The organism is Streptomyces sp. NPDC059695, from assembly GCF_042733785.1.
Classification (GTDB): Bacteria; Actinomycetota; Actinomycetes; order Streptomycetales; family Streptomycetaceae; genus Streptomyces.
On sequence record NZ_JBHWFF010000002.1, the window covers coordinates 456,739 to 512,167 of the forward strand.

54 protein-coding genes, 3 tRNA genes and 1 riboswitch (1 of these 58 cut by a window edge) are annotated in these 55,429 nt (G+C 71.7%); of the genes, 16 read left to right on the forward strand and 41 right to left on the reverse strand.

Going from position 1 to position 55,429, the window contains the following annotated elements:
- Positions 1-137 precede the first annotated feature (137 nt).
- Both ACFV2S_RS04605 and ACFV2S_RS04610 read left to right on the forward strand, forming a co-directional pair.
- Entirely contained in the window at positions 138-896 is a 759-nt protein-coding gene (locus ACFV2S_RS04605) for an IclR family transcriptional regulator (RefSeq protein ID WP_385554183.1), read from the forward strand.
- Between the two features lie 75 nt (positions 897-971).
- Positions 972-1,045, forward strand: a tRNA-Lys gene (locus ACFV2S_RS04610).
- A gap of 56 nt (positions 1,046-1,101) precedes the next feature.
- Here ACFV2S_RS04610 and ACFV2S_RS04615 read toward each other — a convergent pair.
- The 6 genes from ACFV2S_RS04615 to ACFV2S_RS04640 form a co-directional block, all read right to left on the reverse strand.
- Positions 1,102-1,764, reverse strand: coding sequence for a response regulator (locus ACFV2S_RS04615; protein WP_382855480.1), 663 nt, complete (start codon positions 1,762-1,764; stop codon positions 1,102-1,104).
- Entirely contained in the window at positions 1,695-3,002 is a 1,308-nt protein-coding gene (locus tag ACFV2S_RS04620; protein ID WP_385554186.1) for a sensor domain-containing protein, read from the reverse strand. Before ACFV2S_RS04620 ends, ACFV2S_RS04615 begins: the two co-directional genes overlap by 70 nt.
- 470 nt (positions 3,003-3,472) lie before the next feature.
- Positions 3,473-5,134 carry an AMP-binding protein gene (locus tag ACFV2S_RS04625; RefSeq protein ID WP_385554188.1) on the reverse strand — a complete coding sequence of 554 codons (1,662 nt, stop codon included), beginning with the start codon at positions 5,132-5,134 and terminating at the stop codon, positions 3,473-3,475.
- Between the two features lie 39 nt (positions 5,135-5,173).
- Positions 5,174-5,767: a lytic polysaccharide monooxygenase gene (locus ACFV2S_RS04630; RefSeq protein ID WP_385554190.1), complete on the reverse strand. Its 594-nt coding sequence runs from the start codon at positions 5,765-5,767 to the stop codon at positions 5,174-5,176.
- Positions 5,768-5,896: 129 nt separating this feature from the next.
- Positions 5,897-7,513 carry an SPFH domain-containing protein gene (locus tag ACFV2S_RS04635; RefSeq protein ID WP_385554192.1) on the reverse strand — a complete coding sequence of 539 codons (1,617 nt, stop codon included), beginning with the start codon at positions 7,511-7,513 and terminating at the stop codon, positions 5,897-5,899.
- Between the two features lie 505 nt (positions 7,514-8,018).
- The gene (locus ACFV2S_RS04640; RefSeq protein ID WP_385554194.1) at positions 8,019-9,413 is read right to left on the reverse strand and encodes a peptidoglycan-binding protein; all 1,395 of its coding nucleotides are present in this window, start codon (positions 9,411-9,413) and stop codon (positions 8,019-8,021) included.
- 184 nt (positions 9,414-9,597) lie between these two features.
- On the opposite strand from ACFV2S_RS04640, the gene ACFV2S_RS04645 reads away from it, so the two are divergent.
- Positions 9,598-9,671, forward strand: a tRNA-Lys gene (locus ACFV2S_RS04645).
- Between the two features lie 274 nt (positions 9,672-9,945).
- Here ACFV2S_RS04645 and ACFV2S_RS04650 read toward each other — a convergent pair.
- From ACFV2S_RS04650 to ACFV2S_RS04710, 13 genes are all read right to left on the reverse strand, one after another.
- Complete coding sequence (locus ACFV2S_RS04650; protein WP_385554196.1) at positions 9,946-10,617, reverse strand: class F sortase; 672 nt, start codon at positions 10,615-10,617, stop codon at positions 9,946-9,948.
- On the reverse strand, positions 10,614-11,180 hold the full coding sequence (locus tag ACFV2S_RS04655) for a hypothetical protein (protein ID WP_385554198.1): 567 nt from the start codon (positions 11,178-11,180) through the stop codon (positions 10,614-10,616). The genes ACFV2S_RS04650 and ACFV2S_RS04655 overlap by 4 nt, the downstream gene beginning before the upstream one ends.
- A 118-nt stretch (positions 11,181-11,298) precedes the next feature.
- Entirely contained in the window at positions 11,299-12,078 is a 780-nt protein-coding gene (locus ACFV2S_RS04660) for an HAD-IIA family hydrolase (RefSeq protein ID WP_382855458.1), read from the reverse strand.
- A gap of 80 nt (positions 12,079-12,158) precedes the next feature.
- Positions 12,159-13,700: an alkaline phosphatase family protein gene (locus ACFV2S_RS04665; protein WP_385554201.1), complete on the reverse strand. Its 1,542-nt coding sequence runs from the start codon at positions 13,698-13,700 to the stop codon at positions 12,159-12,161.
- 131 nt (positions 13,701-13,831) lie between these two features.
- A complete protein-coding gene (locus tag ACFV2S_RS04670) occupies positions 13,832-14,890 on the reverse strand; it encodes a 2-aminoethylphosphonate ABC transporter substrate-binding protein (RefSeq protein ID WP_385554203.1) in 1,059 nt (352 codons plus the stop codon).
- A 62-nt stretch (positions 14,891-14,952) separates the two neighbouring features.
- A complete protein-coding gene (locus ACFV2S_RS04675; RefSeq protein WP_385554205.1) occupies positions 14,953-15,750 on the reverse strand; it encodes an ABC transporter permease in 798 nt (265 codons plus the stop codon).
- Positions 15,737-16,633 (reverse strand): 2-aminoethylphosphonate ABC transporter permease subunit, encoded by an 897-nt coding sequence (locus tag ACFV2S_RS04680; RefSeq protein WP_385554207.1) that lies wholly within the window; start codon positions 16,631-16,633, stop codon positions 15,737-15,739. The genes ACFV2S_RS04675 and ACFV2S_RS04680 overlap by 14 nt, the downstream gene beginning before the upstream one ends.
- Complete coding sequence (locus ACFV2S_RS04685) at positions 16,626-17,678, reverse strand: ABC transporter ATP-binding protein (RefSeq protein ID WP_385554209.1); 1,053 nt, start codon at positions 17,676-17,678, stop codon at positions 16,626-16,628. The genes ACFV2S_RS04680 and ACFV2S_RS04685 overlap by 8 nt, the downstream gene beginning before the upstream one ends.
- Entirely contained in the window at positions 17,675-18,364 is a 690-nt protein-coding gene (locus ACFV2S_RS04690; RefSeq protein ID WP_385554382.1) for a phosphonatase-like hydrolase, read from the reverse strand. The genes ACFV2S_RS04685 and ACFV2S_RS04690 overlap by 4 nt, the downstream gene beginning before the upstream one ends.
- Positions 18,358-19,494, reverse strand: coding sequence for a TIGR03364 family FAD-dependent oxidoreductase (locus ACFV2S_RS04695; RefSeq protein WP_385554211.1), 1,137 nt, complete (start codon positions 19,492-19,494; stop codon positions 18,358-18,360). Before ACFV2S_RS04695 ends, ACFV2S_RS04690 begins: the two co-directional genes overlap by 7 nt.
- 123 nt (positions 19,495-19,617) lie before the next feature.
- Complete coding sequence (locus tag ACFV2S_RS04700) at positions 19,618-20,376, reverse strand: GntR family transcriptional regulator (RefSeq protein WP_383796024.1); 759 nt, start codon at positions 20,374-20,376, stop codon at positions 19,618-19,620.
- Between the two features lie 50 nt (positions 20,377-20,426).
- Complete coding sequence (locus tag ACFV2S_RS04705) at positions 20,427-21,299, reverse strand: hypothetical protein (protein WP_385554213.1); 873 nt, start codon at positions 21,297-21,299, stop codon at positions 20,427-20,429.
- Between the two features lie 255 nt (positions 21,300-21,554).
- On the reverse strand, positions 21,555-22,601 hold the full coding sequence (locus tag ACFV2S_RS04710; protein ID WP_385554384.1) for an ROK family protein: 1,047 nt from the start codon (positions 22,599-22,601) through the stop codon (positions 21,555-21,557).
- A gap of 77 nt (positions 22,602-22,678) precedes the next feature.
- On the opposite strand from ACFV2S_RS04710, the gene ACFV2S_RS04715 reads away from it, so the two are divergent.
- On the forward strand, positions 22,679-23,767 hold the full coding sequence (locus ACFV2S_RS04715; RefSeq protein WP_385554215.1) for a Gfo/Idh/MocA family oxidoreductase: 1,089 nt from the start codon (positions 22,679-22,681) through the stop codon (positions 23,765-23,767).
- Between the two features lie 7 nt (positions 23,768-23,774).
- Here the strand turns inward: ACFV2S_RS04715 and ACFV2S_RS04720 are convergent, their stop codons facing one another.
- The 5 genes from ACFV2S_RS04720 to ACFV2S_RS04740 all read right to left on the reverse strand — a co-directional run bounded on the left by ACFV2S_RS04720 (position 23,775) and on the right by ACFV2S_RS04740 (position 28,326).
- Positions 23,775-25,319: a choice-of-anchor A family protein gene (locus tag ACFV2S_RS04720; protein ID WP_385554217.1), complete on the reverse strand. Its 1,545-nt coding sequence runs from the start codon at positions 25,317-25,319 to the stop codon at positions 23,775-23,777.
- A gap of 79 nt (positions 25,320-25,398) precedes the next feature.
- On the reverse strand, positions 25,399-26,256 hold the full coding sequence (locus ACFV2S_RS04725) for a fumarylacetoacetate hydrolase family protein (protein WP_329851020.1): 858 nt from the start codon (positions 26,254-26,256) through the stop codon (positions 25,399-25,401).
- A 281-nt stretch (positions 26,257-26,537) separates the two neighbouring features.
- Positions 26,538-27,260 (reverse strand): YidC/Oxa1 family membrane protein insertase, encoded by a 723-nt coding sequence (locus tag ACFV2S_RS04730; protein ID WP_383786168.1) that lies wholly within the window; start codon positions 27,258-27,260, stop codon positions 26,538-26,540.
- A 97-nt stretch (positions 27,261-27,357) separates the two neighbouring features.
- A complete protein-coding gene (locus ACFV2S_RS04735) occupies positions 27,358-27,654 on the reverse strand; it encodes a DUF6412 domain-containing protein (protein ID WP_385554220.1) in 297 nt (98 codons plus the stop codon).
- Between the two features lie 141 nt (positions 27,655-27,795).
- Positions 27,796-28,326 carry a winged helix-turn-helix transcriptional regulator gene (locus ACFV2S_RS04740; RefSeq protein ID WP_385554222.1) on the reverse strand — a complete coding sequence of 177 codons (531 nt, stop codon included), beginning with the start codon at positions 28,324-28,326 and terminating at the stop codon, positions 27,796-27,798.
- Between the two features lie 91 nt (positions 28,327-28,417).
- Between ACFV2S_RS04740 and ACFV2S_RS04745 the strand changes: the two genes are divergently transcribed.
- On the forward strand, positions 28,418-29,815 hold the full coding sequence (locus ACFV2S_RS04745) for an MFS transporter (protein WP_385554224.1): 1,398 nt from the start codon (positions 28,418-28,420) through the stop codon (positions 29,813-29,815).
- Here the strand turns inward: ACFV2S_RS04745 and ACFV2S_RS04750 are convergent.
- A complete protein-coding gene (locus tag ACFV2S_RS04750; protein WP_385554226.1) occupies positions 29,751-30,563 on the reverse strand; it encodes a class E sortase in 813 nt (270 codons plus the stop codon). The two genes, ACFV2S_RS04745 and ACFV2S_RS04750, sit on opposite strands and share 65 nt — an antisense overlap.
- A 63-nt stretch (positions 30,564-30,626) precedes the next feature.
- Here ACFV2S_RS04750 and ACFV2S_RS04755 point away from each other — a divergent pair, with 63 nt between their 5' ends.
- The 3 genes from ACFV2S_RS04755 (at position 30,627) to ACFV2S_RS04765 (ending at position 33,041) form a co-directional block, all read left to right on the forward strand.
- The gene (locus ACFV2S_RS04755) at positions 30,627-31,622 is read left to right on the forward strand and encodes an SEC-C metal-binding domain-containing protein (protein ID WP_385554228.1); all 996 of its coding nucleotides are present in this window, start codon (positions 30,627-30,629) and stop codon (positions 31,620-31,622) included.
- A gap of 355 nt (positions 31,623-31,977) precedes the next feature.
- Entirely contained in the window at positions 31,978-32,592 is a 615-nt protein-coding gene (locus ACFV2S_RS04760) for an HNH endonuclease (protein ID WP_385554386.1), read from the forward strand.
- On the forward strand, positions 32,589-33,041 hold the full coding sequence (locus ACFV2S_RS04765) for a very short patch repair endonuclease (RefSeq protein WP_385554230.1): 453 nt from the start codon (positions 32,589-32,591) through the stop codon (positions 33,039-33,041). The genes ACFV2S_RS04760 and ACFV2S_RS04765 overlap by 4 nt, the downstream gene beginning before the upstream one ends.
- Here the strand turns inward: ACFV2S_RS04765 and ACFV2S_RS04770 are convergent.
- The 5 genes from ACFV2S_RS04770 to ACFV2S_RS04790 form a co-directional block, all read right to left on the reverse strand.
- Complete coding sequence (locus ACFV2S_RS04770) at positions 33,038-34,201, reverse strand: DNA cytosine methyltransferase (protein WP_385554232.1); 1,164 nt, start codon at positions 34,199-34,201, stop codon at positions 33,038-33,040. The genes ACFV2S_RS04765 and ACFV2S_RS04770 overlap by 4 nt on opposite strands.
- 250 nt (positions 34,202-34,451) lie before the next feature.
- On the reverse strand, positions 34,452-36,278 hold the full coding sequence (locus tag ACFV2S_RS04775; RefSeq protein ID WP_385554234.1) for a DEAD/DEAH box helicase: 1,827 nt from the start codon (positions 36,276-36,278) through the stop codon (positions 34,452-34,454).
- On the reverse strand, positions 36,275-37,714 hold the full coding sequence (locus ACFV2S_RS04780; protein WP_385554236.1) for a hypothetical protein: 1,440 nt from the start codon (positions 37,712-37,714) through the stop codon (positions 36,275-36,277). Before ACFV2S_RS04780 ends, ACFV2S_RS04775 begins: the two co-directional genes overlap by 4 nt.
- A 12-nt stretch (positions 37,715-37,726) precedes the next feature.
- A complete protein-coding gene (locus ACFV2S_RS04785) occupies positions 37,727-38,416 on the reverse strand; it encodes a hypothetical protein (RefSeq protein ID WP_385554238.1) in 690 nt (229 codons plus the stop codon).
- A 475-nt stretch (positions 38,417-38,891) separates the two neighbouring features.
- Complete coding sequence (locus ACFV2S_RS04790) at positions 38,892-39,362, reverse strand: hypothetical protein (protein WP_385554240.1); 471 nt, start codon at positions 39,360-39,362, stop codon at positions 38,892-38,894.
- 590 nt (positions 39,363-39,952) lie between these two features.
- Here ACFV2S_RS04790 and ACFV2S_RS04795 point away from each other — a divergent pair.
- Positions 39,953-40,252 (forward strand): hypothetical protein, encoded by a 300-nt coding sequence (locus tag ACFV2S_RS04795; protein WP_385554242.1) that lies wholly within the window; start codon positions 39,953-39,955, stop codon positions 40,250-40,252.
- A gap of 123 nt (positions 40,253-40,375) precedes the next feature.
- Here ACFV2S_RS04795 and ACFV2S_RS04800 read toward each other — a convergent pair whose 3' ends face one another.
- From ACFV2S_RS04800 to ACFV2S_RS04815, 4 genes are all read right to left on the reverse strand, one after another.
- Positions 40,376-41,644, reverse strand: a complete 1,269-nt coding sequence (locus tag ACFV2S_RS04800; RefSeq protein ID WP_385554244.1) for a DUF445 domain-containing protein — start codon at positions 41,642-41,644, stop codon at positions 40,376-40,378.
- 12 nt (positions 41,645-41,656) lie between these two features.
- Entirely contained in the window at positions 41,657-42,637 is a 981-nt protein-coding gene (locus ACFV2S_RS04805; RefSeq protein ID WP_385554246.1) for an ATP-binding cassette domain-containing protein, read from the reverse strand.
- 6 nt (positions 42,638-42,643) lie between these two features.
- Positions 42,644-43,420 carry an ABC transporter permease gene (locus ACFV2S_RS04810; RefSeq protein WP_383786305.1) on the reverse strand — a complete coding sequence of 259 codons (777 nt, stop codon included), beginning with the start codon at positions 43,418-43,420 and terminating at the stop codon, positions 42,644-42,646.
- Positions 43,421-43,547: 127 nt separating this feature from the next.
- Positions 43,548-44,348, reverse strand: coding sequence for an ABC transporter permease (locus ACFV2S_RS04815; protein ID WP_385554388.1), 801 nt, complete (start codon positions 44,346-44,348; stop codon positions 43,548-43,550).
- Positions 44,349-44,496: 148 nt separating this feature from the next.
- Here ACFV2S_RS04815 and ACFV2S_RS04820 point away from each other — a divergent pair, with 148 nt between their 5' ends.
- On the forward strand, positions 44,497-46,773 hold the full coding sequence (locus tag ACFV2S_RS04820) for a transglycosylase domain-containing protein (protein ID WP_385554248.1): 2,277 nt from the start codon (positions 44,497-44,499) through the stop codon (positions 46,771-46,773).
- Here ACFV2S_RS04820 and ACFV2S_RS04825 read toward each other — a convergent pair.
- From ACFV2S_RS04825 to ACFV2S_RS04835, 3 genes are all read right to left on the reverse strand, one after another.
- Complete coding sequence (locus tag ACFV2S_RS04825) at positions 46,767-47,087, reverse strand: DMT family transporter (RefSeq protein ID WP_383786233.1); 321 nt, start codon at positions 47,085-47,087, stop codon at positions 46,767-46,769. The two genes, ACFV2S_RS04820 and ACFV2S_RS04825, sit on opposite strands and share 7 nt — an antisense overlap.
- 32 nt (positions 47,088-47,119) lie before the next feature.
- Positions 47,120-47,190: riboswitch (guanidine-III (ykkC-III) riboswitch) on the reverse strand.
- 54 nt (positions 47,191-47,244) lie between these two features.
- The gene (locus tag ACFV2S_RS04830) at positions 47,245-47,583 is read right to left on the reverse strand and encodes a GroES family chaperonin (RefSeq protein WP_385554250.1); all 339 of its coding nucleotides are present in this window, start codon (positions 47,581-47,583) and stop codon (positions 47,245-47,247) included.
- A 37-nt stretch (positions 47,584-47,620) separates the two neighbouring features.
- On the reverse strand, positions 47,621-47,941 hold the full coding sequence (locus ACFV2S_RS04835; RefSeq protein ID WP_383786309.1) for a DUF3618 domain-containing protein: 321 nt from the start codon (positions 47,939-47,941) through the stop codon (positions 47,621-47,623).
- 135 nt (positions 47,942-48,076) lie between these two features.
- Between ACFV2S_RS04835 and bcp the strand changes: the two genes are divergently transcribed.
- From bcp to ACFV2S_RS04855, 4 genes are all read left to right on the forward strand, one after another.
- On the forward strand, positions 48,077-48,550 hold the full coding sequence (gene bcp / locus ACFV2S_RS04840; RefSeq protein WP_382855374.1) for a thioredoxin-dependent thiol peroxidase: 474 nt from the start codon (positions 48,077-48,079) through the stop codon (positions 48,548-48,550).
- A 113-nt stretch (positions 48,551-48,663) separates the two neighbouring features.
- Entirely contained in the window at positions 48,664-50,154 is a 1,491-nt protein-coding gene (proP, locus tag ACFV2S_RS04845; RefSeq protein WP_385554253.1) for a glycine betaine/L-proline transporter ProP, read from the forward strand.
- 209 nt (positions 50,155-50,363) lie between these two features.
- Complete coding sequence (locus tag ACFV2S_RS04850) at positions 50,364-51,302, forward strand: HNH endonuclease (RefSeq protein WP_385554255.1); 939 nt, start codon at positions 50,364-50,366, stop codon at positions 51,300-51,302.
- A gap of 20 nt (positions 51,303-51,322) precedes the next feature.
- A tRNA-Leu gene (locus ACFV2S_RS04855) sits at positions 51,323-51,406 on the forward strand.
- 48 nt (positions 51,407-51,454) lie between these two features.
- Here ACFV2S_RS04855 and rdgB read toward each other — a convergent pair.
- The 4 genes from rdgB to ACFV2S_RS04875 form a co-directional block, all read right to left on the reverse strand.
- Complete coding sequence (rdgB, locus tag ACFV2S_RS04860) at positions 51,455-52,063, reverse strand: RdgB/HAM1 family non-canonical purine NTP pyrophosphatase (protein ID WP_385554257.1); 609 nt, start codon at positions 52,061-52,063, stop codon at positions 51,455-51,457.
- 23 nt (positions 52,064-52,086) lie between these two features.
- Positions 52,087-52,494, reverse strand: a complete 408-nt coding sequence (locus ACFV2S_RS04865; RefSeq protein ID WP_385554259.1) for a hypothetical protein — start codon at positions 52,492-52,494, stop codon at positions 52,087-52,089.
- Between the two features lie 65 nt (positions 52,495-52,559).
- On the reverse strand, positions 52,560-53,291 hold the full coding sequence (gene rph / locus ACFV2S_RS04870) for a ribonuclease PH (protein ID WP_383786248.1): 732 nt from the start codon (positions 53,289-53,291) through the stop codon (positions 52,560-52,562).
- Between the two features lie 76 nt (positions 53,292-53,367).
- Positions 53,368-53,601, reverse strand: a complete 234-nt coding sequence (locus ACFV2S_RS04875; protein ID WP_107439586.1) for a glucose PTS transporter subunit EIIB — start codon at positions 53,599-53,601, stop codon at positions 53,368-53,370.
- A gap of 213 nt (positions 53,602-53,814) precedes the next feature.
- Here ACFV2S_RS04875 and ACFV2S_RS04880 point away from each other — a divergent pair, with 213 nt between their 5' ends.
- Both ACFV2S_RS04880 and ACFV2S_RS04885 read left to right on the forward strand, forming a co-directional pair.
- A complete protein-coding gene (locus ACFV2S_RS04880; protein WP_385554262.1) occupies positions 53,815-55,122 on the forward strand; it encodes a PTS transporter subunit EIIC in 1,308 nt (435 codons plus the stop codon).
- Between the two features lie 297 nt (positions 55,123-55,419).
- Positions 55,420-55,429, forward strand: the beginning of a protein-coding gene (locus tag ACFV2S_RS04885; protein ID WP_385554264.1) for a PTS transporter subunit EIIC. 1,256 nt of this gene lie beyond the right edge of the window; the window shows 10 of its 1,266 coding nt (coding positions 1-10); its start codon is at positions 55,420-55,422; its stop codon lies beyond the right edge, outside the window.

Consider the following 55,429-nt stretch of genomic DNA (forward strand, 5'->3'; position numbering starts at 1 on the left):
GGCATATGCCAGAGTGGCGAGCCCCAGCCCAGAGGCCCGGTCCTCCGCATCATTCTCGCCAACAGCCGCCCCGTGAAAGGCCCTTGGCGGCTATCGTGGTACGAAAGCTTGCGGTCACAACCTGGTAGGGGGAAACCGTGGCGCTGAAGCCCGAGCCCACCGCGCCGTTCCACTCGGTGCAGTACGCCCTTCGCGTCCTCGAGACGGTCTCACGGCACGGTGGCGGAGTGACAGACGTCCAGATCGCGCGCGAGGCCGGACTGCCCGTCGCCCACCTGACCTCACTGCTCCTCATGCTGCGCCGCGAGGGGTACGTCGAGCAGGTCGCCGACGGCGCGTACGTGATCGGGGACTCCCTCGTCCTCCTCGGCTCCGGCCTGACCCGCCGCGAAGCCCTGGAGGCCAAGCTCCAGGAGACCCTGAGCGAGCTCCGCGACTCCGTCGGCGCGGCGGTCTACATCAGCCGGTACATCGACGGCGAGGTGAAGATCACCCAGTTCGCCGACAGCCCGCTGACGCCCAAGGTCAACGAGTGGGTCGACTTCCGCTCGGCGGCGCACGCCAGCGCGGTCGGCAAGTGCCTGCTCACCCAGCTCGACCAGAACGGCCGCCGGGACCACCTCTCGCGGCACAAGATCGCCCGGCTGACCTCACGGACGATCACCAGCGAGCGGATCCTCTTCTCCAAGCTCGACAGCCAGCCGGCGACCGTCCCCGTGCTCGACCTCCAGGAGTACGCGGTGGGCACGGTCTGCGCGGCCGTCCCGCTGACGGCGGGCTCGGCCGTGGGCTGCCTCGCCCTCTCCCTGCCGATCGAGCACGCCCACCGGCTGCGCGCGGCGGCCGACACGCTCAACCGCAGGGCCGCCCCGGTGGTCCTCTCGCTGGCCATCTGAGACCGCGGCGGACCCGGTCCCGCGGGGTGGTCGGAAGCACCCCTCGGGACCAGGTAGTATTTTCTCTGTCAGCAGGCGCCGCTAGCTCAGTTGGTTAGAGCAGCTGACTCTTAATCAGCGGGTCCGGGGTTCGAGTCCCTGGCGGCGCACCGACAGAGAAGGCCCCCTCACTCCGGTGAGGGGGCCTTCTTGTCATGCCTTCGCGTCATGCCCGGAGGTAGGTGAGGACCGCGAGCACCCGGCGGTGGGTGTCCTCGGCCGGGGGAAGGTCCAGCTTCGCCAGGATGTTGCCGATGTGCTTGCCCACGGCGGCCTCGGTCACGACGAGCCTGCGGGCGATCGCCCCGTTCGAATGGCCCTCCGCGACCAGGCCCAGGACCTCGCGCTCGCGCGGGGTCAGCGCCCCCAGGGGGTCCCGGTGCCGGCGCAGCAGCTGGCGCACGACCTCCGGATCGACGACGGTGCCGCCGTCCGCGACCCGGGCCAGGGCGTCCGCGAACTCCTCCACCTGCCCGACCCGGTCCTTCAGGAGATAGCCGACGCCGGTGCCGTCCCCCGCGTCGAGGAGGTCCGCGGCATAGCTGCGCTGCACGTACTGGCTGAGCACCAGGACCGGCAGGGCGGGCCGCTCGGCGCGGAGCGCGACCGCCGCCCGCAGACCCTCGTCCTGGAAGCCGGGCGGCATCCGGACGTCGGTCACCACGATGTCCGGTTCATGGGCGGCGACCGCCTCGCGCAGCGCCTCGGCGTCACCGACCGCGGCGACGACCTCGTGGCCGAAACGCGCCAGGAGCCCGATCAGCCCCTCCCGGAGGAGGACGCTGTCCTCGGCGAGGACGACACGGAGCTTTCGGACAGTGCGGGACAAGGGATCTCCACTCGCAGGAGGGTCGGCCCGCCCGGCGGGCTCATGATCGTCAGTGTGCCATCGAGGACGGCGATCCGGTCGGCGAGTCCGGTGAGGCCGGAGCCCCGGGACGGGTCGGCGCCGCCGCGCCCGTCGTCCTCCACCTCCAGCCGGAGGACGCCGTCCGCGTGCCGGGCCGTGATCCGCGCCCGGCGCGCGCCGCTGTGCTTGCCGATGTTGGCGAGGGCCTCGCAGCCGGCGAAGTACGCGGCGCTCTCGACGGCGCCGGGCAGCCGGGGCGTCCCGGACGTGTCCGCGTCCACGGGTACGGCGGAGCGGTCGGCGGCGTCGGCGAGCGCCGGGCCGAGGCCGTAGTCGGCGAGGACCTGGGGATGGATGCCGTGGATCAGCTCCCGCAGTTCCGTCAGGACCTGCCCCGCCTCCGTGTGGGCCTTCGCCAGCTGCTCGGCGAGCGGGCCGCCCGGCGGGGCGTCCAGGCGGGCCAGGCCCAGGGTCATGGTGAGGGCCACCAGCCGCTGCTGGGCCCCGTCGTGGAGGTCCCGCTCGATGCGGCGCCGCTCGGCCTCGAAGGCGTCGACGAGCCGGGCACGGGAGGCGATGACCTCGCCGATGCCGCCCTGCCGCTCGCCCTCCCGGGGGGTGAGCAGGGCCCGCGCGAGAGCCGCGCGGGCGCCGGCGACAGCGGCCAGGGGGTAGGCGAGGGCCACGAGCAGGACGGCGCCGAGGAGGGCGGCGCCGAAGGCCTCCGGATAGGAGGTGACCAGGTACGCCTTGACGACCTTGGTCTCGTAGCCGTCCGCCGCCAGCCGGAAGGGGGCGCTGAGGAGCGCGACGGGCAGGCCGGCGCCGACGGCGAGCGCGAGGAGGTCCAGCGGCCACAGGACGGTGGCGAGCAGCAAGGCGTACGCGAGCTCCCGCCAGGTGGCCTGCTCCCGGGTCCGCGTCCGGAGCCAGGCGGCCAGGCCTGGCGCGGCGGGGACGCGGTGCGGGTCGGGGACGGGGTCGAGGTCGGCGATCCCCAGCCGGAGGCGCTCGACGTGCCCGACGGCGATCCCGGCGAACAGGAGCAGCGGCAGCCCGACGAGGAACAGCGAGAACACCCCCAGCACCAGGAACACGGCCCCGGCGACGGCCCCGACGAGCCCGCCGGACCCGAGGTATCCGACGGCCCGCCAGGGCCAGGGCCCGAGCGGGAACCGGGGTCGGGTGAGGGCCTGCCAGGGGGTACGGGGGTCCATGGGGGAACGGTAGGACGCGCCCGGCCCCGTGACCATGCCCCTGCCGGGCGTCCGGACGGTAGGGCGGGCCCTACCCCGTTACGGGCCGGCGCCCCGCCGTTGTGGGGTGCGCCCCGCCGTTGTGGGGTGCGCCCCGCCGTTGTGGGCAATCGTTCCGCCGGGGCGGAACGGGTGGGCACAACGGACGGCGCCCTTGCCGGCGCCAGAGGCTGCTGAGCCCTGACCCGCACCGACAAGTGCGCCGCACATGGTGGTGCGGGTCCAGGCGCGGAACGCGGAGGCGCCACTGAGGGCGCCGTCCCGTGTGCCCACCCGTCCCGCCCCAGCGGGACGATTGCCCACACGGCAGCGGGCGAAGGCCCACACGGGCAGCGGCCCGAGGCGCCACACGGGCGCGGGCGAGGCGCCCACACGGCAGCCGGCGAAGGCCCACACGGGCGCGGGCCCGGCGGGGCGGGGCGCGTGGGCCGTTACGGGGGCGGGCGGTCGTGGGTCGTGTACTCCGCCAGCAGCTCGGCCGTCGACTCCGGCGTCAACGGTTCGTACGGAGCCCCCGCCGCCCGCCGCCACCACACCGGATCCCCGCACCGGAAGCCCGCCCGCCGCAGCGCCACCCGGTGGATCTTGTTCGTGGCCGTCAGGGGCAGCTCCCGCATCACCCGCACGAATCGCGGCGGCATCTTCGTCCCCAGGTCCCGCTGGGCCGCGAGGAAGTCCGCGAAGGCCGCCGGGCCGAACTCCTCCCCCTCCCGCAGGGCCAGCGCCGCCATCACCTGGTCCCCCGCCACCGGGTCGGGTATCGCGTAGACCGCGACGCCCGCCACCCGGTCCCAGCGCGCCAGGATGTTCTCGATCATCGCCGCGGCCAGGTTCTCGCTGTCGACCCGCAGCCGGTCGTCCGTGCGGCCCGCGAAGTAGAGGAAGCCGTCCGCGTCCCGGTAGAAGAGGTCGCCGGTCCAGTACCAGCCGCCGCGCAGCCGCGCGGCCTCCGCCTCCGGGTTGCGCCAGTAGCCCTCGAAGGGGGAGCGGCCCCGGTTGACGAGCTCGCCGACCGCCTCGTCGGCGTTGAGGAGCCGGCCGGTGGGCGAGAAGCGGGCCGGGGGGCACGCGGCGCCCGTCTCGGAGGAGACGACCGCCAGGTCGTCGCCGGGTGCCGCCCTCCCGATCGCGCCCGTCGGCGTGTCCGGGGTCCGCTGGATCGCCGCGCCGCCCTCGGAGGAGCCGTACCCCTCCACGAGGGGGACCCCGAAGCGTTCCCGGAAGCGGGCCGCGTCCACCGCTCCCGCCTCGGTCCCGAAGCCGAGCCGGAGCGGGTGCGCACGGTCGTCGGGGCGGGGCGGGGTGGCCAGGAGGTACTGCACGGCCCTGCCCACGTAGGTGAAGTAGGTGGCGCCGAAGCGCCGGACGTCCGGGAGGAAGCGGGAGGCGGAGAAGCGGGCCCGCAGCGCCACGCCGGCCCCGGCGGCGAGCGCGGGCGCCCAGTCGGCGATCACGGCGTTGCCGTGGAACATCGGCATGCAGACGTAGTGGACGTCGTCCGGGCCGACGGAGAAGTGGGAGACGAGCGAGGCGCCGGCGGCCGCGAGCCGCCCCTGGCTGCACAGCGCCGCCTTCGGCGCGCCCGTGGAGCCGGAGGTGAAGGAGAGCAGGAAGCGGCTGTCGGGGCCCACGGGCCCGAGCCGCGCGTCGCCGGGGCGGGCGTCCCCGTACGGGGCGAGGAGTTCCCGGTACGCCTCGGTGTCGGTGACCAGGATCCGCAGGCCGGGGAGCGCGAGCCCGTCGAGGAGCGGCAGGTGGGTGCGCTGGGTGACGAGGACCCGGCAGGCGGTGTGCCGGATGTCCCGGGCGAGTTCGGCGCCGCGCCGGGTGGGGTTGATCCCGGCGACGGCGGCCCCCGCGAGGGCCGCCGCGCTGAGCCAGAGCGGGTACTCCGGCGTGTTGTCGAGCAGGATGCCGAGGTGCGGCTCGCCCCCCGGCACGGGTGGCATCAGGTCCACGAGCAGCGCGGCCCGCGCGGCGGCGCCCGCGGCGACCTGGTGGTGGGTGAGGGTGTGGTGCTCGTCCCTCAGGCCGGTCCGGTGGTCGCCCCATTGGCGCCGTACGAGCTCCGCGACGGTGTCCGCGCTCCTCATGGGCCGGACTCTAACTGACGCTTCGTCAGAATTGAACCGTCAGAACTTGACGTCCGAGCACGCGTAGAAGGCGTTCCCGGTGTCCGCGATCGTCCACACCGCCAGGATGATGTGCCGGCCCGTCTTGCCCGCCGGGACGGTCCCGGAGTGCGAGAGCGTCGACGGCGGCTGCTGGTTGTTGTAGGGGACGGTGAGGAACGGCTGGGGGTCGAGCGCGGCCCGGGTCAGCTTCTGACTCGGGTCCCAGCCGTTCTTGGTGATGTAGTACTTGAAGTCGGTGGTGGCGTGCCGGGCGGTGAACTGCCACCGGAAGCTGTAGCTCTGCCCCGCCGTGAGCTGCGTCGCCGGCCAGGCGCCGCCTCTCGGGTCGTCGAGCTGCGAGAACTGCGAGAGCCCCGCCGAGCAGATCTTCCCGTCGGCGGGACCGCCGGACGGGAAGCCCTTCGGCCCCTCGACCGACTGCGGCTCCCACTGGATGGAGCCGCAGTTGGTCACGGTGCCGTTGGCACAGAGCTTCTGACGGCTGATCGGCGCGTCGGTGTAGCCGTGGCTGCCGGCGGTGCCGGTGCCCAGGAAGGTGACGCCGGCGACGCCGAGCGCCACCACCGCCGACCCGACTGACTTTTTGCGCATGCTGTCGCTCCAGGAGAACGTGGGGGAGTTCCTTGTGGGCCGTGCGCGCGCGTACGGTACTGCTTCACTTCACTTTGGTCTGGACCAAGTACCAAGGTATGGACGGAAGTTGAACCTGTCCATCCCCCCTCACGCACCCTCCACGGGTCCCGTCCTGCCCGTGTAGAACGCCACCGTCAGGTCCTTGACCAGCGCCTTGCGCTCGTAGTCGTCCAGCTCCACCAGACCACGACTGGTCAGCCGGTGGACCACGTCGTCCACCGCGTCCACCACCGAGGTCAGCACGCTGTCCCGGTGCTTCGCGTCGATCGCCGCGATCCGGCGCCGGCGCATCGCCGCCGCCACCTCCGGCGCGTACTCGATGCGCGTCGGCTGCGCCGAGAACACGTCCACGCCGACCGGGGCGCACTCCGCCGACAGCATCCGCGTCAGGGCCTCGCCGACCGCCTCCGCGTCCCGCAGCGTCGGGGCGTCCTCGTGGAACGCGTCCGCCGGAAGCTGCGAGAGCACCCGGGCCATCGCCGCCTCCACCTGCTCCCGCAGGTACTCCTCGTGCCCGTCGACCCCGAGCGCGGCCCGGACCGTGTCCCGCACCCGCCACACCACCAGGACGGTCACGTCGAGCGCGGTGCCCTTCGCGTCCACCGCCGACAGCGGCTCGCTGCGCCAGTGCCGCAGCCGGACGTCCACCCGGCGGCGGAGCAGCAGCGGGCTGACCCACAGCAGGCCCGTGCGCCGGACCGTGCCGCGGTAGTCGCCGTACAGCGTCAGCACCCAGGCGTAGCCGACCCGGCCGCGGCCGAGACCGCCCAGCGAGAAGAGGGCGAGCACCACGCCCAGGGCCAGCAGCGCCCACTGTCCGAGATGGATGCCGTGGTACGGACGCGTCGGCAGCCGCAGCATCCGCGACGCCTCGGCGGGCACCGCCCCGGCCCACCACACGACCGCCGCGCACCCGGCGACCGCCAGCGCCCCGGCGGCCACGCCCACCCAGCCGGGCAGCACCGGCCCGGCCCGCTCGACGAGAGCGGGATCGGCGGTGGGCGCGGGGCGGGACGCGGACCGGGCCTTCGGCCCCCGGTCGGGCGCGGACGCGGGCCGCGGCGCGGAGCGGGCCCCGGTCCGGGGCTCCGGGTCCGGCTTGGCCGGGGGCTGGACCTTCGACGGGGCCGGGATGGCGGGCCTGCGGCCCGCCGTCGGCGGGGTGGGCGCGTCCATGGAGATGGTGTCCGGCCCTCCGTCGTCGCCCTTCGCGAGGGGCCCGGCGGTCTCCGGCTCGTCGCGGAAGAGGAGGTGCACCGGGATGGAGCCCGTGGTCTCGGCCCCGATCACGTTCCTCCGCCGCGCGACCCGCACCACCGCGGCCACGGGAAGCGCGACGCTGCCGACCCGCGCGCCCATGACGCGCCCGAAGTCGAGGGGGGTGACGGCGGGGGCGGGGGCCGCGTCGGCAGGAGGCCTGCCGCCGCTCGCGTCGCCGGTCGTGCCGACGGTCACGTCACCTGTCGCGCCGACGGTCACACCGGCGGCCACGTCGGTCGCCTCACCGACCCTCACACCGGCGGCCACGTCGCTCGCCTCACCGACCCTCACATCGCTCGCCTCGCCGACGGTCGAACCGGCCGCCCCGACGGTCGAACCGGCCGCCCTGTCCACGCTCACACCGGCCGCCCTGTCAGCCGAAGCCTCGGCCGCCTTGTCGGCCGCCCGCACAGCCGTCTCGTCGGCGGCCTTCCCGGCGGTCACGACGGGCGTCCTTCCGGCGGGGACCCCGGCCCCCGGCACCGGACCGGGCTCCGGGGCCTCGGCCGCGGGCCGCGCCGGGGGCTCCTCCGGCGCACCCGCCACCGGGGGCTCCGGACGTGCCGGCGCCGCGGCGGACACGGAACCCGCCGCCACGAGCCCCGGTCCGCCGGACACGGGGGCCGTCCGGACCGCGCCGACCGCCGGGGCCGGGGCCGCCCCGGGCGCCCCCGGCGTCGGCACCGTCCCCCCGGGCGCGTCCGGCGCCGCTCCGGCCCCCGCCCCCGGCGCCTCGGGCGCGCCCGGCGGGGGTGTCGGCGGGCCCGGGTCCGGGGCCGGTGCGGGGGTCCGCTCGCGGAGCTGCTCCGGGTCCGGTGGGGACGTGCGCGGGAGGGTGCCGTCCGTCAGACGTCTGGCCGTGCGGGCCGCGTCACGCGAGGCCGCCGCGCCGGAGTCCGCGGGGTTCGGGGTCGATGCCGTCATTCGGGTCCACCTCATGCTCTCGGGGTCATCGGAACAAACGCCGCCAGGTCTCCGGGCCCGGGTAGCCGTCGGCGGCCGCGCCGCGCCAGCCCTGTGCCCGCTGGAACGCCTCGACGTTGCGGCGGTCCGCCTCCGTCCAGCGCGGACCGGGTCCCGACAGGTAGTGCTTGCCGAAGCCCCGCTTCACCAGTTGTTTGCCCAGCTTCTCCACATATGCGTTGGATTGGCCCGGACGGAAGGAGCCACGCCCGGGAAACCCCGTCGCATTCGTGCTCGGACCGCCCGAACCACTCGAACCGCCGATGTCCCTGCCCCCGTCGGTCACGAGGAGCTTCCACGTCTGCGGTCCGGGCAGGCCGTCCGCCTCCTTGCCCTTCCAGCCCTGCGCGAGCTGGAACGCCTGGGTCGCCCTGCGGTCCGCCTCGCCCCACTTCGGGCCGGGGCCCCGGCTGTAGTACTTCTTGCCGCCGCGCTCGACGAGGAGCTGCCCGAGCCGGGTGACGTACGCGTTGTCCGCGCCCGGGCCGAACGCCGCCGCCCCGGGGTACGGCGTCGCCTCCGCGGGCTGCGCCCCGCCGCCGGTGGCGCCGCTCACCACGCCGAGGTAGCGGTAGGCCACGTACCGGTCGGAGTTCTCCCAGTACGCCATGGGCGTCGCCTGCTTCCGCGTGCGCGGCTTCGTCTGCTCGTAGGCGATGTAGGAGGTGTGCGTGTAGTCGGTCCAGCCGCCGAAGATCGTGACGTGCGAGCCGCGGGTCGGGTCGGCCGGGTTGTGGAAGAGCAGGATGTCGCCGGGCTGGAGTTCGGTGCGGTCGATCCGTACGGCGAAGCGGTCGAGGCTGCCGGTCCACTCGTTGCCGCGCAGGTTCCAGGCCATGGAGATGTAGCCGGAGCAGTCCTGGCGGTAGCCGTCCGACCAGTACTTATCCATCGAGTACGGAACCTGGGCGGTGACCCACTGCTTGGCCCGGTTGATGATGTCCGCGCGGGTGGTCCGGCGCAGCGTCCCGGTCGCGATCTGAGTGGTCGTCGGGACGGTGCTCGGGGCGGGGTCCGCGCCGGGGCCAGGGGCGCCGTGCAGCGGCCCCCGCCCGCCCTGCGGGCTCCCGGGTCCGGGCCAGGGGGTGTCCACCGCGCCAGCCCCGTCCGCCCCGCCCGCCGCGCCCGCCGCGTCCGCCGGCGCCGCGTCGACCGGACCGCCCCCCGGGCCCGTCAGGGCCGCGGCCGCTCCGGCCCCGGCCCCGCCGAGGACCACTCCCGCAGCCGTCACCAGGACCAGCGCGCGGCGGGCGCCGTGGGCCGCCGGATGGCCTCCCGCGCGGACGGGCAGGCCCAGGGCGAGGTCGCGCCGCTGCCGGGCGCACCCCGGGCAGCCGCAGTCGGCCGCGGGTTCGAACTCCTCGAAGACCGGCACGCTCATGCGATTCCCCTCCACACTCGTCAAGATCTTTTTGACCCTTGTTTCGGGCGTCAGTGTCTCAACTGTCTGGACAAATCGCATTTTGACGGATCGAAGGCCTCATACGACCATCCGACAGGCCGCAGGCGACCGGTATGGGTCAGGAGCACGCCTTCACGTCAGGTAGAGTTCTCTCTGTCAGCAGGCGCCGCTAGCTCAGTTGGTTAGAGCAGCTGACTCTTAATCAGCGGGTCCGGGGTTCGAGTCCCTGGCGGCGCACGCAGAGTCAAGACCCCCTCACCGATGGTGAGGGGGTCTTGGTCTTTCTCCGGACCTTACGCGCCAACTACCGTGCGTCGCGCGCCGGTTACGGCCCTCCCCCTGGGCCCGGCGGGGTCCTGGCCCCTACAGTGTGCGGAACCCCGACCTCCCGCGGCGGCACCGGGCTCCTCCCGCGGCCCGCGAGCCCCGCGGTCGAGGGCCGCCCGGCCGGCGGCGGCCGGGACGCGCCCCGCCGGCCGGGGTCCGGTCCGGGCTGCTCCCCCCGCTCGGCTCAGGCTCCCGTCCCCGTGAGGTACGCCGAGACCACCACGTTCGCCGTGTACGCGCCCGCCGCCCGGTCGAAGGTGCCGCCGCAGGTGATCAGGCGCAGTTCGGCGCGGCGGGGATCGCGGGCGCCGTAGACCTCGGCCGCGTCGAAGCCGTCGCGCGGGAAGACCCGGACGTCGTCGACGGTGAACTCGGCCACCGATCCGTCCGTCCGGGTGACGCGGACCTTCGCCCCGGGGCGTGCCGCGCTCAGGCCGTAGAAGACGGCGGGGCGGGTCTCGGTGTCGACGTGGCCGACGAGGAGGGCGGCACCGGCCGCGCCCGGGCGGGTGCCGGAGCCGAACCAGCCGACCGTGTGCGGCATCGCGTAGGGCGGCGGATCGACGGCGCCCGTGTCGTCCAGGCCGCGCGCCACGACGGGCGCGCTGATGCCGAGGGAGGGGATGTCGACCCGCCGGGGCTCCAGGGACGGCAGGGGGTCGCGGGCCGGAGGCAGCTCGACGCCGGGCGGGCGGCCGACCGCGGCGATGTCGCCGGTGGTCGGGGCGGAGCTGCCGCCGGGCCCGTCGGTGGCCTCGCGGCCCCAGAGCCAGAGCCCGGAGAGCAGGAGCGCCCAGGTCACGCCGGTGACGAGCCGCCCGGTGCCCGCCGGGCGGGTGCCGGGCGGCACGGTCACTCGCCGTCGCCGGTGCCCGTACCCGTACCCGGACCCGTGCGGCGGCGCGAGCTGCGGAAGGCGACCGCGACGGCGGCGACGGCGGCCATGCCGAGCCCGAGGAGGGTGTACGGGGTGCCGAGGCCGCTCTCGGAGGTGGTCTGGGCGACGCCGGGGGCCGCGGGCGCGGCGAAGGCGGCGGTGCCTCCCCCGCCGGCGCGGACGGGCGCCACGGGCGTCGCGTGGTGCGTCGGGCGGTGGGTGGGCTCCTGGTGGTGCCGGACCTGCACGGTGCCGACGTCCCGGTGGCCGTGGCCGTCGCAGGTCACGCTGACCGGGTACGAACCGTCCGCGAGGCCGGAACGGAGGGTCGTGTCGCCGAAGAGCGGGTTGCCCCCGCCGTCCCGGCCGGTCAGCTCCGCGTCGGCGACGAACGCCTTGGACGTGGCGGCGCCGGTCGTGCCCTCGCAGCCCTGCACGCGGACGTCGACGTCGGCGCCCGGCGCGGCGGTGGACGGGGTGACGGTGGCCTTCACCCCGTCGTGGGCGTACGCGCCGCCGGCCGCGGGTGCGAGTACGAGCACCAGGGCCGCCCCTGCGGCACGGAGAGCAATGGGACCTGAACGCATCCTTACCTCCTGATACTGGCAGGGTCACCCGGATCCGCGCTTCTCGCATCCGCAGGGGCGGCGGGCGGGTCCGTCAGACGCGGTCGACGATGTCCGCGATCGACGGGACGATCTTCGACGGGCGGAACGGGAAGCGGTCGATCTCGGCCTGCGTGGTCAGCCCGGTCAGGACCAGGAAGGTCTGCATGCCCGCCTCCAGGCCGGCCAGGATGTCGGTGTCCATCCGGTCGCCGATCATCGCGCTGGACTCGGAGTGGGCCCCGATCGCGTTGAGGCCGGTGCGCATCATGAGCGGGTTCGGCTTGCCCGCGAAGTACGGCTCCTTGCCGGTGGCCTTCGTGATGAGGGCGGCGACGGAGCCGGTGGCCGGGAGCGGGCCCTCCAGGGAGGGGCCGGTCTCGTCGGGGTTGGTGCAGATGAAGCGGGCCCCGGCGTTGATGAGGCGGACGGCCTTGGTCATCGCCTCGAAGGAGTACGTGCGGGTCTCGCCGAGCACCACGTAGTCCGGGTCGTGGTCGGTGAGGACGTAGCCGATGTCGTGGAGGGCGGTGGTGAGACCGGCCTCGCCGATGACGTACGCGGTGCCGCCCGGGCGCTGGTCGTCGAGGAACTTGGCGGTGGCGAGGGCCGAGGTCCAGATGTTCTCGACGGGCACGTCGAGGCCCATGCGGCGGAGGCGGGCGTGCAGGTCACGGGCCGTGTAGATCGAGTTGTTGGTGAGGACCAGGAAGGGCTTCCCGGTCTCCCGCAGCTTCTTGATGAACGCGTCGGCGCCGGGGATCGGCACGCCCTCGTGGATGAGGACGCCGTCCATGTCGGTCAGCCAGGATTCGATCGGCTTGCGCTCTGCCATGGGTGCGGGACTCCTGCCGTACAAAACATGCGGGGTGCTGGGGGCGCCGCGACAGCGCTGTGGCGACGCCCCCAGCGTAGTCAGGATGTGCTGATCTTGACCCCGTCGATGGTCCAGTACCAGTTGTTGGAGCCGGTGTAGCGGAAGCGGAAGCTCACACTGGACGCCCCGGAGGGGACGGCGACCGTGACGGACTGGGGCTGGGAGATGACGTCGGCGGTGTAGCTCTTGACGAGCGTGGGGGTGCCGCCGTTGAAGCTCGCGAGGATCTGGGCGGTCTGGGCGCCCTCCTGGCGGTAGAGCGTGGTGAAGTCGAGCGTCACCGCGGTCGCGCCGGAGACGCCGTGGGCGGGCGTGACCAGGGTCGAGTCGTACGTACCGGAGAAGGACCTGTCGGCCCACTCGTCGGAGTCGGCGACGGCGAAGACGCCCCGGGCGCGGACGTTGAGCTCGCGGGACTGGTCGCGCTGGGTGCGGGACCAGAACTCGTCGGTGGCGAAGGCCCAGCCGCGCCACTCGGTCATGCCCCCGGTGCCCATGGCGTTGTTGATGACGGACCAGCCGCTGGGGGCGGTGTGCGTGAAGCCGAGGATCCCGGCGGGGATGCCGGTCTCGTCGACGCGGCCCGAGAGGGCCGGTTCCAGGGTGTCGAAGGGGTCGGCGGAGCGGTCCTGGACCGGCTTGCCGTCGAGGCCCCAGGACGGGTCCGGCACGATGCCGAGCTGCCGGAAGACGGTGGCGGCGACGTCGACGAGCCGGGTGTCGAGGGGGCGGGCGCCGGCGGCGATGCCGGGGCCCTGGGCGAGGACGAAGGTGCGGCGCTCCTCGATGCTGGAGCCGCCGTGGCCGCCGGCGTCGGTGTGGCCGTGGTCGGTGGCGACGATGACCGTCCAGCGCTCCGTGGCGTACGCGGGGCGGGCCCGGACCGCGGCCAGGAGCCGTCCGAGGTAGCCGTCCTGGACGGCGATGGCGTCGAGGTACTTGGGGCTGGCGGCGCCGTTGTTGTGGCCGATCTCGTCGGTCTCGCCGAAGTAGACGAAGAGGACGTCGGGGTTCTGGTTGCGGAGGACGTCCTCGGTGATGTCGGTGATCAGCTTGTCGTTGACCGCGTAGTCGTTGTCGTAGACCAGCTTGGCGTCGGCGCCGGGAGTGACGGTGCCGTGGGTGTCGAGCTCGGGCCAGTCGACGGCGGCGAAGAGCGAGAGTTCCGGGCGGACCTGGTTGAGGCGGGCCAGGAAGCCCGGGTAGCGGCCGTAGTTCTTGCCGGTGAAGGTGTTGTCCTTCACGCCGTGCTTGTCGGGCCAGACGCCGGTGGAGATCGTGGACCAGCCGGGGCCGGAGGAGGTCGCGGCCATCGGGTTGGCGTACAGCAGCGAGCGGCCGTAGGTGCCGTTCGCCATCAGGGACTTGAGGGTGGGGGCCTGGGCCGCGTCGATGCGGTCGTGGCGCAGGCCGTCCATGCCGACGACGAGCACCTTGTCCTTGCTGGTGCCGTTCGGGAGCGTCGGGGCGGTGACGGCGGCCTGGGCGCCGGGGGCGGTGGCGAGACCGGTGGCGGCGACGGCCGCGGTGGCGCCGGCGGCGGCGAGCACGGTGCGGCGGGAGATGCCGTGGAGCGGCATGTCGGAGTCCTCCGTGGAGTCCGTGGAAGGTGTCGGGACGCGCCAACGCCCCCGATTCCTCAGGGGCGTTGGTCCGTACCCGTTATCTTTCCGCGATGTTCGGAGGCTTTCCAGAGTCGTACGGTGAACTCTTAGCTTCCGGTGGCGGACTTCCACGCGTCGACGTACGCCGCGAGGTTCTTGTCGATGTCGGCCCAGTCCGGCTCGAAGACCTCGACGCCCTCCATCAGCCGGGCGAGCGCGATGGCGTTGGCGTCGGTGGTCTTCACGTCCTTGCGGGCCGGGAAGCCGCCGCCGATCGCGCTGACCTGGCGCTGGGCGCCCTCGCTCAGCATGAAGTCGAGGAGCTTCCTGCCGTTCTCGGTGTGCGGGGCCTTGTTCACCAGGCCGGCGGCGTAGGGCAGGGCGAAGGTGGTCGGCCTGCCGCCGTCCTTCGCCGGGAACCAGATGCCGAGGTTCGGCATGGACTTCGACTGGGCGTAGTTCATCTGGACGTCGCCGTTGGCGACGAGGAGTTCGCCCTTGTCCACCTTGGGGGCGAGCTTGGAGGTGGAGGAGGACGGGCCGACGTTGTTGGCCTGGAGCTTCTTGAGGTACTCCATCGCCGGCTCCTTGCCGCCGAAGTCGTGCATCGCCTTGATGAGGACGGCGGTGCCGTCGCCCGCGACACCGGGGGTGGAGTACTGCAGCTTGTCCTTGTACTTCGCGTCGAGCAGCTCCTCCCAGGTCTTCGGGGCCGCGGGGAGCTCCTTCGTGTTGTGGACGAAGCCGAAGTAGTTGTTGACGACGGAGGTCCAGGTGCCGTCGCCGGACTTGTCGGCCCCGTCGACCTGGTCGGCGCCCTTCGGCTCGTACGACTGGAGCAGTCCCTTGGAGCCGGCCTGCTGGATGAACGGCGGCAGGGTGACGAGGACGTCGGCCTGGGTGTTGCTCTTCTCGCGGAGGGCGCGCTGCACCATCTCGCCGGAGCCGCCCTCGACGTACTCGACCTTGATGCCGGTCTGCTTCTCGAAGTCGGCGAAGACCTTGTCGTACCAGCCGTCGCCCGCCTCGCCCTTGAGGCCGTCGGCGCTGTAGACGGTGACGACCTTCTCGTCGGAGGCGGCGGAGGAGCCGGAGCAGGCGGTGAGCGGGGCGGCGAGGAGGAGGGCGCCGGTGACGGCGGCGACCGGCTTGGCGTACGTGCGCATAACGTTGTTCTCTCCTAGCGGTACGGGGGACTGGTTGTGCGGAGGACTGGCGGTACGGGGGCCTAGCGGTACGAGGCTCGGGTGCGGATGCGGGAGACGGCGAGCAGCGCCAGCAGGGTCGCCGCCATGAGGACCACGGCGAGCGCCGAGCCGGTGAACAGGGAGCCCCGGTCGGTCGCGGTGAAGATGAGCACCGGCAGCGGGGTCCAGTCGGGCGGGTAGAGCATCATCGTGGCGCTGAGCTCTCCCATGGACAGGGCGAAGCAGAGCCCGGCCGCCGCGTTCAGGGACGGCAGCAGGAGCGGGAGCTTCACCCGGAGCAGGACGTACGAGGGGCGCGCGCCGAGGCTGGCCGCCGCCTGCTCGTACATCGGGTCCAGGCGCCGGATGGCGGCCGAGACCGACTGGTGGGCGAACGCCGTGACGAGGACGGTGTGCGCGAGGATCACGATCCAGCGGGTGCCGTTGAGGAGCATCGGCGGCTGCGAGAAGGCGACGAGGACGGCGAGGCCGACGACCACGGACGGCACGGCGACCGGCAGCATGAACAGGGCGTCGAGGACCCGCTTGCCGCGCTTGCCCAGGGCCGCCGCGGCGAGCGCGGCCCAGGTGCCGACGGTCAGCGCGATCACGCTCGCGGTGACGGCCGTGACCAGGCTGGTGGTGAGCGCCTGGAGGGACTCCCCGCGCACGGCCGCCGTGTAGTGGGCGGTGGTGGGTCCGGAGGGGAAGGCGCCGGACCAGTGGGTGGAGAACGAGGCGGCGAGGATGACGAGGAGGGGCAGGGCGAACAGCGGGACGAAGAGGACCGCGAACAGGGCCCATGCGCCCCACCTGCCCGTACGGCTATGCACCAGCACGGCGGCTCACCCCCCGGTAGAGGACGTAGAGGCCGACCGAGAGGGCGACGTTGACGACGGCGACGACGCAGGCGGCGGCGTAGTCGGATTCGAGGATCGCCTTGCTGTAGACGAGCATCGGGAGGGTCGTGACGCCCTTGGCGCCGGTGAAGAGGACGATCCCGAACTCGTTGAGGCACAGGACGAGGACGAGGCTGCCGCCGGCGGCGAGCGCGGGCAGCGCCTCGGGCAGGATCACCTGCCGGACGATCCGCAGCGGCCGGGCGCCGAGCGAGGACGCGACCTCCAGCTGAGCGGTCTCCATCTGCGAGAACGCGGCGAGGAGCGGGCGCATCACGAACGGGGTGAAGTAGGTGATCTCGGCGAGCAGGACGCCCCACGGGGTGGTGAGGAACCGGAAGGGTCCCTCCGGGTCTCCGGTGACGTCGGTCCAGATCCCGTTGGCCATGCCGACCGAGCCGTACAGGAACAGCAGGGCGAGGGTGATCAGGAAGGACGGGAAGGAGAGGAAGACGTCGATGAACTTCGACACCGCCTTCCCGCCGGGGAACGGCACGAACGCGATCACGAGCGCGAGGACGAAGCCGAGGACCAGACAGCCGACGGTGGCGGCGACGGCGAGCCACACGGTGGTGCCGAGGGCGTCGTGGAAGGACGCGGATCCGAGGACCTCGGCGTAGGTCCCGGGGGCGAGGGACTCCCGCACGACGAGGCCGAGCGGATAGAGGAAGACGAGCGCGAGGACGGCGACGGGGGGAACGGACCACGCCCACGCGGGGATCGCGGCCGCCGTCGTGGGCACGGGTGCCGCCGGGGCGGAACCCGTGGGCGCGATCCCCGGTGCCGGGTTCCGCTCCTTGAGCCCGGTGGCACGACTAGCCATCGTTCACCCCCGCCGCCAGCAGCACGGCGTCCTCCCGTGCGAAGTGCACCGTGACCTCGGCCCCCAGAGGAGGCGTCTCGCGCAGCTCCCGCACGTCGGCCTTCACCCGGTGCCCGCCCACTTCGACGTACAGCCGGTGGGTGGACCCCCGCCACTGCACCTCGGTGATCCGCCCGCTCAGGGCGTTGGGCCCGGGGCCGAGGCCGACGAGGTGGGGCCGGACGCAGAGGGTCGCGCCCGCTCCCGGGAGCGCGTCGGAGACCGGGACGTCGAGGGCGACGCCCTCGAACGAGACGCCGCCGGGGGCCACCGTCACCGGCAGCAGGTTCGCGTTGCCGACGAACGAGGCCGTGAACTCCGTCCGGGGCCTGCGGTAGAGGTCCTGCGGGGTGCCGCAGTCCTGGAGCCGCGCCCGGTCCATGACGGCGATCCGGTCGGCGAGGGTCAGCGCCTCGACCTGGTCGTGGGTGACGTACAGGATCGACACGTCCGGCAGCTCGCGGTGGAGCCGGGCCAGTTCGGCCAGCATCCCGGAGCGCAGCTGGGCGTCGAGCGCCGACAGGGGTTCGTCGAGGAGCAGGACCCCGGGGCGGATGGCGAGCGCGCGGGCGATGGCGACGCGCTGCTGCTGGCCGCCGGAGAGCTCGCGGGGGTAGCGCTGCGCGTAGGCCGCCATGCCGGTCATCTCCAGGGCTTCGGCGACCCGCCCCGGGATCTCGCCCTTCGGCACCTTCTGCGCCTTCAGGCCGAAGGCCACGTTGGCCTCCACCTTGAGGTGGGGGAAGAGGGCGTACTGCTGGACGACCATGCCGATGCCCCGCTTGTGCGGGGGGAGCGCGGTGACGTCGCGGTCGCCGATGAGCACCCGCCCGGAGGCCGGCCGGACGAATCCGGCGACGGCCCTCAGCGCGGTCGTCTTGCCGGATCCGGAGGGCCCGAGGAGGGCCATGACCTCGCCGGGCTCGACGGTCAGGTCGAGGGAGTCGAGGACGGTGTTGCTCCCGTAGGTGACGGTGACGCCGTCGAAGCGGATGCCGCTGGTCACGCCTCGTACTCCTGGATCAGGCGGGGGAGTTCGGCGACCGAGGCGAGGACGTGCGTGGCGCCGTGCTCCGTGAGCGCGGTCCCGTCGTGCGCTCCGGTGAGGACGCCCGCGACTATCCCGGCGCCCGAGCGGACCCCGCTGAGCATGTCGTACGAGGTGTCGCCCGCGACGACGGTCCGCCGCACGTCGTCGACGGCCCCGGTGCGGAGGAAGGCCGCGAGGACCAGGTCGGGGTAGGGGCGGCCCCGGCCGCCCGCGTCCGCCGGGCAGAGCGTCAGCTCGACCAGGTCGCGCCAGCCGAGGGCGTCGAGGATGGCGTCCTGCGTGACCCGGGCGAAGCCGGTGGTGAGGACGACCGTGCGGCCCTGGTCGCGGAGGGCGGCGATGGCGTCGGCGGCTCCGGGGACGGGGGCGACGAGGCCGCCGGCGACCAGTTCTCCGTAGGCGGCCTCGAAGGCGAGGTTGGCCTCCTGGGCGCGGCTCTCGTCGCCGCCGAAGAGGTGGCGGAAGACGGAGATCTTGGACTCGCCCATGGTCGCGCGGACGTAGTCGATCATCGTGGCCGGGTCTTCGCCGAGGCGTTCGGCGGCGGCCGTGAAGGCCTGCTCGACGAGGCCGCCGTCGGCGACGGTCGTACCGGCCATGTCGAGGACGACGAGGTTGTTCTTCTGCACGGTGTTCACCAGCCCAGTTCGTTCGCGGTCGTCTCGGCGATGGCGGGCGAGCAGGTCATGCCGCGGCCGCCGGGTCCGGTCACCAGCCACACGCCGTCGCCGACCCGCTGGCGGTGCACGACCCGGCTGGTGTCGACGCACTGCGCGTACACCCCGGCCCAGCGGCGCCGGATCTTCGGCAGCGGGCGGCCGAGGAGGGACTCGACGACGCGGGTGAGGTGCTCGTAGGGGTCTTCGAGGGTGTCGAAGGCGAAGGGGTGCTCGTACTCGTGGGTGTCGCCGATGGTCAGTCCGCCGTCGAGGCGCTGCACCATCAGCAGCTGCATCTTGTGGGCGGCGGCGGTCGGGTCCTGCGCCTGGCCCTCGTTGAGGGCGTCCAGGGCGGGGGACGCGTAGGCCGGGTAGTAGCGGAAGGAGTCCGCGTCGGCGACGGAGGTGGTGAGCGGCTCGCCGAGGGGTGCGGTCTGCATCATCTGGAGCCGGACCCGGCGGACCGGTATCTCACCGGCGACCTCGCGGACGAGGCCGGAGAGCGCGGCGCCGGTGCACAGGACGACCGCGTCGCCGGTGTGGGTCTCGCCGCGGTCGTCGCGGACGGCGCTGCATCCGTTGCCGTTGGCTTCGACGACGTCCCGGACCTCGCGGTTCGGCAGGAAGGTGTACTTCCCGGTGGCGAGGAGGGCCTCGCGGAGGGCGAGCTGGGCGAGGCGCGGTTCGACGGCCGCGTCCCGCTCGCACCACAGGGCCGCGTCGAACGCGCCGCGCAGGGCCGGGTTGACCGCGCGGGCCTCGGCGGGGTCGAGCAGCTTGTAGCCGCGGGCGGCGGCGTCGGGGCGGGCCACGGCGGCCTCGGCGACGGCGAGTTCCAGCTCGCCGCGCACGGGGGTGAGGGAGCCGATGGCCCGGAAGCCGAGTCCGGGGACGCGGGCGCCGATGCCCTCCCAGAGTTCGCGGGCGCGCAGGGCGGTGTCGAGTTCCTCTCCGCCCGCCCGTCCGCTCACCCAGATCTGGCCGAAGTTGCGGAGGGACGCTCCGCGCGCCTCGGCCTCGCGCTCGATGTGTACGACCTCGTGGCCGCGTTCCACTGCGTGCCAGGCGTGCATGGTTCCCACCACGCCGGCTCCTACGACGATCACCTTCATGACGTCGACGGTCGCGGGACCGGGTGGACCGGACGGATCCGGTGGGCGACGGGACGGTGAACGGCCCGACAAGCTTGGACCAGACCCGTTACCGTTCCGTGATGCTTCTGGAGTGCCCGGCGGTCAGCCCTGCCGCCCCAGATGCGTGGTGAAACTGAACCGGTCGCCCCGGTAGAGCGTGCGGACCCGCTCCAGGGGCCGCCCGGCCGTGTCCCGGGAGACGCGGTGGAGCAGCAGCATCGGCAGCGCCGGCGGCGTGCCGATGAGCAGGGCCTCGCGCGGGGTCGCGAGGACGGTCTCGATGCGCTCGTCGGCGTCGCCGAACGCGATGCCGAGCCGGTCGTGGAGGTAGGCGTAGAAGGAGGAGTCCGGATCGAACTCGGCGTCCAGGCGCGGGGCGCGGGCCTCCGAGACGTACGTGCTCTCCAGGCCGACCCGCTCGTCGTCGGCGAGCAGCACGCGCTCCATGTGCCAGACGGGCTCGCCGCGTTCGGCGCCGACCTCGGGGGCGAGCGCCTCCGGGCAGGGGAAGCGGTCGAGCGAGATCAGACTGCGGCCGGGCCGGCGGCCCTGGCGGCGCACGCCCTCCGTGTAGCTCGCGAGCGAGAGGGGCTGCTCCAGCTTGGGACCCGCGACGACCGTGCCCCGGCCCTGACGGCGCAGCCGCCCCTCCAGGAGGAGTTCGCGCAGCGCCTGCCGGACGGTCTCGCGGGAGACCTCGTACCGGACGGCGAGATCGCGCTCGGTGGGCAGCAGCCCGCCCTCCCCCAGCTCGTCGACCATCACGGCGATCTTCGCCTTGACGGCGTAGTACTTGGGGACGCGGCCGTGCTCGGGGATGCCGGAGCGGACGGGGGCGCCGGGGCTGGTCTGGTAGTTCATCCGGGGATGGTCGCAGACGGGGATGAACGCGCAGGTGTACGGAGCATGGCTCAGCGGTGCCGGGGTCGCCGGGCGGCCCGCACGAGGAGCGCGCCGAGCAGCACGAGGCCGGCGGCGAGCGGGCCCGCGACCCACGCGGAGGTCTCCGACTCCCGTCCCGTACTGGCCAGTTCGGGGTCCTGCGCGAGGCCCGCGGGGACCTCCGCGCTCCCGGTGGCGGGCGCGGTCGGCGCCGGCGGACGGACCGCCTTGCCGGGCGGCGCCGACGGGTCGGCCGGGGCGGGTGTGTCAGGTGCGGTGGGGGCGACCCGCCCGGCGGGGCCCACGGTGAGGCGGTAGTCGCCGGACTCGCCGATCCAGTCGCCGTCCTCGCCCCTGCGCTGCACGACCGCCGCGTTGACGACGACCTCGTCGGGTGCCGTCTCCGCCTCGAACGTCAGGCGCACGGGGACGGTGAGGGTCCGGCCCGCGGGCACCGCGAAGCCGCCGAAGCCGGTGAACGCGCCCACGTTCTCGGCCTCCTCCGTCGACTCGAAGGACACCGGGCGCCAGCGCGCCGAACCGGCGTCGTAGAACTCGAAGCGGATCTGCTCCGGGCGCAGGGCGCGGTCGCGGTCGGTGAGGACGAGCACCGGGTGGACGTCCGAGCAGGGGGCGTCGGTGGTGTTCGTGAGGTCGAGCTTCCAGGCCTGGAAGGGGCCGCCCGCCGGATAGTCGGCCGGTCCGCCGTGGATCCGGGTGTCCAGCGGGAAGCCCCCGCCGGCCGGGGTTCCGCAGGTGGGCGCGGGCGGGTCGGGCGCGGGGACGGCGAAGGCGGGGGCGGCGACCGCGAGGGGGGCGGTGGCAGCGGTGGCCGCGGCGGCCACGGTCACGGCGCGGACGCCGTGAAGCCGGCGGCGCGGGCGCAGGGGGGCGGGTGCCATGGGGCGGGTGCCTTTGCTGCTCGCGGACGTGGGGACGGCGGCGACGCTGCCACGCGGGCGGGGGCGGGCGGGGCAGCGACACAGGGAAGACACCCGCGGAGGGCGAGAATCCGTCCGATCGGCCTACTTTCCGATGATCGGACAGTAGGCCGAGCTTTGACGGTCACGCCGCCGGGAGCCCCGGCCGTCACTTCCCGAAGACCGGGGCCCGTCACTTCCCGAAGACCGAGGCCCCTTCCCCAGGCCAGGGGCCCGTCACTTCCCGAAGACCGGGGCCAGGGTCAGCCACGCCGCGCCCTCCGCCACCGCGTCCCGTCCGGTCGCGAGCCCCACCGTCGCCGTCAGGCCCAGACCGGTCAGCACCTGCCGCACCCCGTCCGCGAAGACCTCCGGGTCGGCGAGCACCACCCGCCCGCCCAGCAGGACCTGGTCGATGTCGAGGAGCCGGACGAGGTTGGCCGCGCCCGCGCCCAGGATCCGCGCGGCTCCGGCGAGTTCTCCGCGCGCGACGGCCGCGAGGCACAGGACCTCCAGACAGCCGCGCCCGCCGCAGCCGCACGGCGGTCCGTCGAGCTGCACGGTCTGGTGGCCGAGCTCGCCCGCACCCGTCCTGTCCCCCCGTAGCGGCGCGCCGCCGAGGACGAGACCCGCGCCCAGCCCCGTACCGAGGTGGACGTAGGAGAAGGAGGCGGGGGCCGACGGGCGCAGGGCGAGGCCGAGGGCGGCGGCGTTGGTGTCCTTGTCGAGGACGACGGGCAGCCCGAGGCGCGCCGCCAGCTCGTCCCGCACGGGATGCCCGGCCCACTCGGGGAAGCCGGTGACCCGGCCCGGCACCCCGGCCCGGTGGTCCAGCGGCCCGGGCATGGCGACCCCGGCGCCGAGCACGGTCCCACCGGGCGGGAGCAGCTCGAGCAGCGCGCCCGCCTCCTCCGTCACCGCGTCCAGGACGGGTCCCGCCCCCGCCCCCAGGTCCACCGGGCGGCGGCGGACCTCCAGGACCGAGCCCGCGAGGTCGGTCAGGAGGGCCGTCAGCTCGTCGCGGTCGAGGTGGACGCCGACGGCGTGCGCGGCGGAGGGCTCCAGGCGCAGGACCGTACGGGGCTTGCCGCCGGTCGAGGCGCGGTGCCCGGCCTCCGCGGCGAGGCCCTCGGCCCGGAGCCGCGCGGTGATCTTGCTGACGGCCTGCGGGGTGAGCCCGGTCCGCTCGGCCAGCTCCAGACGGCTGATGCCGTGCCCGCCCGCCGTGCGCAGCAGGTCGAGCACGAGCGCCGTGTTGTGGCTGCGCAGGGCCGGTACGTTCACTCCCACCAGGTCATTCCTCACTCCCCCATTGTGGCCGTCGCTTGCACTTTGGCAACAGCGTTGCTTAAGTGGGGCGCATGACTGGCACCGGCCCCCGCACCCCGCTCCGCGTCGGACTCGTCGGCTACGGCCTCGCGGGCTCCGTCTTCCACGCCCCGCTGATCGCCGCCTCCGAGGACCTGGTCCTCGCCGCCGTCACCACCGGCAACCCCGAGCGGGCCGCCGAGGCCCGGACCGCCCACCCCGGCGTCCGGGTCGCCGCCCGCCCCGAGGAGCTCTGGGCGGAAGGGGCCGGGGAGCTGGACCTGGTCGTCGTCGCCTCCCCCAACAAGACGCACGTCGCCGTCGCCACCGCCGCCCTGGAGGCCGGTCTCCCCGTCGTCGTCGACAAGCCGCTCGCCGGGACCGCCGCCGAGGCCCGCGCGCTGGCCGCCCTCGCCGAGGAGCGCGGCCTCCTCCTCTCCGTCTTCCAGAACCGCCGCTGGGACAACGACTTCCGCACGCTGCGCCGTCTCCTCGACGAGGGCGCGCTGGGCGAGGTCCAGCGCTTCGAGTCCCGCTTCGAGCGGTGGCGCCCGCGCCCCAAGGGCGGCTGGCGCGAGTCCGGCGCGCCGGAGGAGATCGGCGGGCTCCTCTACGACCTGGGCAGCCACGTCGTCGACCAGGCCCTCGTGCTCTTCGGCCCGGTGGTCTCGGTGTACGCCGAGTCGGACGTGCGCCGGCCGGGCGCCGAGGCCGACGACGACACCTTCCTCGCACTCACCCACGCGAACGGGGTCCGCTCCCACCTGTACGTGAGCGCCACGACCGCCCAGCTCGGCCCCCGCTTCCGGGTGCTCGGGCAGAGCGCGGGCTTCGTGAAGTACGGGCTCGACCCCCAGGAGGCCGCCCTCCGCGAGGGACTGCGGCCCGGACCCGGCGTCGTCTGGGGTGCCGAGCCGGAGCAGCTGTGGGGCCGGATCGGCGCCGGGGAGTCGCCGATGACGGGCGGCGGCCTTCCGGTGGAGTCCCTGCCCGGCGACTACCCGGCGTACTACGCGTCCGTCGCCGCCGCCGTGCGCGGCACCGGGGAGAACCCGGTCACCGCGCACGAGGCGGCCGCCGCCCTGGAGGTCCTGGAGGCGGCGCGGCTCTCGGCCCGCGAGGGCCGCGTGGTCACCCTCTGACGGGCGGTCAGCCCCTGCGCCCGCGTCGGCGCCCGATCAGCACGAGCGCGCCGCCGCCGAGGCCGAGGGCGATCGCGGTGGCGCCCATGACGAGCTTCCCGGTGCCGGCGCCGGTCTCGGAGAGCTCGCCGTCCGGGCCGTGGTGGCCGCCGGAGTCGCCGTAGCCGCTGTCGCCGTAGCCGGAGTCACCGCCGCCGGAGCCGCTGCCGCCGGACGACCCACCGATGGAGGACCCGCCGGTGGAGGACCCGCCGGTGGAGGACCCGCCGGTGGTCCAGCCGCCGTCCGTGGATCCGCCGTCCGTCGAGCCTCCGGTGGTCCAGCCGCCGTCCGATGAACCGCCGTCCGTCGAGCCTCCGCTCGTGGGGTCGGTGGGTGTCGGGGTCGGGTCGGTGGGGGTGGGCGTCGGCTCCGTCGGGGTGGGGTCCGTGGGCGTGGGCGTCGGATCCGTCGGCGTCGGCGTGGGGGTCGGCGTCGGGTCCGTGCACGACGGCAGGTCGCCGTTGAACGGATAGGCGTGGATCTCCTGCCCCCCGCCCCCGGTGGCCTCCGAGCTGTGGGTCAGGTTGCCGGTGGTGAAGAAGCGGCCGTTCATGCCGGGCATCGTCACCGTCGTCGTACTGGCCTGGTTGCCGACGAGCACGCTGCCCGCGAACTGGGCCCCGCCCTTGAAGGTGACCTTCGTGGCGTCCGGGACGTTCCACAGGACCCGCTCGCGCAGGCCGTCCGGCAGCTGGTCGATGTACGAGTCGACGGTGCGGTCCGCGCCGAGGAGGTTGACGAGGACCGTCGCGCCGGCCGGGATCCCGGTGAAGCGGATGCCCTGCTGGCCGCCGCTCGCCGACTCCAGGTCGAAGGAGACGTTGAAGACCTGGAGCGCCGAGGTGCCGTCCCCCGTGAAGAGCGTCTCGTAGTTGTTGTTGACGGCGGTGCCGGTGGGCGTGCGGGAGGCCCCGTTCACGTACGCGTAGCAGTGGCTGGCGTCGGTGAGCTGCCCGCGGAGCGCCTTGTACGGGTCGGCGGCGGCGGTGTCGTGGACCGGGGCCGGGCTCACGGTCCCGGAGAGGGCGCCCCCGTACCGTACGACGCCATGGACCGTGCCCTCCTCGGCGAGCAGGCGCTGCTGGGCGGCGACCGTCAGGTCCTCGCCGACGGTGAGGAAGTCGGTGCCGTCGTCGGGCGGGACGCGCGAGCCGACACCGGCGACGCCGACGTTGTAGACGGCGGAGACGCCCTGCTTCTTGTTCTGGTCGAAGCTGCCGAGGACGACGACCTTGCCCTCGGCCTCGGCGGCGGACTCCCGGACGAGGAAGTCGCCGCCGACGAAGACGTTGATGTTGTTGTCGCGGTGGGTGACGGGGCCGCTGCCGTTGTCGTCCGGGTAGGTCGCCGGGCAGTTGCCGGGCTTGCAGGGGCCGAGGCCGCCGGGCAGGGGGTCGGCGTGGCCCGTGACCGCGAGCACGCCGACGAGGGCGGTGGCCCCGACCGTGGACGCGGCGATGAGGGCGAGGCGGCGCCGGTCGCGCCGCCGCTCGTACGAGATTCTCTCCATATCGGGCAATATGCAAAAAAGATGACGAAAAAGGCGACGCCCCACGCGGGGGCGCCGCCGCTTTCCTGCCCGGGACCCGTCAGGCGCCCTTGAGCTCCTGCCGCTGCCGGCCGAGGCCCTCGACCTCCAGCTCGACGACGTCACCGGGGCGCAGGTACGGCTTGGGCTCCGGCTGCCCCATGGCGACGCCCGCGGGCGTGCCGGTGTTGATGATGTCGCCCGGGTACAGGGTCATGAACCGGCTGACGTACCGGACCACCTCGGCGACCGGGAAGATCTGGTCCGAGGTGTGGCCGTCCTGCTTGAGCTCGCCGTTGACCCACAGCTTCAGGCCGAGGTCCTGCGGGTCCGGCACCTCGTCCGCGGTGACGAGCCAGGGGCCGAGCGGGTTGAAGGTCTCGCAGTTCTTGCCCTTGTCCCAGGTGCCGCCGCGCTCGATCTGGAACTCGCGCTCGGAGACGTCGTGGGCGACCGCGTACCCGGCGACGTGCGCGAGGGCCTGCTCGTCGGTCTCCAGGTAGCGGGCGGTGCGGCCGATCACGATCGCGAGCTCGACCTCCCAGTCGGTCTTCACCGAGCCGCGGGGTACGAGCACGGTGTCGTCGGGGCCGACGACGGTGTCGGCGGCCTTGAGGAAGACGACGGGCTCGGCGGGGGTGGCCTGGCCGGTCTCGGCGGCGTGCCCGTGGTAGTTCAGCCCGATGCACACGACCTTGCCGATCCGGGCGACCGGCGGGCCGACGCGCAGCCCGGTGGCGTCGAGCGCGGGCAGCACGCCGGCGGCCGCCGCGCCGCGGACGCGGTCGAGGGCGGAGGCGTCGGCGAGCAGACTGCCGTCGATGTCGTCGACCAGGGCGGACAGGTCGCGGAGCGTTCCGTCCTGGTCGAGCAGGGCGGGACGTTCGGCTCCCGGCGGGCCGACACGCAGCAGCTTCATGGTCTTCTCCCTGTGGTCGAGGAGGGCCCGGGGGAGGGCCCTGAGGTGCCCCGGCCGATGGAGTGCGGCCATCGGAGGATTGGTCGATCCTCCAAGACAATGGGTCACTCTGCAAGACCCCGTTCACACACTGGACCCTTACGCGCGAGTAACCGGGCGCCTGGGGTCCCCCGGCCGAGGCGCTCGGGGTCCCCCGGCCGAGGCGCTCGGGGTCCCCCCGCCGAGGCGCTCCAGGCCCCGGCCGAGGCACTCCCGGGCCCCTCTTGAGGCGCTCCCGGCCCTCAGACGGCCGTGGCCAGGGTCGCCGCCGCCGGCATGTCCCGGTAGAGGAAGGCGCGCTCGACGGCGGCCCACGTGGTGCTGGTGACGATGTAGAGCGCGGCGGCCAGCGGCACGACCGCGACCGAGATCAGGGTCGCGAAGGAGAGCAGCGGCATGAACCGGGCCATGCCCGCGGCCATCGCGGCCCCCGGCTGGCCGGGCTCGACGACGACCGCGGCGGACTGGCGGCGGGCCCGGAGGTAGTTGTACGTGGCGACGGCGGCGACGATCGCGAAGAGCGCGAGGTAGACCAGGCCGGACGGGCCGAAGACGCCCCCGTCGGCGAGCGCGTCGGCGTAGTGGTCGCCGAGCGGGGCGGCGAAGAGGCTGTGCCCGGACATCCGCCCGCTGGAGAAGAGGTGGTACATCAGGAAGAACGCGGGCGCCTGGAGCAGGCTCGGCAGGCAGCCGGCGAGCGGCGAGACCTTCTCCCGGGCGTGCAGCTCCATGATCGCCTTCTGCATCCGCTCGGGGTTCTTGGCGTGCTTCTTGCGGAGCTCGGCGAGCTGCGGGGCGAGCCGGGTGCGGGCCTTCTGGCCGCGGGCGGCGGCGCGGGACAGCGGGTGGACCGCGAGCCGCACGAGCAGGGTGAAGAGGACGATCGCGGCGGCCGTGGCGGTGGTGGCGAAGAGCGGCTGGAGCAGGTCGGCGAGTCGCTCGACCAGGGAAGCGAAGACGTTCAAGGGAGCCCTCCGTGGGGTCTCGTCGTGCCGGAAGCAGGAGAAATCGGCATGACGGGTCCGCGGAAGGGGTGTGCTCGGTACGGGTGGTACGGGCTCCCTACGCGGCCGTCGGGAGGGGACGGCCGGGAGCGCGGGGTCTGCGGCGCCCTGCGGCGTCGGGGTCGCGCTGGGGGAGGAAGGCGGTGCGCCGCTCGCGGTCGCGGATGGCCGTGCGCACGGCGGTGGGCGGTACGGCGGGGGCCGTACGCGCGCCGAAGAGGGCGCAGACGACGCCGGTCGCGGCGAGGGCGACGGCGGCGGAGAGGCTCGCGCCGTCGGAGAGGAGGAGGTCGGCGAGGGCGAGGAGGAAGAACAGCGGCGCGACGATGCGCAGGACCAGGGCCCTGATCGCCATTCCGCCACCTCCTTCACCTGCCGCGTGCCTCACGAGGAGGACGCCCGGGAAGACCCGGAAGTTCCCGCGCGCGTCCACGACGTTCACGACTTTTCCGTACGACTGTACTCCCGCGCGTCTCCGGGCCCGCGCGTCCGCTGCTCAGGAACCCGTGTGCTCCAGGGGGACGAGGAGGCGGCGGGGCCGGAGGAGGGCGCGGCTGACGGGATCGGCGGGGTCCGGGTCGAGCCCGGCGCCGGGCCGCATCTCGACGTCGCCGAGCGGTACGGGGACACGGCAGGACGGGCACTCGCCGTACGGGCCGAGTTCGGTCCCGCAGTCGGCGTGGTGGAAGTGGCGCAGCGGTACGGCTCCGGGGACCTCGGCACGGCCCCAGGCGCCGAGCGAGCGCAGGACGGGCCAGAGGGCCAGGCCGCGCGCGGTGAGCACGTACTCGTCGCGCGGGGGCGACTCCTGGTAGCGCCGCCGGTCGAGGACGCCCGCGTCGACGAGGGCCTGGAGGCGGGCGGCGAGGACGGCGCGGGGGATGCCGAGGTGGAGGAGGAAGTCGTTGTAGCGGCGGACTCCGTAGAAGGCGTCGCGGACGACGAGCAGGGTCCAGCGCTCGCCGACGACCTCCAGGGCGCGGGCGATGGAGCACTGCTGGTGGGAGTAGTCCTTGCCGAGGGCCATGGGATCCATCGTACCGATTCAAGGTTCATTGAACGAACCTCACTGCTAGGCTGGGTTCATTCACCGAACCGACCGGGTGGAGGTTCCTGCCATGCCCCAGCTCGCCGCCACGGCCCGCACCGCGCCACCCGCGCCCGCCGGACGCCCCCGGGCCACCCTCGCCGTCACGGCCGCCGCCACCGCGGTCGCGCTGATGAACTACACCGCCCCGATGCTGACCCTGCCCGCCATGGCCGCCGCCTTCGGCACCCCGGCCTCGGCGCGGGCCTGGCTGCTCAACGGCACCCCGCTCGGTCTGGCCGTCCTCCTCCTCGTGGCCGGCAGCCTCGCCGACGCGCACGGGCGGCGCCGGGTGTTCCTGCTCGGCACCCTCGCCCTCGGCCTCACCACCGCGCTCGGCGCCCTCGCCGGCTCGACGCTCACCTTCACCCTGGCCCGGATCGCCCAGGGCGCGGCGAGCGCGGCGGTCCTCGCGGGCAGCCTCGGCCTCCTGGCCCAGGCCTATCCGGCGGGCCGGGACCGGATCAGGGCCACCGGGATCTGGGGCGCGTCGGTCAGCGGCGGCATCGCCCTCGGCCCGCTCCTCGCGGGCGCGCTGAGCCTGGCCGACTGGCGCCTGGCCTACGCCGCGCTGGGAGCGGCGGCCCTGGCCACCGCCGCCGCGGGGACCCGGACCCTGGCACGGGAGGAGAGGCTCCCGGCCGCGCCCCGGCCGGACGTGGCGGGAGCGCTGGCCCTCGGCCTGGCCCTGACGGCACTGCTCACCGCCCTCACCCTCGGCCGGGACGGCTGGCTGCGCCCCCCGGTCGCCCTGCTCGCGCTCGCCTCCGCCGTCCTGACGGCACTGTTCGTGGCGGTCGAGCACCGGAGCCGTACGCCCATGATCGACCTGGCGCTGCTGCGCAGGCCCGCGTTCCTGGCGTCGACGCTCGGGGCGCTGTTCACGGGCCTGGCGGTGATCGGCCTCTTCAGCGTGGTGCCCGCACTGCTCCAGGGCGGGGCCGGGATGTCGCCGCTGGGGGCGGCGGCGCTGTTCCTCCTCTGGTCGGGCACCGCGTTCGTGGCCGCCCTGCAGGCCCGCCGGCTCGCGGGCCGGCTCTCCGCCGCGTACCAGCTGACCCTCGGATTCGTCCTGTCGGCGGCGGGCGTCCTCGCCCTCCTCGGGTCCCTGGACGGCCCCTGGCCCCGGCTCCTCCCGGGCCTCGTGGTGGCGGGCGCGGGCAGCGGCCTCCTGAACGCGGCACTGCCCCGGCTCGCGGTGGACTCGGTGCCGCCGGAGCGGGCGGCGATGGGCTCGGGCGCGAACAACACCGCCCGCTACATCGGCTCCTCGGCCGGCGTGGCCCTGACGCTGGCCCTGGTGACGACCGGCCCGGACACGGCCCTGCTCGTCTCGGCCGCCCTGGCCCTCACGGGCGGGGCGCTCACCCTCGCCCTGGGGCGGTCGACACCAGCTTCGCCCAGACGACGAGCCGGTAGGTACTGGTGAACTCGGGCGTGCAGGTGGTGAGGGTGAGATAGGCCCCGGGGACGGAGTACCCGTACGAAGGCTTGACGAGGGACCGGGGCACGGCCCGGATGACCCCGACGTCCCGCGGCGAGGTGGATCCCAGGACGAGATCGACCCGATAGACATAGGTACGCGCGCGCGTGCGCACGAGGATCTCGTCCCCCTCCCCGAGCCGGTTGATGTACCGGAAGGGCTCCCCGTGCGTGTTCCGGTGCCCGGCGAGCGCGAAGTTGCCCACGCTCCCCGGCCCGGCGGTGCCGGGGTAGTGCCCGGCGTACCCCTTGTCGAGGACGGACCGCTTGGAGACGCCCTCGGCGACGGGAACGCTGAGCCCGAGCCGGGGGATCCGGAGGACGGCGAAGGCGGCGGAGGGGGAAGGCGCGGCAGTGGGCCTCCCGGAGGCCGGCCTCCCGGCCCCGGCACCCGCCCCGGACGCGTCCCCGGCCTCAGGCCCGTCGGACTCGGCCACCGCCCCGGAGCCGTCCGCCGTCCCCGGCTCGGCCGCGGGAGAGATGTCCCACTCCCTCTCCAGGACGCGCACCTGGCCGAGGGCCTCGGCGCGGGCCTCCCGATTGGTCCACCAGAGCTGATGGACCACGAGAAGCAGGAGGAGAACCCCGCAGGTGACGACGGTCTCCGCGCCCAGCCACAGCGCGCGGGCGCCCGTACGAGATCGTCCTCCCGTCTGGACGACGACCGGCACCCGCTGCCCCACCCTGGCCCGCACGCGGGGCACGATAAGCGCTGAGGCGCCAACTCTCCAGGCCCGTACAGCAGTACGGTGGAGGGCATGCGCCCCGACACGCCTGCCGCCCACACCACCGAAGCCGAGCGTCTGCTGCGCACCGCGGAGCAGTACCCCGGAGACCGGGAGCCCCTGTACCTCCAGGCCGCCGCCCACCGGGAGCTCGCGGGCGACCGCCCGGGCGCCACGGCGCTCTACGACACGCTCCTCGCCGGGGAGCCGGCCAACCCGCACCTGATCAGGGCGCTGAAGGCGGCGAACCTGTGGGAGTACGGGCACGAGGCCGAGGCCAGGGCGATCATCGACGGCGTCCGGCGCGCCAAGCCCGAGGACGCGGCGGCCTGGCAGATCACGGCGGAGACGCTGGAGGCGCACGACGAACTGGAGGCGGCGGAGTCGACGCTGACGGAGGCGGCGACGCTCCTGGTGACCCCGGAGGACCTCCCCCACGCCACCCAGTCCCTGCTCACGACCCGGCACCGGATCCGCAGGATGCTGGCGCTGCCGCACGACGACTGGGACGCCCGGGCGGACCGCCTGCACACCGGCACGGTCGGCCTCGACGAACTGCACGACCCGAAGCGCCTGTGGTCGCTCGGCTCCTCGGACCCGGCGGAACTCCAGGCCGAGATCACCCGGCTCCGCTCGGAACTGGGCACCTACCGCACGGCGCTCTCCCGGCCGTTCCCGGTGGCGGTCCTGCACTGGCTGGAGCCGGAACTGGACGAACTGCTCGCGGCGTACCCGGAACTGGAGGCGGAGTACCCCACGTACCGGGCGCACCTGACGGACATCGAGGCGTCCCTCCGCGAACTGGCGGCCGCCGGCACCCCGAACCTGGGCATCGTCCGAGCGACGGTCCCCTCGTACGAAGCCTTCGCCGCCTCGGAATCCACCTCCCCCTCGAACGCGGACCTCCTCCCCCAATACACCACAACCCTGGCAGCCCGAGCCCGCGCAACAGCCTGGCCCCCACTCCGCGGCGCGGAATGCTGGTGCGGGTCGGGGAGGACTTATGGGGAGTGCCACGGGGCGGAGTGAGACAACGCCAGACGCCTTGTCCAGTAGCACCCGTCGTCGGCAATGATGGCGTCGTCCTTGCCAGCCTCTGAAACCACTGGACGTCATGACTCCCGCGCCCGAGAACCGCCCTCTTCCTCTCCCAGACAGCCCCGAGCTCCACAGCTTGGTCTCCGACGCGGAAACCCGCACGGTCTACGGCGTGCTCTACAACGCGCGGAGCGTACCGCTCACCATGGGAGAGATCAGGGAGCGTGTTCACGTACTGACCGGAAAGTCCAATCTCCAGCTGGACCGGCGACTTCGCTCTCTGCGAACTTATTTCCTGGTTCCGGCAGTCCGAGATCCTGATCACCGCCAGCGCTTTACCTATATGATGCGGGGCTGGCACCCCGCAGCTGATCAGCGAACGGCACGAAAGACTCCACGGGCTTCCGACCGGGCACTTACGCTGCACACATACGGATACCGCTGCGCAGCCTGCGGACGGACTCCCAAGGATGACCACGTAAAGCTGGTGATCGACCACAAGATCCCACTTGACCTCGGCGGCTCGAACGAAGCCGACAACCTCCAGCCGCTGTGCGAAGAGGACAACCACGCCAAGCAGGCCCTCTTCTCCAGCCATGAGCAGAATGCCGAGGCGCTGCGCGTCTCACTCAGCCTCCCCGACGCCCACCTTCGGATCGGTGAGCTGCTGAAGGCCCTGGAGGGCATAGAGGTACCCAGAGAGCTCATAGCGCTCGTCGCGCGTGAAGAAAACCACGGCGATCCGACGAAGCGCATGCGGGAGCTTCGAGCGCTAGGCTGGAAAATAAAGAATTCGAGACGAAAAGAAGGCCGGCGTTCGCTCTCGTTCTACCGATTGGACAGCTGGGAACCTTGGCCGCTTGGCGGCCCTAAAGCGGCGATCGCCAGAATGGAGCACGCACGCAAGCTGGCCCGACGCCTGGAATCACAAACCATGAACGCTTCAGAGAGAGAAACGTGAGCAGCCCGGCACCGTGGGTGCCGCCAGAAGGATCCTGGGCATCGTCCGCTGCACGGCGCCGCAATATGCAGGCCATCCGGAGCAGGGACACCAAACCCGAGCAGCTGATCCGCCGACTCGTCCATGCCCAGGGATTCCGCTACCGGGTAGCAGCCAGGCCCCTTCCGGCTCTTCACCGGACTGCAGACATGGTCTTCCGTCCGGCGAAGGTGGCCGTCTTCGTCGACGGCTGCTATTGGCACGGCTGCCCCGAGCACTATGTTCCGCCCAAAACCAACTCCGGCTACTGGTCGAAGAAGGTCGAAGGGAATATGGCCCGGGATCGTGATACCGATCAGCAGCTCACGGACGCCGGCTGGCTGGTGCTCCGCTTCTGGGAACACTCAGCAGCGCAGGAGTGCGCTGCTGAGATCGCGCGAACCGTTACCAGAAGGCGGCAGACGACTTAAGCAAGGGTGCTCTGAGCCGACTCCCAGGTCGTGCCGTCGGGCTCCAGGTCCCCAACGGGCGGGGCGAGCACAGCACCCTGTCGTTCGAGAGCTTCCTTGATCGCACGACCCACGGCCTCGGCTACAAGCGGAGGGAAGGCGTTACCCACCTGGCGGTACCGCGCGGTCTTCCGTCCGGCGAACTCCCACTCGCCCTTACCCGGGAATCCCTGGATCATCGCCGCCTGCTCCACCGTCAGCATGGGGCCGATCCCCTTTTGAGGGTTCCCCAGGTCTCGCTCCAGGTTCACTTCATGCTCGTCATTGGCGACACCCATGCCGTTCACACCGAGCGCAGCCCAGGCTCTTTTGGCTCGAGTGGGGCCGAGGTCAGCACCGCCATGCTTCTTAGACCCGCCGACGAGCGTGGGAGCCACGCCCCCAGCACCGGCGTCATCCAGCCACTTGTCGAAGTCATCAGGGCGACCGGCATCGACGAAGCGACGCTTCATGGATTCCTCAAGAACCATAGCCACGGTAACCCGTTCCGCCCTGGGGGACGGCCACTCAAACCCTCTGTACTGATCCTCCCGAATGGCAACCAAAATAGCCCTGGGACGCAGCTGCGGAACACCGTAGTCCGCGGCCTCAAGCAGCCTCCAGCCGCAAACCACATAATTCGCGTCACGAAGACGCTGCTTGATCTCCTCACGGTACTCGAAAAATTTCTCCCGCGGCTTGACCAATCCGGCGACATTCTCGATCATCACCGCGCGGGGCTTCAGCTCTTCGACGAGTTCAAGCATTGTCGGAAAAAGATCGCGCTCGTCATCCCGACCGAGCTGCTTTCCCGCAACAGAAAACGGAGGACAGGGGACCCCTCCCGCAAGCAGCCCGAGCTCCTTCTCCTCGATGGACCGGTTCATGCGTGCGTTGAACTTCTTGAGATGTTCAGCAGGGTTGAATTTCGTCACGTCCATCTCAAGGACATCGCACTCTGCCGCAACATCTGCTCCCCAGCGCTCCCCCTCGATGACGTTGAGCTCCAGCGTCTTCGCTGCGTGCGTATCAATCTCAACAAGCGCAAGGTGACGGAACCCGGCCCGGTGCAGGCCAACAGCCTGTCCCCCTGCCCCCGCACAGATCTCAATCGACGTCAGCGGCTGACCGCTGGAACTCATCGAAGCCTCCTGGTGTGACTGACTGCAGACACGCAAGTGTCGCATCCGCCAGTGACATCCCCGGCGTCGCTACAGTCTCCCAGGCCGGCGGCCCGCGCGTGGCACCTACAGCCTTCCTTCCACTCACGCACCAGCGTCGCATCAGGGGCAGGCATATGGAGCCCTGCCTCCGGCCGTCGATTGCCCCGGCTGTCCGCACTGCGGAAGACAGCCCCACGACTGACCCACACAGCACGCACGGCGGCCCCTGTCATCTGGCAGGCGGCAGCCCCATGTGACTCAGCAGAGCCGCCATGTCGCTCGGTGCCAGACCAGCAGCTACCGCCGGCTCCTCTTCGAGGTCGGCGAGCTGCTGCACAGACGGGTCATCAAGGATCCTCCCCATGAAGTCAAGCTTCTGCTCCAGCCTGGTCATTACTACCTCGTCGACCGTATTGCGGGACACGAGCACCGTGGCGTTCGTTTCAGTGCCAGGGGACAGCCCAAGCCGGTGGATCCGGTCCATACTCTGAAGGAACCGGCCTGCCATAAAGTCGCGGTCCACATAGACGGCGTCATGGCATACCTGGTGCAAGCTAATCCCTTCACCCAGCGTGGCTGGATTGGAAATCAGCACCATGCAGTCCGGATCCTCACGGAATCGACGGAGCTGCTCTTCCCGGTCGGGAGTTCCGCCGTACACGACCGCAGGACCAAACTTCCCAAGAAGCTTCTCAAGAGTGGCAAGACTTCGGACGAAGGTCGTCCATACCAGCGTCTTACGTCCCTTTTCCGCATTCTCCGCCACAATGAGAGCCGCTTCCTGGTACTTGGGCGACATTTCATGGTCGGGAAGATTCTGCATCAAGGTGTACAGCGAGCTGCCCTGTGGCACCTTGAGCGGCGGAAGCTGATACGCGAGCGGGTCATACCGGTTCGCCCCCTCAGTCAGCAGCGCCGGGCACACTGCTGCCATCAACAGCCGCAGCGCCGTCTTGCCCAGTGCACTGAGATCCTCCCGCGCCGCGCCGCTCGCCTCGCCCCCGACCAGCGACGCGTAGATCTCCTCGTGCAGCGGCGGCAAGTCCACATACCGCATCTGGAGCGACATCGGCGGGAGACCAAGCTCTTGTTTGGTCGTGCGAGTGAACAGAGGCCGAAGGACGGTGCTCGCGTACGACAGGTCTCCACCGGACACCGCCTGTGTGACCGTACGCTGGCCGTGGCCGGGCCAGACGAAACCGAGCAGGTTCTCCAGGTCTTTCGCACCGTTGGGAGCCGGTGTACCCGTAAGAATCAGCCTTCGCCGGGCAAGCGGCCCGAGAGCCATGCAGGCAGCACCATAAGTTCCCCGCGCGCCCAGTTTCATGCGATGGGCCTCATCGAGGATGATCATCGAGGGCTCGGCCTTCAGCCAGGCTGCCAGCATCGTGAGCGACCGGTCTAGCCGCTCATAGTTCACGATGAGCACCTCTGCCCACTGATCGTAAGACCTGCCGAGGATGTCCGTGCGCAGCGAATGACGGAAACAAGCCGCGCTCTCGTACTGCCATGCCTCATATGCGGACTTCGGGCAGACGATGAGCAGTCGGCTGACCTTGCGCTGTGCCTTCTGACTGGCGTAAACAGCCAGGCCCACGCGTGTCTTGCCGGCACCGGGAACACTGAAGTTGGCACCGTGCTGAAGCGTGAGCAGTTTGGCGACATCCCGGCGCTGGAAGTCACTGAGATCCGCCTTCCACTCCTCTCCCAACAGGAATGGAATCTCATCGGGTTGAATCTCTCCCGCATGATCCGGCGCATCCAGGCGCTGTTTTACCGCCTCGGCGTCGTGGAGAACGCCGATGACCAGCTCCTGAAGCTCAGAAGCCCACTCGACGCCGGGCGCGTCCGGCCAGGACGAGAGCGCACCCAGACCTCCCAACAAGTCATTAAGCTCGACTACGGCAGCTACGGGGCTGAGCTGGCCACCCGAGCGGAAACGAGCCGCCAACTGCACGAGCTCGTCGCGGTACTCCTCCGTCGTCCGGAAGACGACCTTCGTTCGCGTCTCATCGAATTCGAGACGCAGCGTCGTCCCTGCGGTGAGTTCACTCATCCCGAGGTCTCCAGGGCAACAGCTTCAATGAGCCAGGCCACGCCGTCACCAGGTGTCGCGGCGCCGCGCCCTGCCTGCTGGGCTAGCTTGCGCAGGCTCTCACGCAACTTGAGCACGGCCTCATCGAGCGCTTCCTCATCGAGGCTGCGTGACGCCCGAGCCTGAACAAGCTCTACGACGCTCTGGTCAATGTCGGCGCAAGCGTCCGCGATCCTGGCGGGCGCCATCTGCTTTCTCTTCTTGAGCCTGGCCTCACGACCTGCTGTGTCGATCGCCTGGTCGAAGGCTTGGCGTGCTTCCTGGAAGACGTCCTGGGCTCGCTTCCTGTCCTGGTCCGAGGCCACCTCGCTGGATGCGCTGGCCATTGCCTTCGCTCGAAGCACCTTGTCAGTTAGCAAACGGGCGGCTGAAACCCCGGAAGAAGCGCCAGGAAGCGTTACACCGCCCAGACCCGGCACGGACACAGCTGCTTGCTCACTCGTCGGCCCGATGAAGTCTGGGGACATCGTGCGGGTCAGGAACCGGTCCCGGAAGCTCTCGTCGATGTGCCGCACATCCGTCTTGGCGAAGCCCATGACGATGGCCGCCATACGAAGTTCCTTCAGCACATCCGCACGATCAGGGTCGACCGTCGCAAGCTTCTCGTATGCGCGGTGGAGCTCCTTGAGCTTCTCCTGGTGATCCTCGAAGTCAACAAGCCGGAGCCCGGGAACGTCTCCGTTCGCGCTGCGCGAGATGTGCTCACGAATCGTGGCGAGGATCCAGCGCTCCTGATGGTAGGTGGACGGCCGGATGCGGAACTCCTTCGCGATCGCGTCAGGCGTCCTGCCGAGGCCGGCCTGCTCCTCCATTGCAAGCAGACGGTTGATGTACGAGTAGTCCCGCCGGTGATCCCGGCGGAGCTGCAGTGCCAGCTCAACGGAGTTGATGTCATCCCAGGTGAACCACTCCGGCAGCACGCCCACGCGCATCGTCTGCTGGCCCAGCTCGCGCAGCGCCGCCGTACGCGTGTTGCCGTTGACCAGAATGCCTTGGTGTGTGATGAGTCCCGGGTCGTTCTGTCCGAACTGATCCAGACTTTCCTTCAGCTTGTCGAAGTCCGGGTCCCGCCGGTTGGGGTCGGCCGGGTCAGCCTGCAGAAGGAACTGGAGGTACTCCTGGCTGCCTCCCCTCCACGGATCTGCGGCAAGTGCCGCGTCCTTGGCCGGATCGTGGCTGCGCTGCGCCCGGATGCGGTGGGTTCCCGGGTTGTAGAAGACGGAGCCGATGGGGCAGTCGATCACCTCGCAGTGGAGCGCCTGGCCGTTCCAGTCCACGGTGACCGTCTCACGAGTTCCACCAGCAGTCTTCACATCCTCGAGCCGCTTCCTGACCAGCTCGCTGAACTCGGCGGCTCGTGGCGGTGCCGGAATTTCCTGATTCATCAGATTGCTCAATCCCCTTGTTTGCTACTTGGCCATGCCATGTGCAGCGACCCGTACCGCATCGCGGGCCGCCTCAGGCAGAGTGCGGTACTCGCCCCAAAGCCGCTCCAGGGGGCTGGGGTCACGACGGCCGGCGTTCAGCCATCCGATGAACACGTCCCGCTCCAGCGGGGTGAGGCCCGCAAGGCGCCCCAGGATGCCGGACAGGTCGACCTGACGATCACGGCCCCCCACCCGGCATCTGTTGCACTCGGTGACGAGCTGGGTCTCGCACGTCCCGTCCAGAAGCTGGACCTGCCGCCGTGCCACGTCCAGCTGAGCATCCTGGCCACCGTCACCGAACGACTCACCCGCGCCGATGCCGCAGGACCGGCAGAGGAAGCTGTCAGCGGCCAGAACCTTGGTCCGCTGTACCGACGTCAGGCCGGACTTCTCCTTCGGTGACTTCGACTGCCCGGGAAGCCAGACTTCGGCCCCCTTCTTCACGAAGCGCTGCTCGTCAAGATGGAGCGACTCGTCCTCGCGCCGCGTATCGATTTGCCAGTCGTGATCCCGCAGGTCGCGTACCCGCCGGTCGATCTGCGCCACATCCGGGAACGCGGCCCGCAGCTGGCCCTTGGTGAAGATGTTGCCTTCCCCGACCTCTGACACCAGCCACAGGCCGGCACGCACCTTGCTGCCGAACGTCTTGTCGAGCCATGACGGCACTGCCACTTGCAACCTCCGCTCAACGGACACCTTGGCGAGCCGGACACCGGGCAGCCGTGACTACGCAGGTCCGCTCTGCTCGGCTTCCGGCCGACCCATCCATTCAGCACGGCACGCGGTGGCTCCGTCCACCCTCTGACGAGTTTGCGGGCAAGGTAGTCAAATCCCTTTGCTGCACAATGGAATGCATCCTTCAACGGGGGTGGCGATGGCGCAAAAAGGCAGGACGGTCACAAGGGGCGGAGACCTGCCGCCGGGCAGAAGAGCACTAGCCCAGGCGCTGGCCGTTCTCTACGAGCTCCTGGCCGTGGAGACGCTGGCTCAGGCATCGGAGCTCCTGACGGCACACAACTGGCAGAAGACTCCGAGCGAGATCTCTCGCTATCGCAGCGGTCGCCGAAAGCCGCCCCTTGGTTTCGTTCTGCTGCTCCGGGAGCTCGCTGTCCAGCGGGCAACGCCCGGCACCGTGGTGATCCCTGTTTCAGAGCTTCGCGACCTTCACACGTCCGCTGAGGCAATCCTCTGCCGAAGCTGCGGCCCCTTGAGGAGCGAGAACGAACGTCTTCGGGGCGAGAACGGCCGGCTTCTTGCTCGTCAGGCTCCGTCGAGTTACCCGCAACCGACCACGGCGGAGGCGCGAAATCAGGCCGGAGCGGTACCGCGTGTCCCGCTGCCGGTCCCCCCTCTCACGGGGGACCGGCAGCGGAGGGCACGCGATGTTGCTGCAGCGCACCAGCTCGCCGCCCGCGCAGCCGCCCTCTACCAAGGAGGACAGGTCAGTCATGCGGTCGCCCTGATCCAACACGTTTCGACGTCGCTCACGCCCCTGGAGAGCGCAGCCTCGATCGCCCTGCTGCGCGATGGACAGGATGATCTCGCGGACACGGCTATTGGCATCAGCGGAAGGACTCTCGCCGAAGAACACGTCATGCGTATCGCGGTCGAGCTGCATGCCCTGGGTCTCGCGGATGATGCCGGCGCAATACTCCGGGCCTCTCTTGCGTCGCGGGCGCTGACCCCGACATGACAGAGAACGGCACGTCCGGTACGCAATTCCTACGCCGTTCGGCTTCTGAACTGGCGGCTCCCTCCTCCCGGAACCCCGAGACGGTCCTACGTCGGGGCATGCGCCTCCGTGTGCGACATACGGCGAATCGGGGCGAGGATCCGTGCAGGCTGCAGGCGGAGGGCACGGGCCATCCCAGCACCCCTACGGATAGATCGCGTTGGCGGACTTCCCGGCGCCAAGCTCGTCAAAGCCCCGGCGGAACGAGAGTCGGCCAGAGCCGTGAGGACGCGCGGCGAACTCGACCGCTTCATCGCCGCTGGCTCGGCAGCGGGCATCACTCCGCGAACAGATGAGGGCGCATCCTGTGCGGCTCCCACTATGCCGGAGCCCCTATCCACCCGGGCGACCCTCTTCCGGCCCGTCGGCGACGAGACCCACTGTGCGCGGTGCACCCGACCGTCAGCCCTCTCGGTGACCTGGCACCCCCACCTCGTACGCTCGAAGGACGACACCCGCGACCGAAAGGCACCGTCATGCCCCGTATCCCCTCCCCCGCCATAGCCGCCGCCGGGCTCGTCGGTGGGTATGCCGTTGCCCGGTGGAGCAAGAAGCGGCCGCTCGGGGGTGTCGTGCTGGCCGTCGCCGGTGGGGTGGCCGCGCGGGAGTGGCAGCAGGTGGGTGGGGCCAAGGCCGCCGTGGGGCTGACGGCCGGGTACGTCGCCGCGTTCGCCGGGTCGCACCCGCTCGCCAAGAAGATCGGGGCCTGGCCCGCGGTGTTCTCCGTCGCCGGGGGCATGGCCGCCGCCTCCTGGGCCGTCACGCGCGGGAAGTAACCCCCAGCCCCGGCCTCCTGACCGGACACCCGTGCGAAGGGGCCTCAGCCCCAGCGCCCTGGCCGCCACCCCGCGAAGGGCCCTCAGCCCCAGCGCCCTGGCCGCCACCCCGCGAAGGGGCCCTCAGCCCCCCGCCGCGTGGCTCACCGTGTAGATCAGGAGGCCCGCCAGGGCGCCGACCACCGTGCCGTTGATGCGGATGAACTGGAGGTCGCGGCCGATGTTCGCCTCGATCTTCCGGGAGGTCTGGTCGGCGTCCCAGCCGGCGACCGTGTCGGTGATCAGGGACGTGATCTCGTGGCGGTAGGTGGTGACCACGTACGCCGCCGCGTCCTCCGCCCAGCCCTCCACCTTCGCCTGCAGGCGGTCGTCCGTCGCCAGGCGGGTGCCCAGCGAGATCAGTGAGGCGCGGGCGCGGAGGCGGAGCTGGCTGCGGTCGTCCTCGGCCGCCGCGATGATCAGGGACCGTACCGAGGACCAGGCCGAGGCGATGATGTCCTGGACCTCGGGGCGGGCCAGGAGGTCCGACTTCAGGCGTTCCACGCGGGCCCGGGTGTCCGTGTCGGCCTGGAGGTCGGCCGCGAAGTCGCTGAGGAAGCGGTCGATCGCCCCGCGCGCCGGGTGCCCCGGCATGTCCCGCATCTCCGTGACGAACCGGAGGAGCTCCTTGTAGACCCGCTCGCCGATCCGCTTGTCGACGAAGCGGGGCGTCCAGCCCGGCGCTCCGCCCTGCACCGCGTCCATCACCGAGTCGCCGTGCGTCACCAGCCAGTCGTGCGCGCGGGTGCAGATCAGGTCGACCGCCCGGTGGTGCGCCCCGTCGGAGACCACCTTCTCCAGGGTCTTGCCCAGGCCCGGGGCGATCTCCGCCGCCTCCGCCCGGCGGGTGATCGCCTCGCCCACGACCGCCTGCACGTCCGCGTCGCGGAGGACCGTCAGGGCGCCGCGCAGGGCCGTCGACAGCTCCGCCGTGACCCGGTCCGCGTGGGCCGGGTCCGCCAGCCACCCGCCCAGGCGCCGGCCGATGCCCAGGGCCGCCAGCCGGCCCCGTACGACGTCCGCCGACAGGAAGTTCTCGCCCACGAAGGTGCCCAGCGACGCCCCCAGCTGGTCCTTCTTCGTGGGGATGATCGCGGTGTGCGGGATGGGGAGGCCCAGCGGCCGCCGGAACAGCGCCGTCACCGCGAACCAGTCCGCGAGCGCGCCGACCATGCCCGCCTCCGCCGCCGCGGCGACGTAGCCCGCCCACGCCCCCCAGCCCGCGTTCTTCGCCCATGTCGCCAGGGCGTAGATCACGGCGACCAGCAGCAGCAGTGCCGTCGCCAGGGCCTTCATGCGGCGGACGCCCCTGCTCTTCTCCTCGTCCGCCGCCGTGTACGAGAAACTCACCATCGACTCGACCTCCTACATCAGGGACTCCCGGCGCTCGTCCCGAGTTCCCCCGTACATCTTCGCGATCACCGCCTCGATGTCCGGCTCCCGCACCGAGAGGTCGACGAGGGGGTACTTCGCCGCCACCGCGGCCACCAGCGGCGCCGCCGAGGAGCCGGACGGGAAGGCGAGCCACTGGCGGGGTCCCTCCGCCCGTACGAAGCGGGCTCCCGGCACGTCCGTGATGGGCTCCACCTCCCGCTCCAGGTCCACCGTCAGGAGCCGTTCGCTCTCGCCCACCGCGTGCAGTCCGGCGAGCTCCCCGTCGTACATCAGCCGCCCGTGGTCGATCACCATCACCCGGGAGCAGAGCTGCTCGATGTCCGTGAGGTCGTGGGTGGTCAGGAGGACGGTCGTGCCCCGGGTGGCGTTCAGGTCGCGGAGGAACTCCCTCACCTTCGCCTTCGACACCACGTCCAGGCCGATCGTCGGCTCGTCCAGGTACAGCACCTCCGGGTCGTGCAGCAGCGCCGCCGCGATGTCGCCGCGCATCCGCTGGCCGAGGGAGAGCTGCCGTACGGGCACGTCGAGGAGCTCGCCCAGGTCGAGCAGGTCCACGCAGCGGGCGAGGTTCTCCTCGTACCGGGCGTCGGGGATCCGGTACATGCGGTGGACCAGCCGGTAGGAGTCCTTCAGGGGAAGGTCCCACCAGAGCGTCGTCCGCTGCCCGAAGACCACCCCGATCCGCTGGGCCAGGCGGGTGCGCTCCCGCGCCGGGTCGATGCCCGCGACCCGCAGCCGGCCCCCGCTGGGGGTCAGGATGCCGGTGAGCATCTTGATCGTGGTGGACTTCCCGGCGCCGTTCGGGCCGATGTAGCCGACCATCTCCCCGCGCTCCACGCCGAAGGAGATGCCGTCGACCGCCCGGACCTCCTTCTTCTCGCGGCGGACCAGGCCCGCCTTCCGGCGGACCGTGAAGACCTTCTCCAGACGGTCCAGTTCGATGAAGGGCATGAGCGCTCAGCTTCCTGTCGATCGGTACGAGCGGATCCCGGCCCGCCACGCGAGCCCCGCGACCCCGCAGCTCGCCGCCGCCACCAGCGGCGAGGCGAACGCCGCCCAGTCCGGCACCCCCGCGGGGGCCGGCCGGCCCAGCACGTACAGCGCGGGCAGCCAGCTCACGAACGCCAGCGGCACGACGTACACGACCCCCCGCACGAGGTCCTGCGCGAAGATCGTCGGCGGGTACTGGAGGAGGGTGTTCCCGCCGTACGTGAAGGAGTTCGTGACCTCCGCCGCGTCCTGCATCCAGAAGAGCGCCGACGCGCCCACCACCATCACCGCACCGAAGATCACCGCCCCGCACACCACGGTCACCGGCAGCAGCAGCACCTTCAGCGGCGTCCAGTCCACGTCGAGCAGCAGCAGCCCCCAGACCAGGACCATCAGGCCCTGCGCGACCCGGCCGAACCGCCGCAGCGCGAACTTGTCCGCCGCGACCTGCGCGAGCAGCGGCGCCGGACGCATCAGGAACGTGTCGAGCGAACCGTCCCTGACCCGCCTCCCCATCCGCTGGAGCGAGCCCATCGTCAGGTCGGCGATCCCGAAGGACGTGCCCGCCGTCCCGTACAGCAGGGCGACCTCCGCGAACGAGAAGCCGCCGAGGCCGCGGACCTGACCGAACATCAGGAGGATGACGACGAAGTCGAAGAAGGTGACGCAGAAGCTGGTGAAGAGGGTCAGGGCGAAGGAGGAGCGGTACGCCATCGTGGAGCGGATCCACATGCCCGCCACCATCCGGTACGTGCGCCAGGACGCGTCCGCCCAGGAGTCGCGCGACGCCGGGGACTCGCCCGTCCCGGACTCACGCGCGCGGGACTCGCCCGTCCCGGACCCACGCGCGCGGGACCCGTCCGCCCAGGACTCACCCACCCTGCACCACCACCTTCCGCCTCGCCGCCGCCTGCGCCGCCCGGCCCGCCCCCAGGAGGACCAGCGCCCAGCAGCCCTGGAAGGCGTACGCCCCCGCCAGTCCCCAGCCCTCGTACCGCCCCAGGTACACATCGGCCGGCACCTGGAGCAGCGACGCCCACGGCAGCATCCGGGCGATCTCGCCCAGCGCCCCCGGGAAGACGTTCAGCGGCAGCAGCATCCCCGAGAAGAACAGGCCGCCCAGCCAGGCCACCTGCACCACCCCCTGCCCGTCGAGCAGCCAGAACGCGCTCATCGCCACCAGGTACCAGAGCGCGAAGCCGACGGTGGAGCCCAGCGCCACCGCCACCAGGAACGCGAGCCAGGCACCCGGTCCCGACGGCAGGGTGAAGCGGAAGACGAGCGCGCCGACCACCATCGGGACGACGCCGCGGCCGAGGAGCTGGTACGCGGAACGGCCGGCGTCGGCCGCGAACCACCAGGCCTGGAGATCGGCGGGACGGTAGAGGTCGACGGCGATGTCACCGGTCCTGATCCGCTCGATCAGCTCGTCCTCGAAGCCTCCGCCCATCAGTCCGCAGACGGTGATCAGCGCCTGGCCGATCCACACGTACGCGAGGGCGTCGTCCATGGAGTAGCCGCCGAGCCCCGGCCGTTCGTCCCAGAGGGCGATGTACGTGGCGGAGAGGACGAACCCGAAGACGCTGTTGGTGAAGACGCCCGCCGCCGTGGCCACACGGTAGGTGGCGAAGCGCCGGAACCCTCCCGCGGCCACCGTCGCGTACAGCCGCAGCATGAAGGTCCCCTTCTGGAGGGTGGAGGGCGAAGCGCACGACCCTAGTGGCTCGGCCCGGCGCGCCGCGAGCGGTTTTCGCGCCACCTTCGGGTCGCTTGGGGGATTTCCAGGGAGTTTCACCGCATTCCATGCAGTATGTGATGCCATGTCCCCTTCCTCCGGTACGAGCGGTACGAGCGGCACGAGCGACGACGACCCCCACCCGAGCCGCTGGGAACCGCGGGACCCCACGCTCCACGGACCACCCCGCGCCCGGCGGCGAAGCGGCCTCCGCCGCGCCCTGCGGACCCTCCTCGGGCTCCTCCTCCTCGGCACGCTGCTGCTCGCCGGCGCCTTCGCCGCCGGCTACCTCCTGGTGGAGATCCCGCCCGCCAACGCCGCCGCCGTCGCCCAGTCGAACGTCTACCTCTACCGGGACGGCACCCCCCTCGCCCGCGACGGCGAGGTCAACCGCGAGAACATCCGCCTCGACCAGGTCCCGCTCACCGTCCGGCGGGCCGTACTCGCCGCCGAGGAACGCGACTTCCACACCTCACGCGCCGTCGACCCCAAGGCCATGGTCCGCGCCGCCTGGAACACCGTCACCGGCAAGGGCCGCCAGTCCGGCTCCACCATCACCCAGCAGTACGTCAAGAACTACTACCTGGGCCAGGAGCAGACCCTCACCCGCAAGGCCAAGGAGTTCTTCATCGCGATCAAGCTGGGCCGCGAGAAGAGCAAGGAGGAGATCCTCCAGGGCTACCTGAACACCAGCTACTTCGGACGGAACGCGTACGGGATCCAGGCCGCCGCCCGCGCCTACTACGGCAAGGACGTCGAACACCTCGACACCGCCGAGGGCGCCTACCTCGCCTCCCTCCTCAAGGCCCCCAGCGCCTACGACGTCACCACCCACCCCGAGAACCGCGCCAAGGCCGTCGCCCGCTGGCACTACGTCCTCGACGGCATGGTCACCGAGGGCTGGCTCTCCCCCGCCGCCCGCGCCGCCGCCCGCTTCCCCGCCCCCCAGACCGCGCACGCCGCGACCGCCCTCTCCGGCCAGCGCGGCTACCTCGTCCAGGCCGTCGAGGAGTACCTCACCGCCCGCGGGATCGTCGACGAGAAGACCCTCGCCGGCGGCGGCTTCCGCATCACCACCACCCTGGAACCCGCCACACAGGAGGCCCTCGTCCAGGCCGTCGAGGACCGGGTCGTCTCCCGGCTCGACCCGGCGGGCTCCCCCACCGACCGGTACGTACGGGTCGGGGCCGCGGCCGTCGACCCGGCGAACGGCAAGGTCCTCGCCATGTACGGCGGCGTCGACTACACCCAGCAGTACGTCAACAACGCGACCCGCCGCGACTACCAGGTCGGCTCCACCTTCAAGCCCTTCGTCTTCACGGCCGCCGTCCAGAACGGCGCCCAGACCCAGCAGGGCCTGCCCATCACCCCGTACACCGTGTACGACGGCACCAACCGCCGCCCGGTGGAGGGATGGGGCGGCAGCCCGTACGACCCCGCCAACGAGGACGACGCGAGCTACGGCGACATCGCCGTCGGCGCCGCCACCGACCTGTCCGTGAACGCCGTGTACGCCCAGATGGCCGTCGACGTCGGCCCCGCGCACGTACGGCGCACCGCGGTCGCCCTCGGCCTCCCCGGCACCACCCCCGACCTCACCGCCTCCCCCTCCATCGCCCTCGGCGCCGCCACCGCCAGCGTCCTCGACATGGCCTCGGCGTACGCGACGCTCGCCGCGCACGGCCGCAACGGCACGTACGCGCTCGTCGAGGAGATCAGCCGGAACGGCCACACGGTGGAACTCCCGGCCACCGCCCGCCGCCAGGCCGTGAGCCGCGAGGCCGCCGACACGACGACGTCGATCCTGCGGAGCGTCGTCGAGGCCGGCACCGGCACGGCCGCACAGGCCGCGGGACGCCCCGCCGCCGGCAAGACGGGCACGGCGGAGGACGACAAGGCCGCCTGGTTCGCCGGCTACACCCCGGAGCTCGCGACGGTCGTCGCGCTGATGGGCCAGGACCCCGAATCGGGAACGCAGGAATCCCTCTACGGCGCCCTGGGCCGGCCGCGCGTCGACGGAGGCGGGGCGCCGGCCGAGATCTGGGGCCGGTTCACCCGGGAGGCACTGGCCGGGACACCGCCGCGGGACTTCGAGCTCCGGCTCATGCCGGGAGCCGAGGCGCCCCCGGCGACGGTGGCACCGGAGGCGACCGAGGGAGCGGAGGCGACGGAGGGACCGGACGGATCCGGCCGGACGGAGGACTGGTACGAGACGGGAGAGGCCGGACCGGGCGCGGCACCGCGCGGCAACGGACCCGGACACGGACCCGTCCCCGGCGCCGGCCCCGGCGCGGGACCCGGGACCGCACCCCCGTCCGTGCCCTCACCCGGATCCGGCCCCACCCGGCCCCGGGGTCAGTGACCGCTCGTCGCCTTGAGACCCACCACGGCGACCAGCAGCAGACAGACGAAGAAGATCCGGGCGGCGGTCGCCGGCTCACCGAGCACCACCATGCCGAGCACCGCCGCACCGGCCGCGCCGATGCCGACCCACACGCCGTACGCCGTACCGATCGGCAGCGTCTTGGCCGCCTGCGACAGCAGCAGCATCGAGGCGACGATCCCGGCGCCGGTGAACACGCTCGGCCACAGCCGGGTGAAGCCCTCGGTGTACTTCATGCCGATGGACCAGCCGACCTCGAGCAGACCGGCGATGATCAGAAGAACCCAGGCCATGACGACACACCTCCGCAAGACGGAACAACAGGGGTGCGTCGTCTTGTCGTGAACCCGGTACGGCGCGTCTCGTCGGGGTGTCTCCAGGCTAGCAAAGAACGGGCAAAGGCCCCGGTGACTCCGGTCACCAGGGCCTCAGGGCCTCCCGCCCGCGGAACTACAGATACAGCCCGGTCGAGTCCGAGGCGCACTGGAACCGGTCCGCGGCCACCGCGTGCAGGTCCCGCTCCCGCATCAGGACGTACGCGACACCGCGCACCTCGACCTCGGCGCGGTCCTCGGGGTCGTACAGCACCCGGTCGCCGATCTCGACGGTACGGACGTTCTGACCGACCGCGACCACCTCGGCCCACGCGAGGCGGCGGCCCACGGCGGCCGTCGCCGGGATCAGGATGCCGCCGCCGGAGCGCCGCTCCCCCTCCGGGGAGTCGGTACGGACCAGGACCCGGTCGTGGAGCATCCGGATGGGCAGCTTGTCGTGCGTGTTCTCGCTCACGGAGTGAACCTACCTGCCCAGGAGGGCCGGAAAGCGATCACGCCTTGTTCCGCCGCGAGGAGGAGACGATCAGCCCGACGACCGCGAGAGCCACGACGGCCGCCGGGACCACCCGCTCCAGGCGGGGGGCGCCGTCCTCGTGGGTGAACCGGGCCTTCACGTCCGAGACGACGCGGTTGACGGCGACGAACGCGCGTCCCGCCGTCTGGTCGACCGTCGACGCGACCTTGGCCTTCGCGTCCCCGATGATCGTCTTCGGGTGCATCCGAATGCCGATCTCGTCGAGAGTGACGGCGAGCTGCTCGCGCCGGCGGACGATGTCCGCCTCGATCTGCGCAGGGGTCCTTGCCTCCGACACCGCGCTGCCTCCGTAGTCGTAATCGGTCGTTGACGGCCAGTCTGTCAGTTCCGCCGCGATCAGGTCGCCCCAGACCCCCATGTGACCCCATTAGGCTCTGGAATGCGTACGCGAACATTCCGAGGAGAGCCAGCCATGAGCGAGCGACTGCAGCCCGGCGACACCGCCCCCGCCTTCACCCTTCCCGACGCGGACGGCAACGAGGTCTCCCTCGCGGACCACAAGGGCCGCAAGGTCATCGTCTACTTCTACCCGGCGGCGCTGACCCCCGGCTGCACGAAGCAGGCGTGCGACTTCACGGACAACCTGGACGTCCTCGCGGAGGCCGGGTACGACGTCATCGGCGTGTCCCCCGACAAGCCGGAGAAGCTGGCGAAGTTCCGCGAGAAGGAGCACCTCAAGGTCACGCTGGTCGGCGACCCGTCGAAGGAGACCCTGGAGGCGTACGGCGCCTTCGGCGAGAAGAAGCTGTACGGCAAGGTGGTCACGGGCGTGATCCGCTCGACGGTGGTCGTCGACGAGGACGGCAAGGTGGAGCACGCCTTCTACAACGTCAAGGCCACGGGCCACGTCGCCAAGATCATGCGGGACCTCGCCGTCGAGGGCTGAGACCCGGCGACGACGTGACGGACGGCCCCTTTCCCTGGCCGATTCCGTTTGCGATCGGCATGACCGTGCAGAAGGTCCTCTGGAGTTCACCCCCTCAGAGAGGACGTACGGTCATGCCGGCCACCGACCGCGACCCCGCCGCCGATCCCGAGGCCCTGAGACGGCATCCGCGCCTGTTCAGGGCCGTCACCCGGCGCCGGCAGCCCAGGCTGCGGCGGACCGACATCACGGTCACCGAGGAGACGTCCGTGCGGCGGGCCGTGCGGGCGGCCTCCCTGGGCAATGCCATGGAGTGGTTCGACTTCGGCATCTACGCCTACCTCGCCGTCACCCTCGGCCACGTGTTCTTCCCGTCCGGGAACGACACGGTCCAGCTGCTCTCGTCGTTCGCGACGTTCGCGGTGGCCTTCCTGGTCCGCCCCCTCGGCGGCATGGTGTTCGGCCCGATGGGTGACCGGCTGGGCCGCAAGAAGGTCCTCGCGCTGACCATGATCCTCATGGCCGCCGGCACCTTCGCGATCGGCCTGATCCCCTCGTACGCCTCCATAGGCTTCTGGGCCCCGGCGCTGCTCGTGTTCTTCCGGATGGTCCAGGGGTTCTCGACCGGCGGCGAGTACGGCGGCGCCTCGACGTTCATCGCCGAGTACGCGCCCGACCGCCGCCGCGGCTACTTCGGCAGCTTCCTGGAGGTCGGCACGCTGGCGGGCTACGTCGCCGCGGCGGGCCTCGTCACGGCGCTCACGACCTGGCTCGGCCACGACACGATGGAGGCGTGGGGCTGGCGGGTGCCGTTCCTGGTGGCGGGCCCCCTGGGCCTGATCGGCCTCTACCTGCGGCTCCGGCTCGACGAGACACCCGCCTTCCAGAAGCTGGAGAGCGAGTCGGCGCCGTCGGCGGTGGCCCCGGCGGAGGCCACGGCGACGGGCGGCCTGGCGAGGATCTTCCGGCAGCAGTGGCCCGCGCTGATCCTGTGCGTCGCGCTGGTCTGCGCGTACAACATCACCGACTACATGGTGCTGTCGTACATGCCGACGTACCTCTCCGACGAGCTCGGCTACAGCGAGACCCACGGGCTGCTGATCCTGCTGGGCGTGATGGTCGTCCTGATGCTGGTCGTCACCCGGGTCGGGCGGCTCAGCGACCGGTTCGGGCGCAAGCCCGTCCTGATGACCGGCATGCTCGGCTTCCTCCTCCTCTCGCTGCCCGCCTTCCTGCTGATCGGCCGGGGCGGCGTGCCGGCGGTCACCGCGGGCATGCTGATGCTCGGCCTGTCGCTGGTCTGCATGCTCGGCACCATGTCGGCGGCGCTCCCGGCGCTCTTCCCGACCGAGGTGCGGTACGGCTCCCTGGCCGTGGGCTACAACGTGTCGACGTCCCTGTTCGGCGGTACGACCCCGCTCGTCATCACGGCGCTGATCGGCGCGACCGGGAGCAACCTGATGCCGGCGTACTACGCGATGGGCGCGGCGCTCGTCGGCGTGATCGCGGTGGCCTGCATGAAGGAGACGGCCCGCCGCCCCCTGGACGGCTCGCCCCCCTCGGTCGCCACCCCGGAGGAAGCGACGGAACTGGTCCTGGCCCAGACCCCGGAACCGAGGTTCTGACCCCTCCCCGCCACGCTCGGCCCGCACCGGACCCCCCTCCCGGCGCGGGCCGATCCGCTTTTCGTACCCGCTGTGACGTGACCGTCCGATATACGGCTCGTTGATCCGTACGAGATCCGTACTGGGGAGGGGATCCGATGGGGACGAGCCCGTACACGAAGGACCGCCTGAGCTCTGCTGTGGCGGAGTCGAGGGGATGGGCGGATCTGATGCGCCGCCTCGGCGTGAAGGAGAGCGGAGGCCGACGTCGCACGCTGCAGGCGAAGGTGGCCGAGTACGGCATCGACACGAGCCACTTCAAGCAGCGCAGCCCATGGCGCAAGTACACCGACAGCGCCATCGCCGAGGCGGTCACCGCCTCTACGACACTCCGCGAGGTCGCGCAGAGGCTCGGCGTTCCCCCGGCGACCGGAACGCTCTCGCACATCAGCCGACGGATCGCAGCAGCCGGAATCGACGTGAGCCGGTTCCCCGGCCTGAACCGCTCGACCACGGACCTGCCGTTCACCACGGAGGAGCTCAAGGTGGCCGCAGCGGCCACACAAAGCATCAGGGCAATGGCTCGCCTGCTGGGCGTGGGCGATGACGGAAGATCCCGCGCCGCACTCAGGCACATGATCCACGAGCGGGGCATCGACATCGCCCACTTCACGCACAGGCGCGTCCACGTACCGGAGGACCGGCTGCGTGCGGCGGTGACGGACGCCGGCAGCTTCGCCGACGTGATGCGCGCGCTCGGCCTCCCCGTGACCGACCAGAATCACCGCCGGGTACGACGGCGGGTGGCCGAGCTGGGCCTCGACACGTCCCACTTCAAGCGGCGCACATGGGGCTCAGTGCGGGCCGCTGCGCCGAAGGCCGTCGCCGGCACGGTCTTCCGGGTACGACCCGAGGGATCGTCGCGCGAGAACCGCGACCGGCTCCAACGGGCCCTCACCGAGGTTGGCGTCCCGTATCGCTGCGTCGAGTGCGGGAACGAGGGCGCGTGGCGGGGCCGGGCCCTCACCCTTCAGATCGACCACATCAATGGGAACTGGCTCGACAACCGTCGCGAGAACCTTCGCTATCTGTGCCCCAACTGCCACGCGATGACCGACACCTGGTGCCGCGGTAAACATCGACGCACCCCTCAGACGGATGCCGGGTGACCGCTACCATGGCCGTACTGGCGGCCGTGTCGTAACTGGCAGCCGAGCTGGGTTTAGGTCCCAGTGGGCGAAAGCCCGTGTGGGTTCGAGTCCCACCGGCCGCACACAAGCGAAGGGCCGCCCGAATCGGGCGGCCCTTCGCGTCGGCGGTGTCAGCCCAGCAGCTCCTTCACCACCGGCACCAGCGCCCTGAACGCCTTGCCCCTGTGGCTGATCGCGTTCTTCTCCGCCGGGGTCAGTTCCGCGCAGGTCACCTCGTGGCCCTCCGGCTGGAGGATCGGGTCGTAGCCGAAGCCGTTCGTGCCGGTCGGGGTGTGGCGGAGGGTGCCTTCCATGCGGCCCTCCACCACGCGCTCCGTGCCGTCCGGGAGGGCGAGTGCCGCCGCGCAGGCGAAGTGGGCCGCGCGGTGCTCGTCGGCGATGTCCGACAGCTGGGCCAGGAGCAGGTCCAGGTTGGCGCGGTCGTCGCCGTGGGTGCCGGCCCAGCGGGCGGAGAAGATGCCGGGGGCGCCGTTCAGGACGTCGACGCAGAGGCCCGAGTCGTCGGCGACGGCCGGGAGGCCGGTGGCCCGGGCCAGGGCGTGGGCCTTCAGGAGGGCGTTCTCCGCGAAGGTCACTCCCGTCTCCTTGACGTCGGGCACCTCGGGGTACGCGTCCGCGCCGACGAGTTCGAGGTCGAGGCCCGCGTCGGCGAGGATCGCGTGGAGTTCGGTGATCTTGCCCGCGTTGCGGGTGGCGAGGATCAGGCGCTGCTGGGTCATGCCATGGATTATCCCGGGGCGGGTCATCCGGGCGTGCAGACCTTGGCCACTTCGCCCGCCGCGTCCGTGATCGGCGTGATGTCCGGGGTGGTGTCGCCGTTCTTGACCGCCGTACGGACGGAGTCCACGCCCTGGGTCAGGTCGTCGACGGCCTTCGAGAGGTCGGCGTTGTCCGTCGTGTCCTTGAGGTTGCCCAGTTCGGTGGAGATCTGGTCGAGGGACTCCTCGATCTGCGTCACGTCGTTGGAGGCGTTCGAGACGGCCTGCTGGAGGTTCTGTACGGACGTGGCTATCGCGTCGGCGGTCTTGACGCAGTCCATGGCGGTGTCGAGGGCTCCGCAGCCGCTCAGGACGGTGGTGAGTGCGGCGGCCGTGGCCACGGCGAGTGCGAGACGGCGCTTCAAGGCGGGTCCTCCCCCAGATACGTACATGACATGCGGACGGGCGGGCGCACGGATCGTATCCGGGTGCCCGCCCGTCAGGACGCGGCGTCGGGTCAGAGGGTTCCTTCGAGGGCCTTGCGCTGGATCTCGGCCAGTTCGGCGCAGCCGCCGGAGGCGAGGTCGAGGAGGGCGTTGAGCTCCTTGCGGTCGAAGGGCTCGGCCTCGGCGGTGCCCTGGACCTCGACGAAGCGGCCGTCGCCGGTGCAGACGACGTTCATGTCGGTGTCGGCGCGGACGTCCTCCTCGTAGCAGAGGTCGAGGAGGGGGATGCCGTCGACGATGCCGACCGACACCGCGGCGACCGTGCCGGTGAGCGGCTTGCGGCCGGCCTTCACGAGCTTCTTGCCCTGGGCCCAGGCGATGGCGTCGGCGAGGGCCACGTACGCGCCGGTGATGGCGGCGGTGCGGGTGCCGCCGTCGGCCTGGAGGACGTCGCAGTCGAGGACGACGGTGTTCTCGCCGAGGGCCTTGTAGTCGATGACGGCGCGCAGGGAGCGGCCGATGAGGCGGGAGATCTCGTGGGTGCGGCCGCCGATCTTGCCGCGGACGGATTCGCGGTCGCCGCGGGTGTTGGTGGCGCGGGGGAGCATGGAGTACTCACCGGTGACCCAGCCTTCGCCGCTGCCCTTGCGCCAGCGCGGGACGCCTTCGGTGACGGAGGCGGTGCAGAAGACCTTGGTGTCGCCGAAGGAGATGAGGACGGAGCCCTCGGCGTGCTTGCTCCAGCCGCGTTCGATGGTGACGGGGCGGAGCTGTTCGGGGGTACGGCCGTCGATGCGAGACATGGGTCGAGCCTAGCGGGACATGACGGAGGGCCCGTTCCCCTGCCGGAACGGGCCCTTGTCGATGGGAGCCGGTGGCTCACATCATGTCTTCGATCTCCGCGGCGATCGGGTCGGCGTCGGTGCCGATGACGACCTGGATGGCGGTGCCCATCTTGACGACGCCGTGGGCGCCGGCGGCCTTGAGGGCGGCCTCGTCGACCTTGCCGGCGTCGATGACCTCGGTGCGCAGGCGGGTGATGCAGCCTTCGACCTCTTCGATGTTGTCGATGCCGCCGAGGCCGGCGACGATCTTCTCAGCCTTGCTGGCCATGTGTTTCTCCCTGTCCGTTCTGCGCACCGTCGGTCCGCTTTGTCACGGTAACCCACGGTTGGCTCAACTTCGCGAGCGAGTGCAGCCGTTCTGCCGAATGATGACGATCACCGGCGGCCTGTCCTCAGCGGGCTCCCGGAGCCTATCGCAACTGGTCTACACCAGTGTGCAACGAGATGCGGACCCGGCTTGTTCCGGGCAGGGAGGACGCCGATGAGTACCGACAGCGCCGCGGCCGCACCGAAGCCGCGGAAGCCCGTGTCCTGGGGCGGGCTCTTCCAGGGCCTCCAGAAGATGGGCCGCAGCCTCCAGCTCCCCATCGCCGTCCTTCCGGCCGCCGGCATCATCAACCGGCTCGGGCAGCCTGACGTCTTCGGCGCCGACGGTCTGGGGTGGGACAACGTCGCGAAGGTGATGGCGGGCGCGGGCGGCGCGCTGCTCGACGGAAACCTCGGCCTCCCCCTCCTCTTCTGCATCGGTGTCGCCATCGGCATGGCGAAGAAGGCGGACGGCTCGACCGCGCTCGCCGCGGTGGTCGGCTTCCTCGTCTACTACAACGTGCTGCGCCAGTTCCCCGAGACCTGCCCGAAGGGGACGGTGGACATCCAGGGCGGCTGCATCTCCCCCGAGCAGGCCTTCAGCGGGTACACGTACCAGAACCCCGGGGTCTTCGGCGGCATCGTCGTGGGCCTGATGGCGGCCTGGTTCTGGCAGCGGTACCACCGCAAGCAGCTGGTCGACTGGCTGGGCTTCTTCAACGGCCGCCGGCTCGTGCCGATCATCATGACCTTCGTGGCGATCGCGTTCGCCTCGCTGTGCCTGTGGGTCTGGCCGCCGATCGGTGACGGCCTGGAGAACTTCAGCGACTGGCTGGTCGGGCTCGGCGCCTGGGGTTCGGGCATCTTCGGCGTCGCGAACCGCGCGCTGCTCGTCATCGGCCTGCACCAGTTCCTGAACGTGCCCATCTGGTTCCAGTTCGGCACGTACACGAAGCCGGACGGCACGGTGGTGCACGGTGACATCCCGATGTTCCTCGCGGGCGACCCGAACGCCGGCCAGTTCACCACCGGCTTCTTCCCGATCATGATGTTCGCGCTGCCGGCGGCGGCCCTCGCGATCGCCCACACGGCGAAGCCGCACCGGCGCAAGGCGGTCAGCGGCATGATGCTCTCGGTCGCCCTGACCTCGTTCGTCACCGGCATCACCGAGCCGATCGAGTACTCGTTCCTCTTCATCGCGCCGGTGCTGTTCGCGATCCACGCCGTCCTGACCGGTGTCTCGATGGCGCTGACCTGGGCGCTCGGAGTGAAGGACGGCTTCAGCTTCTCGGCCGGTCTGATCGACTACGTGATCAACTGGGGCCTCGCGACGAAACCGTGGCTGATCATCCCGATCGGCCTGGGGTTCGCGGTCGTCTACTACGCGATCTTCAGATTCGCGATCATCAAGTTCAATCTCGCGACGCCCGGCCGCGAGCCGGACGAGATCGAGGAGGAGATCGAGCGCGACAACGTCAAGTAGCGCCCCGGTCACCCCTCGGAGACCTGCCGCAGCCTGACCGTTTCGGGGCTTTCGCCCCCCTCGTAAGCCTCGCCGAAGGCCCCCGGACCTGACCGTCCGGGGGCCTTTTGTCGTGCATTTCCAGCTATGGCTGAACGCACAGAATTCGCAGGTTCCTTATCTAAGTCACACGTGCTACAACTGGTCTACACCACTCATTGGTGTAGACCACGCGGTCCAGACCACCGCGTTCCACGAGACGTCGCCTCCCCCCGTGTTCACGTCCCCGGCGGCGCCTTGCCTTACTGGAGGAAGTTGATGAGTACGG

What these genes read in the sequence shown, in the direction of transcription:
- ACFV2S_RS04700 (WP_383796024.1), bottom strand. Translation starts at nt 20,376, where the DNA reads ATGAACTACCAGACCAGCCCCGGCGCCCCCGTCCGCTCCGGCATCCCC.
- ACFV2S_RS04850 (WP_385554255.1), top strand. Translation starts at nt 50,364, where the DNA reads ATGCGCCGCCTCGGCGTGAAGGAGAGCGGAGGCCGACGTCGCACGCTG.
- ACFV2S_RS04770 (WP_385554232.1), bottom strand. Translation starts at nt 34,201, where the DNA reads ATGAGTTCCAGCGGTCAGCCGCTGACGTCGATTGAGATCTGTGCGGGG.
- ACFV2S_RS04665 (WP_385554201.1), bottom strand. Translation starts at nt 13,700, where the DNA reads ATGCCGCTCCACGGCATCTCCCGCCGCACCGTGCTCGCCGCCGCCGGC.
- ACFV2S_RS04880 (WP_385554262.1), top strand. Translation starts at nt 53,815, where the DNA reads ATGAGTACCGACAGCGCCGCGGCCGCACCGAAGCCGCGGAAGCCCGTG.
- ACFV2S_RS04660 (WP_382855458.1), bottom strand. Translation starts at nt 12,078, where the DNA reads ATGGCAGAGCGCAAGCCGATCGAATCCTGGCTGACCGACATGGACGGC.
- ACFV2S_RS04705 (WP_385554213.1), bottom strand. Translation starts at nt 21,299, where the DNA reads ATGGCACCCGCCCCCCTGCGCCCGCGCCGCCGGCTTCACGGCGTCCGC.
- ACFV2S_RS04875 (WP_107439586.1), bottom strand. Translation starts at nt 53,601, where the DNA reads ATGGCCAGCAAGGCTGAGAAGATCGTCGCCGGCCTCGGCGGCATCGAC.
- ACFV2S_RS04620 (WP_385554186.1), bottom strand. Translation starts at nt 3,002, where the DNA reads ATGGACCCCCGTACCCCCTGGCAGGCCCTCACCCGACCCCGGTTCCCG.
- ACFV2S_RS04735 (WP_385554220.1), bottom strand. Translation starts at nt 27,654, where the DNA reads ATGGCGATCAGGGCCCTGGTCCTGCGCATCGTCGCGCCGCTGTTCTTC.
- ACFV2S_RS04740 (WP_385554222.1), bottom strand. Translation starts at nt 28,326, where the DNA reads ATGGCCCTCGGCAAGGACTACTCCCACCAGCAGTGCTCCATCGCCCGC.
- ACFV2S_RS04805 (WP_385554246.1), bottom strand. Translation starts at nt 42,637, where the DNA reads ATGCCCTTCATCGAACTGGACCGTCTGGAGAAGGTCTTCACGGTCCGC.
- ACFV2S_RS04715 (WP_385554215.1), top strand. Translation starts at nt 22,679, where the DNA reads ATGACTGGCACCGGCCCCCGCACCCCGCTCCGCGTCGGACTCGTCGGC.
- rph (WP_383786248.1), bottom strand. Translation starts at nt 53,291, where the DNA reads ATGTCTCGCATCGACGGCCGTACCCCCGAACAGCTCCGCCCCGTCACC.
- ACFV2S_RS04670 (WP_385554203.1), bottom strand. Translation starts at nt 14,890, where the DNA reads ATGCGCACGTACGCCAAGCCGGTCGCCGCCGTCACCGGCGCCCTCCTC.
- ACFV2S_RS04720 (WP_385554217.1), bottom strand. Translation starts at nt 25,319, where the DNA reads ATGGAGAGAATCTCGTACGAGCGGCGGCGCGACCGGCGCCGCCTCGCC.
- ACFV2S_RS04625 (WP_385554188.1), bottom strand. Translation starts at nt 5,134, where the DNA reads ATGAGGAGCGCGGACACCGTCGCGGAGCTCGTACGGCGCCAATGGGGC.
- ACFV2S_RS04800 (WP_385554244.1), bottom strand. Translation starts at nt 41,644, where the DNA reads ATGGTGAGTTTCTCGTACACGGCGGCGGACGAGGAGAAGAGCAGGGGC.
- rdgB (WP_385554257.1), bottom strand. Translation starts at nt 52,063, where the DNA reads ATGACCCAGCAGCGCCTGATCCTCGCCACCCGCAACGCGGGCAAGATC.
- ACFV2S_RS04825 (WP_383786233.1), bottom strand. Translation starts at nt 47,087, where the DNA reads ATGGCCTGGGTTCTTCTGATCATCGCCGGTCTGCTCGAGGTCGGCTGG.
- ACFV2S_RS04820 (WP_385554248.1), top strand. Translation starts at nt 44,497, where the DNA reads ATGTCCCCTTCCTCCGGTACGAGCGGTACGAGCGGCACGAGCGACGAC.
- proP (WP_385554253.1), top strand. Translation starts at nt 48,664, where the DNA reads ATGCCGGCCACCGACCGCGACCCCGCCGCCGATCCCGAGGCCCTGAGA.
- ACFV2S_RS04795 (WP_385554242.1), top strand. Translation starts at nt 39,953, where the DNA reads ATGCCCCGTATCCCCTCCCCCGCCATAGCCGCCGCCGGGCTCGTCGGT.
- bcp (WP_382855374.1), top strand. Translation starts at nt 48,077, where the DNA reads ATGAGCGAGCGACTGCAGCCCGGCGACACCGCCCCCGCCTTCACCCTT.
- ACFV2S_RS04760 (WP_385554386.1), top strand. Translation starts at nt 31,978, where the DNA reads ATGCGGGGCTGGCACCCCGCAGCTGATCAGCGAACGGCACGAAAGACT.
- ACFV2S_RS04755 (WP_385554228.1), top strand. Translation starts at nt 30,627, where the DNA reads ATGCGCCCCGACACGCCTGCCGCCCACACCACCGAAGCCGAGCGTCTG.
- ACFV2S_RS04745 (WP_385554224.1), top strand. Translation starts at nt 28,418, where the DNA reads ATGCCCCAGCTCGCCGCCACGGCCCGCACCGCGCCACCCGCGCCCGCC.
- ACFV2S_RS04725 (WP_329851020.1), bottom strand. Translation starts at nt 26,256, where the DNA reads ATGAAGCTGCTGCGTGTCGGCCCGCCGGGAGCCGAACGTCCCGCCCTG.
- ACFV2S_RS04865 (WP_385554259.1), bottom strand. Translation starts at nt 52,494, where the DNA reads ATGTACGTATCTGGGGGAGGACCCGCCTTGAAGCGCCGTCTCGCACTC.
- ACFV2S_RS04810 (WP_383786305.1), bottom strand. Translation starts at nt 43,420, where the DNA reads ATGGTGGCGGGCATGTGGATCCGCTCCACGATGGCGTACCGCTCCTCC.
- ACFV2S_RS04695 (WP_385554211.1), bottom strand. Translation starts at nt 19,494, where the DNA reads ATGAAGGTGATCGTCGTAGGAGCCGGCGTGGTGGGAACCATGCACGCC.
- ACFV2S_RS04630 (WP_385554190.1), bottom strand. Translation starts at nt 5,767, where the DNA reads ATGCGCAAAAAGTCAGTCGGGTCGGCGGTGGTGGCGCTCGGCGTCGCC.
- ACFV2S_RS04790 (WP_385554240.1), bottom strand. Translation starts at nt 39,362, where the DNA reads ATGCAGCTCGACCGCGATACGCATGACGTGTTCTTCGGCGAGAGTCCT.
- ACFV2S_RS04640 (WP_385554194.1), bottom strand. Translation starts at nt 9,413, where the DNA reads ATGAGCGTGCCGGTCTTCGAGGAGTTCGAACCCGCGGCCGACTGCGGC.
- ACFV2S_RS04680 (WP_385554207.1), bottom strand. Translation starts at nt 16,633, where the DNA reads ATGGCTAGTCGTGCCACCGGGCTCAAGGAGCGGAACCCGGCACCGGGG.
- ACFV2S_RS04775 (WP_385554234.1), bottom strand. Translation starts at nt 36,278, where the DNA reads ATGAGTGAACTCACCGCAGGGACGACGCTGCGTCTCGAATTCGATGAG.